The sequence below is a fragment of the Thiobacillus sp. genome (assembly GCF_030696885.1).
In the GTDB taxonomy this organism is placed as follows: domain Bacteria; phylum Pseudomonadota; class Gammaproteobacteria; order Burkholderiales; family Thiobacillaceae; genus Thiobacillus.
The window spans coordinates 1-56,643 of sequence record NZ_JAUYRI010000024.1; the positions used below are offsets into that span (position 1 = coordinate 1).

At 65.4% G+C, this 56,643-nt stretch carries 52 protein-coding genes and 1 riboswitch (1 of these 53 only partly in view); of the genes, 20 read left to right on the plus strand and 32 right to left on the minus strand.

Annotation, left to right across the window (positions count from 1 at the left end):
• Positions 1-680: 680 nt before the first annotated feature.
• The 4 genes from mpl to Q8R61_RS11160 form a co-directional block, all read right to left on the minus strand.
• The gene (gene mpl, locus Q8R61_RS11145) at positions 681-2,087 is read right to left on the minus strand and encodes a UDP-N-acetylmuramate:L-alanyl-gamma-D-glutamyl-meso-diaminopimelate ligase (RefSeq protein ID WP_305537203.1); all 1,407 of its coding nucleotides are present in this window, start codon (positions 2,085-2,087) and stop codon (positions 681-683) included.
• 86 nt (positions 2,088-2,173) lie between these two features.
• Complete coding sequence (locus Q8R61_RS11150) at positions 2,174-4,087, minus strand: ATP-binding protein (protein ID WP_305537205.1); 1,914 nt, start codon at positions 4,085-4,087, stop codon at positions 2,174-2,176.
• Between the two features lie 4 nt (positions 4,088-4,091).
• The gene (locus tag Q8R61_RS11155) at positions 4,092-4,733 is read right to left on the minus strand and encodes a response regulator transcription factor (RefSeq protein WP_305537207.1); all 642 of its coding nucleotides are present in this window, start codon (positions 4,731-4,733) and stop codon (positions 4,092-4,094) included.
• A 57-nt stretch (positions 4,734-4,790) separates the two neighbouring features.
• A complete protein-coding gene (locus tag Q8R61_RS11160) occupies positions 4,791-5,228 on the minus strand; it encodes a thioredoxin family protein (RefSeq protein WP_305537209.1) in 438 nt (145 codons plus the stop codon).
• 138 nt (positions 5,229-5,366) lie between these two features.
• Between Q8R61_RS11160 and hemC the strand changes: the two genes are divergently transcribed.
• From hemC to Q8R61_RS11185, 5 genes are all read left to right on the plus strand, one after another.
• Entirely contained in the window at positions 5,367-6,287 is a 921-nt protein-coding gene (gene hemC, locus Q8R61_RS11165; RefSeq protein ID WP_305537211.1) for a hydroxymethylbilane synthase, read from the plus strand.
• On the plus strand, positions 6,284-7,051 hold the full coding sequence (locus Q8R61_RS11170) for a uroporphyrinogen-III synthase (protein ID WP_305537213.1): 768 nt from the start codon (positions 6,284-6,286) through the stop codon (positions 7,049-7,051). The genes hemC and Q8R61_RS11170 overlap by 4 nt, the downstream gene beginning before the upstream one ends.
• On the plus strand, positions 7,048-8,094 hold the full coding sequence (locus tag Q8R61_RS11175) for a uroporphyrinogen-III C-methyltransferase (protein ID WP_305537215.1): 1,047 nt from the start codon (positions 7,048-7,050) through the stop codon (positions 8,092-8,094). The genes Q8R61_RS11170 and Q8R61_RS11175 overlap by 4 nt, the downstream gene beginning before the upstream one ends.
• A complete protein-coding gene (locus Q8R61_RS11180; protein WP_305537217.1) occupies positions 8,094-9,266 on the plus strand; it encodes a heme biosynthesis HemY N-terminal domain-containing protein in 1,173 nt (390 codons plus the stop codon). The genes Q8R61_RS11175 and Q8R61_RS11180 overlap by 1 nt, the downstream gene beginning before the upstream one ends.
• A gap of 75 nt (positions 9,267-9,341) precedes the next feature.
• Positions 9,342-9,878, plus strand: a complete 537-nt coding sequence (locus Q8R61_RS11185) for a DUF302 domain-containing protein (protein ID WP_305537219.1) — start codon at positions 9,342-9,344, stop codon at positions 9,876-9,878.
• 8 nt (positions 9,879-9,886) lie between these two features.
• Here Q8R61_RS11185 and Q8R61_RS11190 read toward each other — a convergent pair whose 3' ends face one another.
• Positions 9,887-10,924, minus strand: coding sequence for a CDP-6-deoxy-delta-3,4-glucoseen reductase (locus Q8R61_RS11190; protein ID WP_305537221.1), 1,038 nt, complete (start codon positions 10,922-10,924; stop codon positions 9,887-9,889).
• A 90-nt stretch (positions 10,925-11,014) separates the two neighbouring features.
• Here Q8R61_RS11190 and Q8R61_RS11195 point away from each other — a divergent pair, with 90 nt between their 5' ends.
• Positions 11,015-11,899 carry an SDR family oxidoreductase gene (locus Q8R61_RS11195; protein ID WP_305537223.1) on the plus strand — a complete coding sequence of 295 codons (885 nt, stop codon included), beginning with the start codon at positions 11,015-11,017 and terminating at the stop codon, positions 11,897-11,899.
• 17 nt (positions 11,900-11,916) lie between these two features.
• Here the strand turns inward: Q8R61_RS11195 and Q8R61_RS11200 are convergent, their stop codons facing one another.
• Positions 11,917-12,384, minus strand: coding sequence for an FxsA family protein (locus tag Q8R61_RS11200; RefSeq protein WP_305537225.1), 468 nt, complete (start codon positions 12,382-12,384; stop codon positions 11,917-11,919).
• Between the two features lie 3 nt (positions 12,385-12,387).
• On the opposite strand from Q8R61_RS11200, the gene cutA reads away from it, so the two are divergent.
• The gene (gene cutA, locus Q8R61_RS11205; protein ID WP_305537227.1) at positions 12,388-12,711 is read left to right on the plus strand and encodes a divalent-cation tolerance protein CutA; all 324 of its coding nucleotides are present in this window, start codon (positions 12,388-12,390) and stop codon (positions 12,709-12,711) included.
• Positions 12,704-14,995 (plus strand): protein-disulfide reductase DsbD, encoded by a 2,292-nt coding sequence (dsbD, locus tag Q8R61_RS11210; protein ID WP_305537229.1) that lies wholly within the window; start codon positions 12,704-12,706, stop codon positions 14,993-14,995. The genes cutA and dsbD overlap by 8 nt, the downstream gene beginning before the upstream one ends.
• Positions 14,996-15,057: 62 nt before the next feature.
• Here dsbD and Q8R61_RS11215 read toward each other — a convergent pair whose 3' ends face one another.
• From Q8R61_RS11215 to Q8R61_RS11230, 4 genes are read right to left on the minus strand one after another with little or no spacing between them, the layout of a single operon-like run.
• Positions 15,058-16,131 (minus strand): hypothetical protein, encoded by a 1,074-nt coding sequence (locus Q8R61_RS11215; RefSeq protein ID WP_305537231.1) that lies wholly within the window; start codon positions 16,129-16,131, stop codon positions 15,058-15,060.
• On the minus strand, positions 16,128-17,405 hold the full coding sequence (hemL, locus tag Q8R61_RS11220; RefSeq protein WP_305537233.1) for a glutamate-1-semialdehyde 2,1-aminomutase: 1,278 nt from the start codon (positions 17,403-17,405) through the stop codon (positions 16,128-16,130). The genes Q8R61_RS11215 and hemL overlap by 4 nt, the downstream gene beginning before the upstream one ends.
• Positions 17,402-18,037 (minus strand): thiamine phosphate synthase, encoded by a 636-nt coding sequence (gene thiE / locus Q8R61_RS11225; RefSeq protein ID WP_305537235.1) that lies wholly within the window; start codon positions 18,035-18,037, stop codon positions 17,402-17,404. The genes hemL and thiE overlap by 4 nt, the downstream gene beginning before the upstream one ends.
• A gap of 54 nt (positions 18,038-18,091) precedes the next feature.
• Positions 18,092-18,934 carry a hydroxymethylpyrimidine/phosphomethylpyrimidine kinase gene (locus Q8R61_RS11230; protein WP_305537237.1) on the minus strand — a complete coding sequence of 281 codons (843 nt, stop codon included), beginning with the start codon at positions 18,932-18,934 and terminating at the stop codon, positions 18,092-18,094.
• Positions 18,935-19,004: 70 nt separating this feature from the next.
• Between Q8R61_RS11230 and Q8R61_RS11235 the strand changes: the two genes are divergently transcribed.
• From Q8R61_RS11235 to Q8R61_RS11265, 7 genes are all read left to right on the plus strand, one after another.
• Positions 19,005-19,187: a rubredoxin gene (locus Q8R61_RS11235; protein WP_305537239.1), complete on the plus strand. Its 183-nt coding sequence runs from the start codon at positions 19,005-19,007 to the stop codon at positions 19,185-19,187.
• Between the two features lie 140 nt (positions 19,188-19,327).
• Positions 19,328-20,203: a hypothetical protein gene (locus tag Q8R61_RS11240; RefSeq protein WP_305537241.1), complete on the plus strand. Its 876-nt coding sequence runs from the start codon at positions 19,328-19,330 to the stop codon at positions 20,201-20,203.
• Positions 20,204-20,414: 211 nt separating this feature from the next.
• On the plus strand, positions 20,415-20,774 hold the full coding sequence (gene pilG / locus Q8R61_RS11245; RefSeq protein WP_305537735.1) for a twitching motility response regulator PilG: 360 nt from the start codon (positions 20,415-20,417) through the stop codon (positions 20,772-20,774).
• A gap of 23 nt (positions 20,775-20,797) precedes the next feature.
• A complete protein-coding gene (locus Q8R61_RS11250) occupies positions 20,798-21,163 on the plus strand; it encodes a response regulator (protein WP_305537243.1) in 366 nt (121 codons plus the stop codon).
• Positions 21,164-21,173: 10 nt separating this feature from the next.
• Positions 21,174-21,707 (plus strand): chemotaxis protein CheW, encoded by a 534-nt coding sequence (locus Q8R61_RS11255; protein WP_305537245.1) that lies wholly within the window; start codon positions 21,174-21,176, stop codon positions 21,705-21,707.
• A gap of 50 nt (positions 21,708-21,757) precedes the next feature.
• Entirely contained in the window at positions 21,758-23,872 is a 2,115-nt protein-coding gene (locus Q8R61_RS11260) for a methyl-accepting chemotaxis protein (RefSeq protein WP_305537247.1), read from the plus strand.
• Positions 23,873-23,935: 63 nt separating this feature from the next.
• Positions 23,936-29,758: an Hpt domain-containing protein gene (locus tag Q8R61_RS11265; protein WP_305537249.1), complete on the plus strand. Its 5,823-nt coding sequence runs from the start codon at positions 23,936-23,938 to the stop codon at positions 29,756-29,758.
• A gap of 47 nt (positions 29,759-29,805) precedes the next feature.
• Here Q8R61_RS11265 and Q8R61_RS11270 read toward each other — a convergent pair whose 3' ends face one another.
• From Q8R61_RS11270 to dksA, 13 genes are all read right to left on the minus strand, one after another.
• Positions 29,806-30,858 (minus strand): Sfum_1244 family protein, encoded by a 1,053-nt coding sequence (locus tag Q8R61_RS11270; protein WP_305537251.1) that lies wholly within the window; start codon positions 30,856-30,858, stop codon positions 29,806-29,808.
• An 89-nt stretch (positions 30,859-30,947) separates the two neighbouring features.
• Complete coding sequence (locus tag Q8R61_RS11275; RefSeq protein ID WP_305537253.1) at positions 30,948-32,780, minus strand: hypothetical protein; 1,833 nt, start codon at positions 32,778-32,780, stop codon at positions 30,948-30,950.
• Positions 32,781-32,931: 151 nt separating this feature from the next.
• The gene (locus Q8R61_RS11280; RefSeq protein ID WP_305537255.1) at positions 32,932-33,789 is read right to left on the minus strand and encodes an ion transporter; all 858 of its coding nucleotides are present in this window, start codon (positions 33,787-33,789) and stop codon (positions 32,932-32,934) included.
• 68 nt (positions 33,790-33,857) lie between these two features.
• On the minus strand, positions 33,858-35,180 hold the full coding sequence (gene hslU / locus Q8R61_RS11285) for an ATP-dependent protease ATPase subunit HslU (RefSeq protein WP_305537257.1): 1,323 nt from the start codon (positions 35,178-35,180) through the stop codon (positions 33,858-33,860).
• A gap of 103 nt (positions 35,181-35,283) precedes the next feature.
• Positions 35,284-35,817 (minus strand): ATP-dependent protease subunit HslV, encoded by a 534-nt coding sequence (gene hslV, locus Q8R61_RS11290; RefSeq protein WP_305537259.1) that lies wholly within the window; start codon positions 35,815-35,817, stop codon positions 35,284-35,286.
• A gap of 63 nt (positions 35,818-35,880) precedes the next feature.
• Positions 35,881-36,999: an STAS domain-containing protein gene (locus tag Q8R61_RS11295; RefSeq protein ID WP_305537261.1), complete on the minus strand. Its 1,119-nt coding sequence runs from the start codon at positions 36,997-36,999 to the stop codon at positions 35,881-35,883.
• Between the two features lie 39 nt (positions 37,000-37,038).
• A complete protein-coding gene (locus Q8R61_RS11300) occupies positions 37,039-37,803 on the minus strand; it encodes a metal ABC transporter permease (RefSeq protein WP_305537263.1) in 765 nt (254 codons plus the stop codon).
• The gene (locus Q8R61_RS11305) at positions 37,803-38,696 is read right to left on the minus strand and encodes a metal ABC transporter solute-binding protein, Zn/Mn family (protein WP_305537265.1); all 894 of its coding nucleotides are present in this window, start codon (positions 38,694-38,696) and stop codon (positions 37,803-37,805) included. Before Q8R61_RS11305 ends, Q8R61_RS11300 begins: the two co-directional genes overlap by 1 nt.
• A 9-nt stretch (positions 38,697-38,705) precedes the next feature.
• The gene (locus tag Q8R61_RS11310; protein ID WP_305537267.1) at positions 38,706-40,052 is read right to left on the minus strand and encodes a TonB-dependent receptor; all 1,347 of its coding nucleotides are present in this window, start codon (positions 40,050-40,052) and stop codon (positions 38,706-38,708) included.
• A 69-nt stretch (positions 40,053-40,121) separates the two neighbouring features.
• Positions 40,122-40,436, minus strand: coding sequence for a hypothetical protein (locus Q8R61_RS11315; protein ID WP_305537269.1), 315 nt, complete (start codon positions 40,434-40,436; stop codon positions 40,122-40,124).
• Entirely contained in the window at positions 40,420-40,665 is a 246-nt protein-coding gene (yidD, locus tag Q8R61_RS11320; protein WP_305537271.1) for a membrane protein insertion efficiency factor YidD, read from the minus strand. The genes Q8R61_RS11315 and yidD overlap by 17 nt, the downstream gene beginning before the upstream one ends.
• Positions 40,662-41,723 (minus strand): GTP-binding protein, encoded by a 1,062-nt coding sequence (locus tag Q8R61_RS11325; protein WP_305537273.1) that lies wholly within the window; start codon positions 41,721-41,723, stop codon positions 40,662-40,664. Before Q8R61_RS11325 ends, yidD begins: the two co-directional genes overlap by 4 nt.
• Positions 41,724-41,760: 37 nt before the next feature.
• A complete protein-coding gene (dksA, locus tag Q8R61_RS11330; protein WP_305537275.1) occupies positions 41,761-42,177 on the minus strand; it encodes an RNA polymerase-binding protein DksA in 417 nt (138 codons plus the stop codon).
• Between the two features lie 376 nt (positions 42,178-42,553).
• Between dksA and Q8R61_RS11335 the strand changes: the two genes are divergently transcribed.
• Positions 42,554-43,105 carry a hypothetical protein gene (locus Q8R61_RS11335; protein WP_305537277.1) on the plus strand — a complete coding sequence of 184 codons (552 nt, stop codon included), beginning with the start codon at positions 42,554-42,556 and terminating at the stop codon, positions 43,103-43,105.
• On the plus strand, positions 43,102-43,911 hold the full coding sequence (locus tag Q8R61_RS11340; RefSeq protein ID WP_305537279.1) for a polyphosphate kinase 2 family protein: 810 nt from the start codon (positions 43,102-43,104) through the stop codon (positions 43,909-43,911). The genes Q8R61_RS11335 and Q8R61_RS11340 overlap by 4 nt, the downstream gene beginning before the upstream one ends.
• Positions 43,912-43,923: 12 nt before the next feature.
• On the opposite strand, the gene Q8R61_RS11345 is transcribed toward Q8R61_RS11340, so the two are convergent.
• The 8 genes from Q8R61_RS11345 to Q8R61_RS11380 form a co-directional block, all read right to left on the minus strand.
• Positions 43,924-46,665 carry an EAL domain-containing protein gene (locus tag Q8R61_RS11345; RefSeq protein WP_305537281.1) on the minus strand — a complete coding sequence of 914 codons (2,742 nt, stop codon included), beginning with the start codon at positions 46,663-46,665 and terminating at the stop codon, positions 43,924-43,926.
• A gap of 135 nt (positions 46,666-46,800) precedes the next feature.
• Entirely contained in the window at positions 46,801-47,685 is an 885-nt protein-coding gene (xerC, locus tag Q8R61_RS11350) for a tyrosine recombinase XerC (RefSeq protein ID WP_305537283.1), read from the minus strand.
• Between the two features lie 7 nt (positions 47,686-47,692).
• Complete coding sequence (locus tag Q8R61_RS11355) at positions 47,693-48,376, minus strand: DUF484 family protein (RefSeq protein WP_305537285.1); 684 nt, start codon at positions 48,374-48,376, stop codon at positions 47,693-47,695.
• Positions 48,377-48,381: 5 nt separating this feature from the next.
• A complete protein-coding gene (gene dapF / locus Q8R61_RS11360; RefSeq protein WP_305537287.1) occupies positions 48,382-49,230 on the minus strand; it encodes a diaminopimelate epimerase in 849 nt (282 codons plus the stop codon).
• Entirely contained in the window at positions 49,227-49,655 is a 429-nt protein-coding gene (locus tag Q8R61_RS11365; protein WP_305537289.1) for a CoA-binding protein, read from the minus strand. The genes dapF and Q8R61_RS11365 overlap by 4 nt, the downstream gene beginning before the upstream one ends.
• Positions 49,652-50,155, minus strand: coding sequence for a GNAT family N-acetyltransferase (locus tag Q8R61_RS11370; RefSeq protein WP_305537291.1), 504 nt, complete (start codon positions 50,153-50,155; stop codon positions 49,652-49,654). The genes Q8R61_RS11365 and Q8R61_RS11370 overlap by 4 nt, the downstream gene beginning before the upstream one ends.
• Positions 50,148-51,062, minus strand: a complete 915-nt coding sequence (locus tag Q8R61_RS11375; protein WP_305537293.1) for a lipid A biosynthesis acyltransferase — start codon at positions 51,060-51,062, stop codon at positions 50,148-50,150. The genes Q8R61_RS11370 and Q8R61_RS11375 overlap by 8 nt, the downstream gene beginning before the upstream one ends.
• Positions 51,059-51,949, minus strand: coding sequence for a lysophospholipid acyltransferase family protein (locus Q8R61_RS11380; protein ID WP_305537295.1), 891 nt, complete (start codon positions 51,947-51,949; stop codon positions 51,059-51,061). Before Q8R61_RS11380 ends, Q8R61_RS11375 begins: the two co-directional genes overlap by 4 nt.
• Positions 51,950-52,144: 195 nt before the next feature.
• Here Q8R61_RS11380 and metK point away from each other — a divergent pair, with 195 nt between their 5' ends.
• Positions 52,145-53,311 carry a methionine adenosyltransferase gene (gene metK, locus Q8R61_RS11385; RefSeq protein ID WP_305537297.1) on the plus strand — a complete coding sequence of 389 codons (1,167 nt, stop codon included), beginning with the start codon at positions 52,145-52,147 and terminating at the stop codon, positions 53,309-53,311.
• A gap of 10 nt (positions 53,312-53,321) precedes the next feature.
• Positions 53,322-54,389 (plus strand): calcium/sodium antiporter, encoded by a 1,068-nt coding sequence (locus tag Q8R61_RS11390; RefSeq protein ID WP_305537299.1) that lies wholly within the window; start codon positions 53,322-53,324, stop codon positions 54,387-54,389.
• A 60-nt stretch (positions 54,390-54,449) separates the two neighbouring features.
• Here the strand turns inward: Q8R61_RS11390 and Q8R61_RS11395 are convergent, their stop codons facing one another.
• Positions 54,450-55,079: a PEP-CTERM sorting domain-containing protein gene (locus Q8R61_RS11395; protein ID WP_305537301.1), complete on the minus strand. Its 630-nt coding sequence runs from the start codon at positions 55,077-55,079 to the stop codon at positions 54,450-54,452.
• Between the two features lie 257 nt (positions 55,080-55,336).
• A riboswitch (S-adenosyl-L-homocysteine riboswitch) is annotated at positions 55,337-55,407 on the plus strand.
• Between the two features lie 27 nt (positions 55,408-55,434).
• Here Q8R61_RS11395 and ahcY point away from each other — a divergent pair.
• On the plus strand, positions 55,435-56,643 hold the 5' portion of the coding sequence (gene ahcY, locus Q8R61_RS11400; RefSeq protein WP_305537303.1) for an adenosylhomocysteinase. It continues 225 nt past the right edge of the window; 1,209 of the gene's 1,434 nt are visible here — the first part of the coding sequence; its start codon is at positions 55,435-55,437; the stop codon falls past the right edge of the window.

The window sequence follows — 56,643 nt, forward strand, 5'->3', positions numbered from 1 at the left end:
TGGCCGGGGGTAGCCCGGCGGCTAGTCACTTTCTTTTGCTTCGCCAAAAGAAAGTGACCAAAGAAAAGGCGACCCCGCTCATCCCCGAAACCCCGGAAATCGAGCCTGCCGGGCGGGCGGCAAAGAACTCGCCCCGCTTAAGTTGATTTTCGAAGGTGTGCGGGGCTCAGACACCTTTGCCGCTGATCCGCCCGGCAGGCTCAATTTCCGGCGGGACTGAGAGGGGCGGCAAGTCAAAACCAGGTCGGTGATGACGGGGCGGCTTGTGTGCTTGTGGACCCCCACTGCGAAGCCTTCGATCTGGTTCGCGACGGTGCTCGTCGCCAAACTGATTTTGACTTTCTTCCCCTTACAGACCCGCCGAAGATCAAGTGCGTCGGGTGGATCAGCGGCAAAGGTGTTTGAGCCCCGCCCTCAAGAAAAAAATCAACACAACAAGGCGGGGCGAGTTCTTTGCCGCCCACCCGACGCGCTTGATCTTCGGGAATTCGGGACTGTCGGGGTCGCCTTTTCTTTGGTTACTTTCTTTTGGCGAGACAAAAGAAAGTGACTAGCTGCCGGGCTACCCCCGGCCAACGGACAGTAGTCCGGCGAAAGCACTAACTACACAGCCGTGCTCCGCGCCAATCCAAAGACTGGATTGCTTCGTCGCTACGCGCCGCGCAATGATGGCGAACCCCTTACGCATACCCCCCATACCGGTGCATCGGCGTCAACACAATATCCTCGTGATAGTGATGATGCAGCGCATCCAGCAGCCGGGCGTGAATCCCGCCGAACCCCCCGTTGCTCATCATCAACACGTGATCCCCAGGGCGGGCATCCGCCACCAGCTGGCTCACCAGCTGATCGAGATCGTCGAACACGCGTGCCTTGGTACCCAACGGCGCCAGCGCTTCGGCTGCATCCCAGCCGAGATTGGCGCCGTAGCAGTACACCTGATCGGCAGCGGCGAGGCTCGTGGGCAGCGCGGCTTTCATGACACCGAGCTTCATGGTGTTGGAACGCGGTTCCAGCACGGCGAGGATGCGCGCGCGGCCCACCTTCGCCCGCAGGCCTTCGACGGTGGTGGTGATCGCAGTGGGGTGATGGGCGAAGTCGTCGTAGACGGTGATGCCATGCACGGCGCCGCGGACTTCCATGCGGCGCTTGACGTTTTCGAAACGGCTCAAGGCGTCGATCGCGGTGGCGGCGGGGACGCCGGCGTGGCGTGCGGCAGCGATCGAGGCGAGTGCGTTGAGGCGATTGTGCTCGCCGATCAGCCCCCATTTCACGCGGCCTTGCAGGGCGCCGTCAAAGAAGACGTCAAAGTGGCCGTGGGCATCGACTTCGCCGGCACTCCAGCCAGCCGTGCTGTCAGTACCGAAGCGTTCCACTGGCGTCCACAGGCCGCGCTCGAACACGCGCTCGAGGTTGACGTCGCCGCCGTTGGAGACGATGAGGCCGTTGCCGGGGACGGTGCGCACCAGGTGGTGGAACTGGGTCTCGATCGCGGCGAGGTCGGCAAAGATGTCGGCGTGGTCGTATTCGAGGTTGTTGAGGATGACGGTGCGCGGGTGGTAGTGGACAAACTTGGAGCGCTTGTCGAAGAACGCGGTGTCGTATTCGTCGGCCTCAATCACGAAGAATGGGCTGTCGGTGAGGCGTGCCGACATGCCGAAGTTTTGCGGAATGCCGCCGATCAGGAAGCCCGGGCGCATGCGCGCGTCGTCGAGGATCCAGGCCAGCATCGCCGAGGTGGTGGTCTTGCCGTGGGTGCCGGCCACTGCGAGCACCCATTTGTCGTGCAGCACGTTGTCGGCCAGCCACTGGGGACCGGAGGTGTAGGCGAGCCCGCGCTCAAGGATGGCCTCGACCAGCGGGTTGCCGCGGGTGACGACGTTGCCGACGACGAAGACGTCGGGCTTGAGATTGATCTGGCTGGCGTCCCAGCCTTCGGTCAGCTCGATGCCGAGCGCACGCAGCTGGTCGGACATCGGCGGATAGACATTGGCGTCGCAGCCGGTGACGGTGTGGCCCGCGTTGCGGGCGATGGCGGCAAGCCCGCCCATGAAGGTGCCGCAGATACCGAGGATGTGGAGGTGCATGATTTTTAGGGGCTAGGGGCTAGGGGCTAGGGGCTAGGGGCTAGGGGCTAGGGGCTAGGGGTCAGGGGTCATGCCCCACCCGGCAATTATCCCACGGCGGACGCACGGGCCTGCTGGATCAGGTGGGTGAGGAGCGCGCGCAGCTTGGCCGGGCGCAGCGGCTTGTGCAGCAGCGGAAAGCCGGCCTGGCTGATGCGCAGGATGGTGTCGGGCGCGGTGTCGCCGGTGACCACGATGGCGGGGATGTCGCGGCCGAATTGCCGGCGCAGCTGGAGGATCACTTCGATGCCGTCGATGTCGTCCGGCAGGCGGTAGTCGGACACGATGACGTCGGGCAGGCGACCGACGCTGGCGATCCACTGTTCGGCTTCGGCCGCGCTGTGCGCGGTGACGAGGTCGATGTTCCAGTTGTCGAACAGCTCGGCCATGCCGCGCAGGATCGCGCTTTCATCGTCGACCAGCAGCACCAGCGCGTCGCCGGGGATTTGCCCGGGCGGGGTTGCGGGTGCCGGCGGCTGGATCAGCGTGGCGTCGCCGCATGGCACGTCGATGCTGAACATGGAGCCGTGGCCGGGGCGCGAACGCAGATCGACACGGTGCCCGAGCAGACGGCCGAGGCGCGACACGATGGCGAGCCCGAGGCCGAGCCCCTTGCTGCGGTCACGCGCCGGGTTGTGGAGCTGGACGAATTCATGGAACACGCTTTCCTGCTGGTCGGGCGGGATGCCGCGTCCGGTGTCGACCACGCTCAGCCGCACCATGCGGCCGCGGCGGCGGCAGGCCACCAGCACGCCGCCGTCGTCGGTGTAGCGGATGGCGTTGGCGATCAGGTTGGCGAGGATGCGCTCGATCAGCAGCGGGTCGCTGTAGAGGGTGACCCGGCACGGGCGAAAGCGCAGCCGCAATAGTTTTTCAGCGGCCAGCGGGCTGAACTGGTGGTCGAGGTCGTCGAGGATTTTCTGCAGCGGGAAATGCACCGGGTGCGCCTCGATTGCGCCGGCGTCGAGCCGCGAAATGTCGAGCAGGGCGTTGAACAGCAACTCCATCGCCGCGGTCGAGGCCTCGATGTTGTCGATCAGGGTTTGCGTTTCGGGCTGCTGGTTGCGGGCCTTCAGCGCGGCCACGAACAGCGACAGTGCGTGTAGCGGCTGCCGCAGGTCGTGGCTGGCGGCGGCAAAGAAACGCGACTTGGCCTGGTTGGCACGCTCGGCCATGGTTTTTTTCGCCGCCAGGTCGGCAGTGGCCTCGCGGATGCGTTTTTCCAGTTCGCCGCGATGCGTCTGCAGCACTTCGGCGAGGCCGTTGACGCCGGTGGCGAGCGCACCGACCTCGCCCTGCGGCGGCAACTGCGTACGTGCCGTCAGGTCGTCGCACGCCAGCCGTCCCACCACCTGACCGACATGGCGCAGTTGGCCGGCCAGCCGATTCGACAAGCGCCAGGCCAGCGCACCGGTGAGCGCCAGCGCCACCAGCATCAGCAGCACGGCATGCAGCAGGGTGTCGCGCTTGAAGGCGCGCACCTGATCGAGCGAAACGCCGACATCTGCGTGGCCCAGCAATACGCCGACGGCGGCGCCGGGGTCGCCGGGCGGCGTGCCATCGGGGAGGACGGCGGGCAGGCGGATTTCGGCGCGCTGTTCAAAGTGGGTCTGCGGCAGGCTGGCGTGCAGGGTGTCGCCGGTGCTGGCGATCAGCTGTCCGCGCGGATCGACGATGCGGGTATAGGACAACTGGCTGGTTTCCATTTCGGTGCCGAGCAGTTCATACAGGCGCACGGTGTCGCCGCTCACCAGCGCATACGGCAGCGCATCAGCCAGATGGTGGGCTGCGTTGCGTGCGCGCGTCTGCAGCGCCGCTTCGGCGGCGGCGAGGCTTTGCGTGGTGAAATAGGCCACCATGCCGAATTCGGTCAGCAGGGCAGGCAGCAGCGCGATCACCAGGATGCGGCTGCGGATGCTGGAAAGCGACAGCCGGCTGGCCAGGGCACGCAGGGCGTTCACAGGCTCAGTTTTTTTGCATCAGCCGCTGGATTTGCAGCACGGCTTCGGTGCGGTTGGTGACGCCGAGCGCGCGGAAAATCGCAGCGATGTGGACCTTCACCGTGTTTTCCGACATCGACAGCATGCCGCCGATGGCCTTGTTGGCGCAGCCCTGCGCCAACAGTCGGGCCACATCGAGCTGGCGCGCGGTCAGCCCGCTGTCTTGCAGGGCCTCGAAACTGGCGGGCGCGGCAGAAAACAGGCCGGACGCTGGGTCTCCGAGGCAGGCCGGCACATAGATGTCGCCTGCCAGCACCTGGCGCAGCGCGGCCAGCATCATGGCTGTGGTGGCGGCCTTGGGAATGTAGCCGAGCGCGCCGGCTTCGAGCGCGCCGCGAATGTCCTGCGTTGCTTCGGACGCGGACAGCACCACCAGGGGGATGTCGGGAAAACGGTTGCGGTACTGCGCGATGCCCTGCGTGCCGACGAAGCCGGGCATGTTGAGGTCGACCACGGCCAGATCCAGATCGGGATGCAGGGCGGTCTGCGCGAACAGGCTGGGATAGTCATGGGCGTCGATGATTTCTACCGGCGGGTCCAGCTGCGACAACACCTGTCTCACCCCCTCGCGCATCAGCGGATGGTCGTCGGCGAGTAAGGTCTTCATGGGTGCGCTCCCTGCATGGCAGGGATTCTAGCGCTGCTTGTGGCTTGCGGGGGAGGGTTACTCGCCGCGCACCTTGCGCTGACCCTCGTCGATGGCGGACATCAGATAGCCGAAGTAGTAATCCGGGATCAGCAGGCCGACGACGGGTTCGCTCGCCGCGTTGCCCTGGGTGTCGAACACCATCACGGTGGGCACCATGAACACCTTGTGGGCGGCGGCAAACGCGCCCTCGGTGGTGAGCGTGCCGTCGAAGCCGGTCAGCGGCGCAGTCGAATTGATGGTGACTTCGCGGATGATCACGCGCGTACGGTAGGCCGGGTCTTTTTGCATCGGCACCAGGTACTCGCGCTTGACCTGTTCGCAATACGGGCAGCTCGGGGTGGTGAACAGCACCATGACGGGCACCTTGCGTTTGGCGGCATTGCGCGCGTCGGCCTGAAAATTCTTCGCGTGCACCAGCCCGCCTGCGGCGGCGGCCGGGCCGGCGAGCAGCATCCCGCATGCTAAAATCAGCGCCCGGGCTGCGAGCTGCCGCGCGAGGGGAAACCTTGCCGCAGGTGAAAGTGAATACGTCATGATGCTCAGTGTCGCGCCATCCATCGCCAAATCCAACAGTCCATTTTTACCTTTGCCATGCACACCCTGACCATCGCATCCCGTGAAAGTGCCCTTGCCATGTGGCAGGCAGAGCATATACGCGACCGTCTCGCCGCGCTGCATCCCAGCTGCACGGTCCGTATTCTGGGCATGACGACGCGCGGCGACCAGATCCTCGACGTGACGCTGTCCAAGATCGGCGGCAAGGGACTGTTCGTCAAGGAACTCGAAGTCGCGCTCGAGGCGGGCGAGGCCGACCTGGCGGTGCATTCGATGAAGGACGTGCCGATGGAATTGCCGCCCGGATTCGAGCTGGCGGTGATCGGCGAGCGCGAGGACCCGCGCGACGCCTTCGTGTCGAATCGCTACGCCCATCTGTCCGACCTGCCGCCCGGCGCAGTGGTCGGCACTTCCAGCCTGCGCCGTGAAGCGCAGTTGCGTGCACGTTACCCGCATCTGGCAGTGAAGCCCTTGCGCGGCAACGTCGGCACCCGGCTGAAAAAACTCGACGAGGGCCAGTTCGACGCCATTCTGCTCGCCGCCGCCGGGCTCAAGCGTCTCGGCCTCGGTGAGCGCATCAAAAGTTTGCTGAGTGTGGAAGACAGCATTCCCGCCGCCGGTCAGGGCGCGCTCGGCATCGAGATCATGAGCGGCAGCCGTGACGTGGCCGCCATGCTCAGCGCGCTCAACCACCCCGAAACCGCCGCCTGCGTGCGCGCCGAGCGACAGGTCAGTCGTGTGCTCGGCGGCAGCTGCCAGGTGCCGCTCGGCGCGCACGCGGTGCTGGAGAACGGTCGCCTGGTGCTGACCGGTTTCGTGGCGAATCCGGACGGCAGCGCCTACCTACACGATCGCGCCGAGGGCGACGCGGCCGACCCCGAGGCGGTCGGCCAGACGCTGGCCGACAAGCTGCTGGCGCAAGGCGCGCGCGCCATTCTCGACGCCCTGCCTGCATGACAGACGCGCTGGCCGGACGCACCGTGCTGGTGACGCGGCCGGCGCACCAGTCGGCCGCGCTGGTGCAGGCAATCGAGGCAGCGGGCGGCCACGCTTACACGTTTCCGGCGCTGGCCATCGAAGCGGTGCCGGTGACCGACCTGAGTGTCTCGCTGGCGCAGCTGCGCGAAGCCGATCGGGTGATTTTCATCAGTCCCAATGCCGCGCAGTTCGGCATGGCGGCGATCCGCGCGGCCGGCGGGCTGCCGCCTGTGGCCGAGGTGTATGCGGTGGGGCCGGGCACCGCACGCGCGCTGCACGAACAGGGCGTCAACGAGGTCGTGGTCCCGCCCGGCCAGGACACTGAAGCACTGCTGGCCTTGCCGCACTTGCAACAGGTCGCGGGCCGGCGGGTGGTGATCGTGCGCGGCGTCGGCGGCCGCGCCCTGCTGGCCGAGACGCTGGCCGCGCGTGGCGCGCAGGTGCACTTCCTGGAATGCTACCGGCGCCTGCGGCCGCAGGCGAATGCCGCACCGCTGCTGGCATGCTGGCAGGCGGGCGGCATCGACGCGGTGACCGTCGCCAGCGCGGAAACCCTGCAAAATCTGGCCGCCCTGCTGGGCGAAGCGGGCGTGCCGCTGCTGAGGCATACTCCGCTATTCGCGCCGCATGAGAAAATTGCCGACGCCGCGCGCCAGTTCGGTGTCGCCCATGCCGTTGCCACGGCGGGCGGCGATGCCGGTCTGGTGGCTGGCCTGCTCAACTGGTTCAGGAACAACCGATGACCGATACGCCCGACACGCCCGTTTCGCAACCCGTCGTCCCGCCCGCCGCCGCACCGGCGCAGACCGCTGGGCATTCTGCGTCCTCGCCGCTGGCGCTCGTCGCGCTGCTGATCGCCGCGCTGGCGATGGTGGCCGCAGTCTGGTCATGGGTCGACAGCCACGAACGCATCCGTGACCTGAAAACCGAACTCGGGCGCAAGCTTGCCGAAACCGGCCAGGACTCGAGCGAAACCCGTTTGCTGGCACGCAATGCCGACGATGCGATGCGGCAGGCCACCGAGAAACTTGCCCATCTCGAGTCGCAGATCGCCAGTTCGCAGCAGCAGCAGCTTTCGATCGAGGCGCTCTACAAGGAATTGTCGCAGGGCCGTGACCAGTGGGCGCTGGCCGAAATCGAACAGGTGCTGCTGACAGCAGCCCAACAACTGCAGCTGGCCGGCAACGTGAAGGCCGCGATCATCGCGCTGGAAGGCGCCGATACCCGTCTGCAGCGGCTGGACAAGCCGCAGTTCACCAGCCTGCGCCGCGCGATCGCGGCCGATCTCGCCAAGCTGCGCGCAGTGCCCTCGCTCGACGAAGTGGGTGTGACCGCACGCATCGAAGCGCTGGCGGAACGCGCTGCGGGCTGGCCGCTGGCGAGCGCGCAGGGCTCCGAAGCGCCGTTGGCGCCGCACACCGGCAACCGCGCCAGCGGCATCGGCCAGGAGTTGTGGGCCGAGCTGAAACGTTTGGTCCAGATCCGTCGCATCGAAGGCAACGAGGCGGTGCTGCTGCCACCCGACCAGGCCTACTTCCTGCGCGAGAACCTGCGCCTGCGCCTGCTGTCCGCGCGGCTGACGCTGCTGGCGCAGGATCAGGCGGCATTCCGGGCTGATCTGCGCGCGGTGTCGGAGATGCTGACCCGCTACTTCAATACGCGCGATGCCGGCGTGGCCGCCGCGCTCAAGGAAATCGACCGCCTGAGCGGCCTGCAGGTCGCGCGCGAGCTGCCCGGCATCGAAACCAGCCTGGCGGCACTCGAAGCGTCGAGAGGGGATCGCTGATGCGCTGGCTGGTTTCCCTGCTGATCGTTGCGGTGCTGGCCATTGCGCTGGCGATGGCCGGCCGCTATGACCCCGGCTACGTGGTGCTGGTGTACCCGCCGTGGCGCATGGAAATCTCCTTTATCAGTTTCATGCTGTTGCTGGTCGGCCTGGTGGTGGGCGGCATCGTACTGCTGCGGCTGGCGTTGCTGACACTCAACCTGCCCAGCATCGTGCGCGCGCAGCGCGAGCGCCGCGCCGCCCGCAAGCGCGACGAGAATTTTGTCGGTGGCCTGCTGGCCTATACCGAATACCGCTATCAGGATGCCGAACAGTCGCTCGGCCAGTGGCAGGGCGACGATTCCCGCCTGGCGGTGGCGCGCGTGCTGGCCGCGCGTGCTGCGCAGGAAATGCGCGCCACGCCGCAGCGCGAGCGTCATCTCAAGGAGGCGACCGAACACGGCGCCGAACTGGCCGCGCAGCTGTTCGAGGCGGAGACGCGGCTCGACGCCAAGGAGGCGAGCGCCGCGCTGGTGGCGATCAGCCGCGCCAAGGAAATTGCGCCGCAGCACACGACTTTGCTGCGCCTCGAACTCAAGGCGCGCCAGATGACCGGGCAGTGGGACGAGGTCGATCGCCTGCTCGATGCGCTGATGCGCGCCAACGCGCTCGAGCCCGGCATCGCCTTGCAATACCGCCGTATGGCCTATGCTGAAAACCTGAAGCGGCGTGCCGATGACGATCGCGGCCTGCTGGAATACTGGAAAAAAGTGCCGACCAACTACAAGGTCGACCCTTGGGTGGCGCGTGCTGCGGCCCGTGCCTTCATCCAGCGCGGCGGCCATGACACCGCGCTCGATGTGCTGGAGGCCGCGCTCAACCATGAGTGGCACGAGAACCTGGTGCTGTTGTATGGCGAGGTGGGCGGCAGCGGGCCGACCCGTCAGATCGAGCAGGCCGAGAAATGGCTGCGGGCGCGTCCGCGCGATGCCCATCTGCTGCTGGCGCTGGCGCAGCTGTGCAGCGTGCAGCAGCTGTGGGGCAAGGCGCAAAGCTATCTGGAAGCCAGCCTCGCCATTGCGCCGAGTGCCGAGGGCCATATCCGCATGGCCGAGCTGAAGACGCAGAACAATCAGCCGGGCGAAGCCAGCCTGCATTACCAGAAAGCCTTGGCCCTGTGCCGCGCCGGCTAGGGTCGGTGGGTTGCAGGTGGCGTCGAAGCCACCGCGCGTGGTGTCAAATCAATCCGGATTCGTGGAGGTGTCGTGATGCATGACCGTTTTCTTGCCACAGTCGGTTTGGTGCTGGCTACGCTGTTGCTGCCCGTTCCCGCCGCTTCGGCCGCCACGGCTGCACCCAAGGCGCAGACCACGGCGCAGACCACGGCGCAGTCCAGCGTCTACAAGATGAAGCTCAAGCCGGGCGTCAGCCTGAGCGAGGCCGCCGATTCGATGCGCCTGCGCGCCAATGCGCTGAACCTGCAGCTGGTGGCCGAATTGCCGATGTCGCAGCAGGTGGAAGCCGTGACCGGCAAGCCGCAGCGCACCATCATCATTTTCCAGTTTTGTGATGCGGTCCTGGCCCGGGACCTGATCGAGGTGAACATGGATTTCTCGATTTACATGCCGTGCCGCATTGCGCTGATCGAGGACGCGAGCGGCCAGGGCTGGCTGGTGATGATGGACGTGAGCATCGATGCGGTGGCGCAGGAAAAGCGCCTGCCGCCCGCACTGAAGGAACGCATCACGGCCGTGCGCAATGCGCTGATCAACATCATGCAGGCGGGTGCCCGCGGCGACCTGTAGAACCGCCCTCAGGCGGCCGGGGTGATCTCCGCATCCGCCGCGTAGACGAAGGCATCGGCAAAGAATTCGTCCTCCGGCAGGCTGCGGGTCTTCACGAAGCTGTCGCGCGCGCTTTCGATCATCGCCGGCGCGCCGCAGGCATACACCTGATAACCGGACAGGTCGGCGAAATCGGCGAGTACCGCCTCGTGCACGAAGCCGGTGCGGCCCTGACAGGCGTCACCCGGCTCGGGATTTGACAACACCGGAATGAAGCTGAAGTTGGGCTGCTCGGCCAGCCACTGCTGCGGCAGTTCGGCCATGTACAGATCCTTCAGCGAACGCACCCCCCAGTACAGCACCAGTTCGCGGTCGGTGTGCTCGGCAAAGGCGTGCTCCAGCATGCCCTTGATTGGCGCAAAGCCGGTGCCGCCGGCGATGAAGAGCATCGGCTTGTCAGAGTCCTCGCGGATGAAGAAGCTGCCCAGCGGCCCTTTCAGGCGCAGGATGTCGCGTTCCTTCATGCTGGAAAACACCTGATCGGTGAAGAGACCGCCCGGCACGTGGCGGATGTGCAGCTCCAGCAGCGCGTCGTCATGCGGCGGGTTGGCGAGCGAATAGCTGCGTGACTTGCCGTCTTTCAGCTGGAAATCGATGTATTGCCCGGCGAGGTATTGCAGCCGCTCGTTGGCCGGCAACTTGACCTTCATCACCATCACGTCGTCGGCCCGCTTTTCCAGCTTTTCCACCCGGCATGGCAGCGTCTTCACCACGATGTCACGGGCGGCGCCGATTTCCTTGGCTTCGATGACCATGTCGCTCAAGGGCCGGGCGCGGCAGAACAGCGCGCGGCCCTGCGCCTTCTCCTCGTCCTTCAGCGCGTTGGGCGAATGCGTGCCATAGTCGAGCTGGCCGGACACCACGCGGCCCTTGCAGGCACCGCAGGCGCCGTTGCGGCAGCCATAGGGCAAGGCAAAGCCTTCGCGCAGCGCGGCCTCGAGGATGGTTTCATCGTCGTCGACGTTGAACTGGTGCCCGCTGGGCTGAATGGTGACCTGATACGGCATGATGTGGGCTTAAAATGCGACAAAACGGTGGATTATCGCCCGAGCGGGCGGGGTTTTCACCTTGGCAAGGACAAGGTTACAGGCGGACGCATGAAAACGATCTTGATCGTGGGGTTTGGTGATGTCGCACAACGGCTGGTGAAGCACTACGCCGGCCAGGCCGCATTCATCGGTCTGACGCGGCGGCCCGAGCGCGCCGCCGAGCTGCGCGCGCTCGGGGTGACGCCTTATGTCGGCGATCTCGATGTGCCGGCGACGCTCAAGCGCCTGCCGCGCGTCGACGGCGTCTTCCACTTTGCGCCGCCGCCGAACGCCGGCACGACCGATCCGCGCACCGCGCACCTGCTGCATGCGCTGGGACGGCGCAAACCCGGTGCGCTGGTCTACATCAGCACCAGCGGCGTCTATGGCGACTGCGGCGGCCACTGGGTTGCCGAGACGCGCCCGGTGGCGCCGGTAAACGGGCGCGCGGTGCGGCGCGTGGATGCCGAGCGCCAGTTGCGTGCGTGGGGCGAAGCGCAGGGCGTGCAGGTCAGCATCCTGCGTGCGCCGGGCATTTACGCCGGCGACCGGCTGCCGCTCGAGCGCATCAGGCGCGGCACCCCGGCGCTGGTGGCCAAGGACGACAGCTACACCAATCACATTCATGCCGACGATCTGGCGCGGCTGGCCTGGGCCGCGCTGTTCCGCGGCCGTTCGCAGCGCATCTACCATGCGGTCGACGCACATCCGCTGAAAATGGGCGACTGGTTCGACAGCTGCGCCGATGCCTTCGACCTGCCGCGTCCGCCGCGGGTCAAGCGCGCCGAAGCGGAAAAAGTCCTGTCGGAAGCCCTGCTGTCGTTTCTGCGCGAGTCGCGCCAGCTGTCGAACGCGCGCACCACGCGCGAACTGCGGCTGAAATACCGCTATCCGACCTCCGACGACCTGCTGCGCGAAATCCGTCAGGCACGCGGGCAGATGGCGCTGTTTTGAGAGGATGGGCCGTCGCGCTAACGCAGCCGGTCGTCGTGTTCGCGCTTGAATTCGCCATTAATCGTAGTGGGCGTCACGTTTGCCCCCTCTCTCCTCGAGGGAGAGGGTTGGGGAGAGGGGGGAGTGTCGTCGTTGGCCGGCCGTAGCGGGTCGACCTTGCGCCGGCCCCAGGTACCCGGCACCAGCAGCAGCCCGAGCGCAATCGCATCGCTGATGAAGCCGGGAAAAATCAGCAGTCCGCCGGCGATCAGCATGCGTCCGCTGGCAAAGACCGACGCCAGCGGATGGGCGCCCGACTGAATCGAAAACAGCAGCCGCGCGCCCCAGGCGACGCGCTCGACACGGATCAGCATGACCCCGGCCACGGCGGCGAGCAGCAGCCACAGCAGCACCCAGCCGCCGATGGCGTCGGCCATCCAGAAAATGCCGACCGCTTCCAGAACGGGAAACGACAGCAGCAGTAGCACAATCCAACCAAAGCGCATGACATGGAACCTTTGTTAGTCTTGACGAATTTACCCGATCTCGCGCGCGCCGAGAAACTGGCGCACGCACTGATCGAGAGCCGGGCGGCGGCGTGCGTGAACGTTTTGGCGCCCTGCCGCTCCATTTATCGCTGGCAAGGTGCGGTGGAGACAGCGACGGAGATCCCGCTGCTGATCAAAACCACCCGCGCCGCCTACCCGCAGGTTGAAGAAATCGTTCGCGTGCAGCATCCTTACGCCGTACCTGAATTGATCGCAATACCGATAACACATGGATTACCCGCCTATCTCGACTGGCTGGCCACGGAGACTCAAAAGCATGACTAAAACCAGATGGGTACGTTTGTTCGGCGCATTGTCCGCACTTTGGGGCGCGCTGATCCTCTTTCCAGGGGCCCACGCCGAAGAATTTCTCGACCCCGACATCGCCTTCAAGTTCTCGGCGCGCGCACTTGATGCGAATACGCTGGAAGCGCGCTGGCAGATTGCCGACGGCTACTACATGTACCGCGACAAGTTCAAGTTTTCGGTCGAGGGCGCGTCCTTGGGTGCGCCGCGGATGCCGGCCAGCAAGACGAAAGAGGACGAATTCTTCGGCAAGGTCGAGACCTACAGCAAGGATGTGCGCATCGCGCTGCCGATCCAGCGTGACGCGAACACCGCCAGCGTCACGCTGAAGACGGTTTCGCAGGGTTGCGCTGACGCCGGCCTGTGCTACACCCCGCAGGAAACCAGCGTGTCGATCAAGCTGCCCGCGCTGCTGGCCGCGGTCACCGCGACGACGCCCGCAACCGCTGCGCCGGCCCCTGCTACGCCGGTCAGCGCGCTGGACAGTCTGCGCAGCCTGGGCGGCGATCTCGACATGCCCAAGCTGCTGCCGCCGGATGAGGCCTTTCTGGTCGATGCGGCGATGCCGGATGCACAGACGGTGCGCGTCAATTTCACGCTGACGCCTGATACCTATCTGTATCGCGACAAGCTCGCCTTCGTCGTCAAGTCGCCAGCCGATGTGAAGGTGACCGGCGTCGATCTGCCAGCCGGCGACGTCAAGGACGACCCGACTTTCGGCCGCACCGAGGTCTATCACCAGAACGTTTCGGCCCGCGTGAGCCTGTCGCGCGCGCTGGCCGCGGGCGAACAGCTGGTGCTCGATACGGCCTGGCAGGGTTGCAACGAAGTGGTCGGCGTCTGCTACCCGCCGAACGCACGGGCTTTCGCGCTCAATCCGGACGGCAGCGCGGCCACCGTGGCCACGGCCGCTGCGGCGGAGGCGCCTACCGAACCCGTCGTCAACGAATCAGACACCTCGCGCATCGAGCGCGTGCTCGCGGGCGGCAGCTACTGGCCGGTGATCCTGACCTTCTTCGGCCTCGGCCTCTTGCTGGCGCTGACGCCCTGCGTGTTCCCGATGATCCCGATCCTGTCGGGCATCATCGCCGGCCAGAAGAAGGACCTGACCAAGATGAGCGGCTTCCTGCTGTCGCTTGCCTACGTGCTCGGCATGGCGATCACCTATGCGATCGCCGGCGTGGCGGCAGCGCTGTCCGGCACTTTGCTGTCGAACGCGCTGCAGAATCCGGTCGCACTCGGTATCGGCGCCGGCATTTTCGTGCTGCTGGCGATGTCGATGTTCGGCTTCTTCGAAATCCAGTTGCCCAGCTTCATCCAGAGCAAGTTCTCCGATGCCTCGAACAAGATGAAGGGCGGCAATTTCATCGGCGTGTTCTTCATGGGCGCGCTGTCCGCCGTGATCCTCGGCCCGTGCGTGGCGCCGCCCTTGGCCGCCGCGCTCGCCTTCATCGCGCAGACCGGCAATACCGTACTGGGTGGCCTGGCGCTGTTCGTGCTCGCGCTCGGCATGGGTGTGCCGCTGCTGCTAGTAGGGCTGTCGGCGGGTGCGCTGCTGCCCAAGGCGGGCGGCTGGATGAACGCGGTGAAGTACTTCTTCGGCGTGATGATGCTGGCGATCGCGATCTACCTGATCTCGCCGGTTATCCCGGGCTGGGTCAGCATGTTGCTGTGGGCGATGCTGCTGATCGGATCCGCCATCTACCTGCATGCGCTCGATCCGCTGCCGCCGCACGCGACTGGCTGGTCGCGGCTGTGGAAGGGGCTCGGCGTGGTGCTGCTGATCGGCGGCCTGGCGATCCTGCTCGGCATGCTGGCGGGCAGCCGCAACCTGCTGCAGCCGCTCGACGTCTTCAAGGGCGGCACCGGCGGCATGGCAATGGCGGCTGAGCAGAAGGGCCTCGCGTTCGAGAAGGTCAAGGACGTGACCGAGCTCGACGCGCGCCTGGCCCAGGCCAAGACCGACGGCAAGGCCGTCATGCTCGACTTCTATGCCGACTGGTGCGTGGCGTGCAAGGAGCTGGAAGCCTTCACGTTCACTGACGCGCGGGTGCAGGCGCGGCTCGCCGACGTGGTGCTGCTGAAGGCCGACGTCACCGCCAATAGCGAGGCCGACAAGGCGCTGTTGAAGCGCTTCAGCCTGTTTGGCCCGCCCGGACTGATCTTCTGGACCGCCGCTGGCGAGCAGTCGGGCTACAAGGTGATCGGGTTCGAGAAGGCCGACAAGTTTCTGGCGAGCATCGATTCGGCGCTCGGCAAGTAAGCCATCGTAGTCGACGAAGCCCCTGCACGCACAAGCGCGCAGGGGCTTCGTCGTTTCTGAACTTAAGTCTGCGGTTGGCGGCGCAGTACCGTAATCGCGTCCATCAGCGGCGTGACGATGGGCTCGATCTTGCGCCGCATCAGCGAGCCAATCGCGGTGGTCTTGAGGAAGATCGGGCGCACCGTCTCGGCGTCCACCGCGGCCAGCGTATCGAGCGCGTCGCAGTCCTGCTTGAACTGCGGCGCGTCGTCGAGCAGCGACTGACGCGCCGCGCTGCGAGCGTCGTCGTCCACCTGCCGCAACAGCGCGCACCAGTTGGCCAGCGCATTGAGCGTGTGGTTGACCACTTCCTGGTTTTCGGGCCGATCGAGGATGGTCGCCGTGGTGGCGATGAAGGTCTGCCCCTGCCCCGACAGCACTTTCTCCAGCATCGCGCTGTAGGGATTGTCGGCCAGCGGCGGCACGCTGGCGTGGTCGCTGCGCGGTGTCCGCGGATTGGGCAGGCTATCCGGCTGCAATTCGAGAAAGGCGACGTAATACGAGTTTCGGCTATTGCCGCGTTTCCAGATCGCCAGCCGCTCGGCGTCGGTTAGCACGCCCGAGTACAGCATCACCGCGACAGTATCGAGAATGCCGACGTCGTCCTCGTGCAGAAAGGCGAGGTGATCGACCAGGAACTCGGCCAGCGTGCGGCCCATGCTGCCCTGGCACACGACGTCGCGCATCAGCATCAGTCGCGCGTTTTCGATCGTCGGCATGCACCACCAGGCGTAGCGCGCCAGTTCGTCGGTGAGCGCGGGCGAGTGCACCACCGCGACCACCGCTTCCTCTTCGGCGATCAACAGCAGCTGCGCCAGATGCTGGGTCGACAGCCCGGCCTGCGATTGTCGCGTCCAGCGTGTCAGGTGCACCGGATAGCCACCAGGCGAACCGAGCGCGTGGCCGGACAGCATTTCGCGCACCCGCTTCAGGTAGCGATCGGCGCGCTCAGTGGGCTTTAACGGCACGCTCGCCTCGCCCTGCGGCGTCAGTGCCCACAGCGTCATGTTCGATTCGTCGATGCGGACGGCCTTGAGCTCGGTGTTGAAGAGGACGTTGAGGCGCAGTTCGTCCTCAGGGGACAACTCGTCGTTCATAAGGCCTTGAACACCTCGCGGGCGGCGGCGACCGTGGCGTCGATGTCGGCGTCGGAGTGCGCGGCCGAGACGAAGCCGGCTTCGAACGCCGATGGCGCGAGGTAAATGCCGTGGTCGAGCATGGCGTGGAAGAAGCGGTTGAATTTCTCCTTGTCGCCCTGCATCACTTCGGCAAAGCTCGTCGGCGGCTTGGCTGCGAAATAGAGGCCGAACATACCGCCGACCGAGTCGGCGCAGAAAGTGACGCCGGCCTCCTGTGCGGCAGCATTCAGGCCATTGACCAGCCGCTCGGTGCGGGCGGTGAGCGCCGCATGGAATCCGGGCTCGGAAATCGCGGCGAGCGTGGCGAGCCCCGCGGCCACTGCGACCGGATTGCCCGACAGCGTGCCGGCCTGGTACACCGGGCCGTTCGGCGCCAGCGCGTCCATCACGTCGGCGCGGCCGCCGAAGGCGCCGACCGGCATGCCGCCGCCGATCACCTTGCCGAGCGTGGTCAGGTCGGGCTTGATGCCGAGCAGCTTTTGCGCGCAGCCGAGGTCGACGCGGAAGCCGGTCATCACTTCGTCGAAGATCAGCAGTGCGCCGTGCGCATCGCACAGGCGGCGCATCGCGGCCATGAACTCGGCGGTTGGCTTGACCAGGTTCATGTTGCCGGCGAAGGGCTCGACGATGATGCAGGCGATCTCGCTGCCGATTTCGGCGAAGGTGCGCTCCAACCCGGCGACATCGTTGTAGTCGAGCACGATCGTTTGCGCCGCGACTTCGGGCGGCACGCCGGCCGAAGTCGGGTTGCCGAAAGTGAGCGCGCCGGAGCCGGCCTTCACCAGCAGGAAGTCGGCGTGGCCGTGGTAGCAGCCCTCGAACTTGATGAACTTGCTGCGTCCCGTAAAGCCTCGGGCGAGGCGGATCGCGCTCATCGTCGCCTCGGTGCCGGATGAGACGAGCCGGACTTTCTCGATGCTCGGCACCAGTTCGATGATGCGCCGCGCGATGGTCAGTTCGGCTTCGCTGGGCGCACCGAACGACAGGCCGTTGGCGGCGGCGTCCTGCACCGCCTTCACCGTGCCGGGGTGGGCGTGACCGAGGATGGCGGGGCCCCATGAGCCGACGTAGTCGATGTACTCACGGCTGTCAGCGTCCCACACGCGCGAGCCCTTGGCGCGGCTGAAAAACACCGGGGTGCCGCCGACGCTCTTGAAGGCGCGCACCGGCGAATTCACGCCGCCGGGGATGACGTGCTGCGATTGTTCGAAGAGGTGTTCGTTGCGGGTCATTGTTCGGATTCCGTCTCAAATAGTTGATTCAGGGCGCGCGCGGCGGCGCGGATATCGGATGCATCGAACAGCGCCGACAGCACGGCCAGGCTGTCGGCGCCGGCATCGAGCAGCGGCGGTGCATTGGCGGGCGTGATGCCGCCGATGGCGACGATCGGCAGCCGCAACGCACGGGCCGCTTCGTGTAGCAGGGTGACTTCGGCACGCGCCGCGGCCGGCTTGGTCGGCGACGGGAAAAAACTGCCGAAGGCGACATAATCGGCGCCTGCGGCCTGCGCGGCCTGTGCCAGCGCCAGTTCCTGGTAGCACGAGGCGCCGATGATTTTTCCTTTGCCGAGAATGATGCGCGCCTCGCGCACGCTACCGTCGTCGCGGCCCAGGTGCACGCCGTCGGCGTCACACAGGTCGGCCAGCCGCAGGTCGTCGTTGACGATCAGCGGCACGCCGAATTGGCGGCACAGCATGACAAGTTCGCTCGCCTGTTCGTGGCGACGTGCGACATCGCCCGACTTGTTGCGGTACTGCACCGCGGCAACGCCGCCCGTCAATGCCACTTCGACCTGCGTCAGCAGATGTTCGGTATCGGTCGTTTCGGGGGTGATGGCGTAGAGGCCACCCGGGAAATCAGGCATGGTGGAAATCCGGTAGGGCGGAAATTCAAATAAAGGGAAATTCAGGGCCCGCGTTTACGCGTTTCCCTCGGTCTGGGTGCCCTGTGCCCAGAAAAAACGTTCCGGGATGTACTGCCCCATGCCGGGCCGGAATGCGGCCTTGAGCGTTTCGTAGGTGAAGTTCTGCGCTTCCCGCACCGCAGCCGGCATGTCCTGGCCATAGGCCAGTGCGGCGGCAATCGACGAGGCCAGGGTGCAGCCCGAGCCGTGGTAGCTGCCGGGCAGGCGGTCCCAGGCATCGGTCTGCACATGGCCATTGGCGTCGTACAGGCTGTTCAGCACACGCGGGGTGTTTTCATGGGTACCGGTGATCAGCACGTATTCGCAACCGAGGTCGGTCAGATGCCGGGCACAGGCGGCCAGGTCCATGTCGTCCTCGTCCGACTCGAACAGCGCCAGCCGCCGCGCTTCGTGGCTGTTGGGCGTGAGAATGCTGGTCTGCGGGATCAGCAGGTCGCGCATGGCGGAGATCATGTCCTCGGTGGCGAGTTCGTCACCGCGGCCGGAGGCCAGCACCGGATCGAGGATGACCGGGATATCGGGGTAGTCGGCGAGGATTTCGGCAATGACCGCGATCGACTCCGGACTGCCCAGCATGCCCAGCTTGAACGCGGCGACCGGCACGTCTTCCAGCAGCATGCGCGCCTGGTCGCCCACCCATTCGGCGTCGATCACCAGGATTTCCTCGACGCCGGCGGTGTCCTGCACGGTGATCGCGGTGATCACCGACAGCGGATGACACCCCATGCTGGCGAGCGTCAGCAGGTCGGCCTGTATGCCGGCGCCACCGGTCGGGTCAGACGCGGCGAAGCTGAGCACCAGCGGCGGCGTGGGTTGGGGGGTGAAGATAGGCGGCATGGCGTCACTGCTTTAGAATCGAGCCCTGATTTTAGCCGATTACCCCCAAGAGCCTATTCCAATAGAAATCATGCCCGACGCCCCCGAATACAAAAGCTGGATGTGCCTGATCTGCGGCTATATCTATCACGAGGAAACCGGCGCGCCGGACGATGGCATTCCGCCCGGCACCCGCTGGGAAGACGTGCCGATCAACTGGACCTGTCCGGATTGCGGCGCACGCAAGGACGATTTTGAGATGGTGGTGCTATAAACGGGCTTGCTCAGTAGGCCGTTAACCCATAAAATCCTACGCGCCCTAGGGGCCGCCCTGTCAATGGTATTGTCAGACTGATCTGATGGGGTCATTTTAATCAGGAGACGACAATGATTTTGCGGAGCATAACGACGTGGGTGCTGCTCGTTTTTTCGACGAGCGTGTGGGCGGTTTCCCCCTATATCCAGGGTGATGCGGTGCCGGCAGGGACGGTACAGGCGGTCGCGAATTCGGTCGAGACCAAGCTCAAAAATGCCGGCTTCAAGGTGGTGGGCAAGTATTTCCCCAAGGATCTGGCCGGCCATGGCGTGGTGGTGGCCACCGATGACGCCATGCTCCGCGAAGTCGGCGCGAGCGGCGGCTACGCAGTGCTGGGCGCGGCGATTCGCGTCGGTGTGAAGGCCAACGGCAGCGTGGCCTACACCAACCCGGATTACTGGCAGCGTGCCTATCTCCGCCGGGATTTCGAGAAGCGCGAGCCGGCCGTCAAGGCGGTGCAGGAGCGTCTGAAGGGCGCGCTGGGTGCAGGCAAGCCGCAGGGCGGCGACGAATTGCCCGCCAACCTCGCCAGCTACCGCTACATGATCGGCATGGAGCGCGTCGATTCGCCGAAAAACAAGCTGGCCGAGTACGACAGCTTCAACGAGGCGGTGAAGGTCGTCCGCGACAACCTGGCCAAGGGCGTCGGCAAGACCAGCAAGGTGTATGAAATCGTCCTGCCGGATCGCAAGCTGGCCGTGTTTGGCGTGGCCATGAACGACGGCGCCAACAGCGACGGTGAGTGGCTGAAGAAAATCGAGATGCAGGAGAACGTCGCTGGCCTGCCGTACGAGATTTACGTGGTGGGCAACGAAGTGGGCGCGCCGCACGGCCGTTTCCGCATCGCGTTGGCCTTCCCCGACGTGGGCATGGGCCAGTTCATGCGCATTTCGTCGCTGCCCAACGTCATTATCGAGACCATGAGCGCAGTTGCGGGCACGGACAAGAAATCCACCACCGACGCCTGGCAGTAATCCCGCTGTTCGGGAGCGAATCAGGGCGCGGCTTCGGCCGCGCCCTTTTTATTGCCTGATTCTATTGCCGGAGCTCCGCAGCCCCCGCCACTAAAGAAGCTCCGGCTGCTGCCGTAATGATATCCACGCAGGGGGTGCGGCACGTGCCGTACGCCCCGGGAACTGGTGGAGAAGACGTGTGGACAACGAAGCATTGAAAGGCGTGAAGGTGATGGTCATCGACGACAGCAATACCATTCGTCGCAGCGCGGAAATCTTCCTGAATCAGGCGGGCTGCGAGGTCATCCTGGCGCAGGATGGCTTTGATGCGCTGTCGAAAATCACCGACCACGATCCGGATGTGGTGTTCGTCGACATCATGATGCCGCGTCTCGACGGCTACCAGACCTGTTCGCTGATCAAGCGCAATGCCAAATATCGCACCACGCCGGTGATCATGCTGTCGTCCAAGGATGGCCTGTTCGACCGTGCACGCGGCCGCATGGTGGGGTCGGATGAATATCTGACCAAGCCGTTTACCAAAGATACGCTGCTGACGGCGGTGCGCGAGCACGCCTGTTCCAGAGCCTGACTGTTTTTCAAGGAGTGTAGATTATGGCGATCAGCCGAATTCTGGTTGTGGATGATTCCCCCACCGAGCGTTTTTTCCTGTCCGAACTGCTGGTCAAGAACGGCTATCTGGTCAGCATGGCCGAGAGCGGCGAGGAGGCTGTGGCGCAGGCCAAACAGACCCTACCCGACCTGATCGTGATGGACGTCGTGATGCCGGGCATGAACGGCTATCAGGCGACCCGCATGATCACCAAGGAAGAGGCGACCAAGCACATCCCGGTCATCATGTGCACCACCAAGGGCCAGGAGACCGACAAGGTCTGGGGCATGCGCCAAGGTGCCAAGGCCTATCTGGTCAAGCCAATCAAGCCGGAAGACCTGCTGTCGCAAATCAAGGCGCTGGGCTGAGCGGACCGAAATGGCCAAGAAATTCAACCTGCGCGAATTCCAGACCACGCTTTCGCAGCAACTGCAGGCTGCGGCCAGCCGCGACAACAGCGGGTCCCGCCTGGGGTTTCAGGTCGGGAACGAGAACTGGCTGGTGAGCCTGTCGGACACCGAGGAAGTGATTCCGGTGCCGACCCTCGTCAGGGTGCCCGGCGCATGCCGCTGGTTTCGCGGCGTCACCAACATTCGCGGCAATCTGTACGCGGTGAGCGATTTTTCCGATTTCATGGGCCAGGGCGTGACGCCCGAGCACTCGGATTGCCGACTGCTGATCCCGCACCATGATTTCGGCATGAACGCGGCATTGCTGGTGCGCTGCACGCTGGGGCTGAAGAACATCAGCCGCTACCAGCCGCGCAGCGATCGCGTGGCGCAGCATCCGTGGGCGGCCCGCCATTACTCGGACGAAGCCGGCGCCGACTGGTGCGACATGGATTTCTCGAAACTGCTCGGCGATGCCGAGTTTCTCAAGGTCGAAGCACAGTTCGGCACCGAAGGATATTGAAAACCGGCGCACGCGTGCGTCGACGAGCGGAGGATTGAAGGAGCATGAACATGGCGATAACGATGGGTGGTCTCAAGGGACTGGCTGGCCGCATGACCGAAAAGGTCACGGGCAAGAAGGGCGGCGAACATACCGCCATGATCATGGAGAGCGTGCGCAAGCTGGCCGACACGGAGCCCGGCAAGGCCCCACTGATCGGACATCTGCCGGTTGACAAGCAATACCTGTACGCCGGTGGCGCCCTAATCATCTCGCTGCTGCTGGCGGCTGGCTTCACCGTCCACAGCCTGATTCAGCTCGACAACCGGACCGACTACGAAGGCCGCGCCGGCGACCTGAAAGTGCTGTCGCAGCGGCTGCCGCTGACCGCGCAACAGTCCGTGCTGGGTAACGCCGCCGCCTTCAAGCGTCTGGCCGAGGGCAAGACGGCGTTCGAAACGACGCTGGCGGGCCTGATCGAGGGCGACGACGACGTGCCCGCATCCAGCGGCGCCGCGCGCGAAACGCTCGACAAGATCAGCACCCAGTGGAAAAACTTCTCGCCGCAGGTGGTGCAGATTCTGTCGCAGCAGAAAAACCTGGTCGAATTGAACGAAAACGTGCGACGGATTAACGCGCTGAGTATCGATCTGCAGGAAGTGGCTGAACAGCTCGCCAGCCAGCTGGTCGACGCGGGCGCAAACGTGCGCGAAGTGTCGCGTGCGAACCATCTGGTCATGCTGAGCCAGCGCATGCCGAAAAACGCCAACCTGCTGCTGTCGTCCGACCTGATCGACCCCGAGGTGGTGCTGCAGTTGGAAAAGGACACGACCTCCTTCCGTGACACGGTGCAATCGCTGATGGAAGGCGCGGCCAGCCGCAACGAGGACAGCCTGCTGACCCTGGAAGACCTGGGCGCCAACATGGGCGACATGGTGGAAGCGGTGGGCGAGGTGCTGGCCAACACGCAACCGCTGTTGCAGTCGAAGGTCGCGGCGAACAACCTGTTCGTCGGCAGCGATGCGCTGCTCGACGATACCAACCAGCTGTCGCTGAACTATCAGGCTGTCGGTGGTACCGGCTACCTGCTGGCTGCGCTGTTTGGCGTACTGGCACTGATTTCACTGGTGCTGCTGGGACTGGTCAATATCAACGAGACCAAACAGCGTGCACGCAAGAGCGAAGAGGAAAACAGCCGCAACCAGGAAGCGATTCTGCGTCTGATGGACGAACTGGGCGAACTGGCCGAAGGCAACCTCACCATCAACGCCAGCGTGACCGAGGACATCACCGGTGCGGTGGCCGACTCGATCAACTACACGGTGGAAGAGCTGCGTACCCTGGTGCGCGGGATCAACAACGCGACGCAGCAGATGGATGATGCCGCGAACCAGGCGGGCCAGGTATCTGACGCGCTGCAACTGGCCGCACGTCGTCAGACCGCGGAAATCGAGGAAACCTCGTCCGCGGTGGTGAACCTGGCACAGTCGGTGCAAACCGTGTCGAGCAACGCGGCCGAATCCGCCCGCGTGGCCGAACAATCGCTGGCGGCTGCCGAAAAAGGCCAGCAAGCGGTGGCGAACGCCATTTCCAGCATGAACGGTCTGCGCGAGCAGATCCAGGAAACCTCGAAACGAATCAAGCGCCTCGGCGAATCCTCGCAGGAGATCGGCGAAATCGTCGAACTGATTTCCGACATTACCGAACAGACCAACGTGCTGGCGCTCAACGCGGCCATTCAGGCCGCGTCCGCGGGCGAAGCCGGTCGCGGTTTCTCGGTGGTTGCGGAAGAAGTGCAGCGACTGGCGGAACGTTCGGCCGATGCGACCAAGCAGATCGCGGCGATTGTGAAGACCATTCAGTCGGACACCCACGATACGGTGGCGGCGATGGAAGTCTCGACCCAGGGCGTGGTCGAGGGCGCCAAGCTGTCTGATGCCGCAGGTCAGACGCTGGCCGAGATCGGCACCGTGTCGAAAACGCTGGCCGGCCTGATTGCCGACATTTCCTCCGCTACGCAGAGTCAGGCGGAATCGACCGCCAAGGTGGCGGAAACCATGCAGGACATCAAGACGATTTCGTCTCAGACCAGCACGGGTACGCAGCAGACGGCCGACTCGATTGGCGGCATGAAACAGCTGGCGCAGGATCTGAAGAATTCGGTGTCTGGATTCAAGCTCTCCTGACCGACCGCTACCGGATAGGCAGCCGATCACGGCCTCTGCAATCAACTTCGGGAACAAAACAGAATGAGCGCCTTACTCGATTACGACACCGGCCCGCTGAACTGGGTGCGCGGCGACATCGACGCCGCCTTGCAGGCCGCCCTCGGGCGTATTCAGGCCTACAGCGCAGATGCCGAGCTCACCAATGCGCTGCGCCTGGCGCATGACGACGCGCACCAGGCCACCGGCGCGCTGCGCATGGTTGGGCTGGAAGGCGCAGCCACGCTGTCGGCCACGCTGGAATCCGTGCTGGACGACATCAACGAAAATCGCATCGCCGCGGGCGACGACGTCCTGCGCGCGCTGCGCAACGCGATGGAAGGCCTGCAACGCTGGGTCAAGGACCTGGCGGACGGCCGTGGTAGCGGCGAGCTGGCGCTCTTCCCCCTTTACAAGCGCCTGCGTGAACTGCAGGGCGCCGAACGTGTATTCGAAGGCGAACTGTTTTTCCCCGACCTGCGCTCGCGGGTACAAGGCAAGCCCGGCGGCGAAGGCTTGGCGCAGGATGCGCTGGCCGCCGAGGTGAAGGCTGCACGCGGTCAGTTCCAGCGCGGTCTGCTGGCTTTCCTGCGCAACGCCAATGCGGATCAGGGCCTGCAGCGCATGCGCGATGCCCTGGCTGCGATCGAGCGCATCGCGCCGTCGCACGCTTCGCAAACCTTCTGGTGGGCCTGCGTCGGCTTTGTCGACAGTCTGATTGCGCGCGGCGTCGAAGCGGATTTTCATGTCAAGCAGCTGCTCGCGCGGGTCGACCTGCAGATGCGTCGCCTGATCGAGGGTTCGCCGCAGGTTGCCGAACGCCTGCTGCGCGACGCTTTGTTCTTCGTCGCGAAAAGCCAGCCGCAGGACGGCCGCGCGGCGGAAGTGCGCTCGACTTTCGGCCTCGACCGCTACCTGCCAGGACGCGGCATGCTCGATCCCGAGGCACTGGCGCGCATGCGCCCAGTGCTGGATGCATTGCAGACCAGCCTGAAAGGCGCCCACGACAGCTGGCACGGCTATGTCGAAGGCGATGCCGCACAGCTGGAGCAGTTCCAGACCCACCTTGGACGGATGCAGCCGCAGGCCCATGCGCTCGAGGGCAGCGGGCTGGGCAGCCTGCTGGAAGAACTGGGCGGTGCGGCCAGTGCCGCCGCCGGACGGGAAGGCGATGCGCGCGAACAGATGAATCTGGAAATCGCATCCACGCTGCTGTCGATGCAGAATGCGGTCGCCCGCGAGGATGTGCTGCACGCCGATTATGCGGTACGCGCCGAAGCGCAGCAGGCGCGCTTGCGCGCACTGATCGAAGGCCGCGAAATGCCGGCCAGTGCCGAGGAAACGGCCAACCAGCGTGAAGCCGAACGCGACATGCTGCTGCACATGGCGCAGGAAGTTGGACAGAATCTGCGACAGATGGAAGAGGCGCTGGACGCCTTCTTCCGTGACGCCAACGAGCGCGAGGCAATGGCCAATGTGCCGGCGCTGGCGCAGCAGGCGCAAGGCGCGCTGACCATGCTGGAACTGCCCGAGGCAGCGAGCTTGCTGGCGGCGGCGACGGCCATTGCGCAACCCTATGCCAGCGAAGGCTACCCCGACGAGGCCACCCAGCAGCGGCTGGCCGATGCGTTCTCCAGCCTCGGCCTGTATATCGAGGCATTCTGCGCCGGGCGTCGCGATGCCGTCAGCGTGCTGCGCCCCGCGATGATCGAACTCGGCCTGGCTGAGGAAGAGACGGGTTTCGACGACACCATCGAAGCCGGCCTGCCGGCCCGCAAGGCCGCTGTGCAGACCGACTATCTGGCATGGCGCGACGAGCCCGACGAGGCCGCAAAAAAAAAATTCCTTGATGTTCTGAACGAGCTGGGCCGTGACGCCGAACTGATCGCCGATACACGGCTGCAACAGCAGGTGCGTGCTGCGCTCGAAGCGAGCCAGCACGCAAGCGAGGCGCCGTGGACGCTCGATGCGGACATTGCAGCCCTGACAGGCCTGGCGCTGCCGCAGCGCCCCACAATCGACCTGGCACCCATCGCCGTGGTCGAGCCCGAATTGCCGGCTGCCGAGCCGGCCATGGTCGAGTTCGACAGGGCGGATGCGCTGTCGGACGCTGCCGCGATCGCTGCCAGCGAACCCCGGGACATCCCGCCGCCGGCGCCGCTTGAGGTGCCATCGGCCGCAGCCCTCGCGGCCATGCCCGCCGCCGAACGGCTTGACCGCGTACAGGCAGGTGAATTCACCCTGCAGGCCACGGTTCCCGCGGACTCCGAAGCCGAACTGCTGGAAATTTTTCTCGAGGAAGCCAACGAAGTGCTGGCAGCCATGGGCGAAGCCAGCATGGCCTGCCAGAACAATTCGGACGACCGCGATTCCCTGACCATCATCCGCCGCGGCTTTCATACGCTGAAGGGCAGCGGGCGCATGGTCGGCCTGAACGAACTGGGCGAGGCCGCATGGCGCCATGAATTGTTGATGAACGGCTGGCTGGCCGAGCAGAAGTCGGCCAGCGGCGACCTGTTGCGCCTGGTAGGTCAGGCCCGCGCTGTGTTCCAGGACTGGATCGACGCCTTGCGCGACAACCAGGTCCGGACGCTGCCGCTGGCTGCGCTGCTGAACGCTATCGACAGCGTGGTACAGGGCCAGCCGCTGGATGACGCGCCCGCCGTCGAGGCGCAATCGCTGGCGCTGGACGTGCCGGCGGCAGCGCTTGAATTCGTGCCGCCTGTTGAAGCGGTAGCCGACATTGCGGTCGAACCCGTGCAGGAGACGGTGGTGGAGGCCGTTTCTGCTGAAGCCGCCGACGAGATCGAAATCACCTTCGAGGCCGCGCCTGAAGCCGACGCTGAACCCGAGCCCATGATGGAGACGGCGGACGCACAGGACACTGCCCTCGACCTGCCCGTGGTGGGGGCGCTGATCGAATACGCGGTCGCACCGCCTGTCGTCGATGAATATGAAGTCGAGCCCGCTGAAGTCGAACCTTCTGAAGTCGAGGCAGAAGAAATCTGCATCGGCACGGTGTGTCTGTCGCCCGGGCTGTACGACATTTTCATGACCGAGGTGCACCAGCGTCTCGCCGTATTGCAGGAAGAAGTCGAACGCCACGCCGAAGCAGCCCACAGCACGGTCAGCGAACATGCGCGGCGTGCCGTCCACACGCTGGCGGGCATTGCGGGTACGGCCGGCATCGCGACGCTGTCCGAGCTGTCGCATGCGCTGGAGCAATACTGGAACCGCTTCGTGCATGTGGCCTTGCCGCCCGCGCACTTGCCGCTGGTTCAGGATACGGTCGTCCGCCTGCACGACATGGCCACGGCCATGGAAAATGGACACCTGCCCGAGGCGGCCAGCGACCTGATCGCGACGCTGGGCGAACTGGAAGACGAACAGATCGTCCCCGAAGACGAAACGCCGCTTGCATCGCCGCCGGCTGTCGAGAGCACGTTCGCCGAGGTGCCGCCGCAGCCGGTGGCGCCTGCCGCGGCCGACCTGCCGGACATCAGCGCGCTGGTGCCCGACATCAAGCTGGCGGGTCCGGCGCCGGTGTTCGAGCGCCGCGAGGTGGCCGACGAGATCGACCAGCAGCTGCTGCCGATTTTCCTTGAGGAAGCCGACACCCTGGTACCCGATACCAGCGCACAACTGCGCGCCTGGAGCGCCGCCTCCGGCGAGACGGCAGCACGCGACGCGCTGCGCCGCAACCTGCACACCATCAAGGGCAGCGCGCGTATGGTCGGCGCGATGCGCCTGGGCGAACTCACCCATGTGATGGAATCGCGTGTGATCGCGGTGATCGAGGGCCATCTGCTCGCCAACCGCGAAGTGTTCGATACGCTGGAAACGCAACTCGACCGCGTGGCTGAAATCGTCGACCGCTTGAAGCGGGGCGATCTCACGCCGCTGAGCGAGGAAGCACCCGCTGCGCCGCTGGAAGCACCGATCGAACCCGTGCTGAACGCCGGCGAGATCGCCGCGGCTGTTCCCACGCACGCCGCGGTCGTCGATACGCCGGCTCAGAGCGCCACGCGCGATGCCAATGCGCTGACGCTGCGGGTGCGTGCCGACTGGGTCGACCGCATGGTCAACCAGGCCGGCGAAGTGGCGATCGCGCGCTCGCGGATCGAGAGCGAAGTATTTGCCTTCAAGCGTCACGTCAACGAGTTGTCCGAGGCGCTTACACGTCTGCGCGGCCACATTCGCGAGGTCGAGATCCAGGCCGAGTCGCAGATGCAGGCCACTTTCCTCAGCCAGGGCAGCGCCGAAAAATTCGATCCGCTGGAGTTCGACCGCTTCACCCGTTTCCAGGAAGTCACGCGCTTCCTGGCTGAGAGCGTGAACGACATTTCCACTGTGCAGCACATCCTCTTGGCGCGACTCGGCGAAGCCGATGCCGCGCTGATCCAGCAGACGCGCCTGAACCGCGAGCTGCAGCAGGATCTGCTGCGGGTGCGCATGGTGCCGCTGTACTCGGTGGCCGAGCGTCTGTATCGCACCGTGCGCCAGACCGCACGCGACGTCGACAAGCGCGCTCAACTCGACATCCAGGGCGGCGAACTCGAAATCGACCGCTCGGTGCTGGAAAAAGTCACCGCGCCACTCGAGCACCTGTTGCGCAACGCGCTGGCGCACGGGATCGAGTCACCCGAGGTACGCCGCGAGGCCGGCAAGCCGGAGTTCGGCGAAATCGTCCTGTCCGCGCGCCAGTCCGGCAACGAAATGATGCTGACCGTGAAAGACGACGGCGGCGGACTCGACTACGCCCGCATCCGCGAAAAGGCTGAAGCCCAGGGCCTGCTGCTGCCGGGGGTCGAACCGACCGAAACCCTGCTGGCGCAGATGATCTTTGCCGCCGGTTTCTCCACTGCCGAAACCGTCAGCCAGGTGTCCGGCCGTGGCGTCGGCATGGATGTGGTGAAGAGCGAAATTTCCGCGCTGGGCGGCCGCATCGACATTGTCTCGACGCCGGGTGCCGGCACCAGTTTCCACATCTACCTGCCGTTGACGCTGGCGATGACCCAGGCGGTGATGATCCATGCAGCCCGCCACGACTATGCACTGCCGACGCCGCTGGTGCAGCAGGTGCTGGAACTGAAGCCGGAGGCGCTTGCGCAGGCCATGTCCGCCGGCGAGGTGGAATGGCGCGGTTCGCGTTACCCCTTCTCCTACCTGCCGCACCTTTTGGGCGACACCGAGGCGGTTCACGAAGTGCAGCGCTACAACCCGGTGGTGCTGCTGCAAAGTGGCGCCAGCCTGGCGGCCGTGCTGGTCGACGTGATCGAGGGGACGCGCGAAATCGTGGTCAAGAACATCGGCCCGCAAATCGCTCGCATCACCGGTGTTGCAGGTGCCACGGTGCGCGGTGACGGGCGCGTGATCCTGATTCTCAACCCGGTGCCGCTGGCGCTACGCTGGGCCAGCCTGCCGCGTACTGCGGCCGAACGCACGGCCCCCGCCCAGGCTGCCGAACTCAGCGCCGCCCTGCAGCCACCGCTGGTGCTGGTGGTCGACGATTCGCTCACCGTGCGCAAGATCACCACCCGCCTGCTCACCCGCGAAGGCTTCCGTGTCGACAGCGCAAAGGATGGCGTCGATGCGCTGGAACGGATGCACGACCTGATCCCCGACGTGGTGCTGCTCGACGTCGAAATGCCGCGCATGGACGGTTTCGAGCTGGCCCGGGTGATGCGCAGCGACAAGCGCCTGAAATCGGTGCCGATCATCATGATCACCTCGCGTACGGCGGACAAGCATCGCAACCACGCGATGGAAATCGGCGTCAACGTCTATCTGGGCAAGCCGTATCAGGAACAGCAGCTGCTCGATGCCATCGCCGAGCAGTTGGGTAAGGAAGCCACCGTGCCGGCATAAGCGGCAGGCAGACGACAAAACGGGCGCCGCGGCGCCCGTTTTGTCGTCTAGAGTTTCAGGCCCGCAAGGTCGCCGCCGGCCAGCGCGTTGAGCTGCGCGTCACCGTGTGCGGGGTCGCGATGGTAGGTTGTGATCAGCTTCCGCGCCGCATTCAGCCAGTGGGTTTCGGCTGCCGCCACGGTGCGCGCCAGCCCGGCCGTGTCGCGGCTGTCGAGCCAGGCGTCATACGCCTGCGGCAGCGCCGGGAACAGCGCACGGCGCAGGCCGGACAGGTTCGCCAGGTAAAAATGCAGCGAGCCGATGGCCTCGCGTTCGAGCAAGGTCGGCAACGTCACCAGGCAGTCGGCCAGATGGTCGCGCACCGCGCGTGCCAGCAGTTCGGCATGGCGCGAGCCGAGCTGGCCGAGCATCGCATTCCAGTCCTCACCCAGCAGCGATTCGGCGCGCGCCTCGCCGATCTCGTGCAGGATCATCGCCTCGCTCTCGGCTTCCACCATGCGGTCGAGCCCACGATCGATATCGCGTTCGAAATCATAGTGGGCAAACGCGCGCCCCAGCGCAGTGTCCTTTTCCTTCCACTGCCACTCTTCATATTTGTTCCACAGCAGACGGCGCACCGCATCCATGCGCAGGAAAATGGCGCCGCCGCGCATCGCCGCCGGCGGCGCGATCAGGTCGCGCGCGTATTCGCAGCCGGCCACCAGCACCTGCACGCCTTCGCGTACTTCGGCACGCTTGAGTTCGGCCAGAACAAAATGCGGCTTGCGGAAATGCCCCAGCCCGCTGCTGTAGACCAGGCCCTGCGGGATCAGCGCGCGGTTGATGTCGTCGGCCTCGAACGGATCGATGCCGGAATCGGTCAGCGGCAACAGCGCGAAATCCTCTTCTTCCACCGTATCCCACAGGCTTTCGCGCGCGTTCAGCCAGTCGCCGAGCTCATCCTTGGGCAGACGTGCGCCGTAGGGAATTTCCATTTCCCAGCGGTAGTACTCGCGCATTTCGAGCAGGAAGGTGCACATCGTCATGTCGCGTGCGTGACGCGCGTCGGCGATGGTGCAGTTCTTCTGCACGGTGTCGATGAGGGCAGACAGTTCCAGCATGGCGCACTCCGTAAAACCGCTTTATCTGGGAGTGTACAAATAAAAACAGCCCGTGCAACCGGGCTGTTTTAAGGGGTATTCCCAGCGGCTTAATGGCGGCGTACTGAACCATAGAAATTCAGGTCGGCGCGCGAACGGCGCGACAGGTCGAAGCGTGCGGCATCAGTGCCACTGAACTGGCCGGCGAGCTGGCCGTAGACTTCGCTCGCCCAGGCCTTGTCGTTGAGCGCGTCGGCAATGCCTTCGGCCCAGCGCAGCTTGTCGGCCGGCGTGCGGAGGTGTGTGCCGCATTCGGCATACCACTTCTTCAGCGTCTCGGCCGGCAGGGCGAATCCCTTCAGGCGATCGATGAACTGGATGCAGGCATCGCCATTCGGGCAGGCTGCGGCTGCGGCGGCGTAGAGTTCGTCGGCCTTGCCAGGGTTACCCATGGAGGCGTACAGACGGCCGAGGTGGGTCAGCGCAAAATGGTCGCCGGCCTTGGCGCGCGCGGCTTCCAGCAGACGCGCCGCTTCGGCCGCATCCGAGGTGGCGGCGTAGCTTGCTTCCGCGAGTTTGGCCAGGTCATAGACGTTGGCGTCGGCATCCGCCGCCAACGCCGCTTCGCGTGCGGCGAGGTAGGCACGCGCCTTGGATACGCCAAGCTCGCGGTGCTTCATGTGCGCCGCGGTGACCACCAGGTCCTTGAAAGCGATGAAGTCGGTCGCATTCTCCGCCGCGCGATCGAGCAGACGGCCGAGCCAGGCGGTGTCGTCGAGGTTCTTGTCCACCGCCTGCAGGATCGGCTTGTAGCGCGAGAACTGGTAGCCGGTGCCATCGAGCAGGGTTTCCGCCGACTCGATCAGCTTGGCGGCATAGAACGGGTCTTCCAGTTCCAGCCGCACGCGTTCGGCCAGTGCAAGGAACTGCTTGACGCTGACCGCGTCCTTTTCCAGTTGCTGGAACTCCATGTAGCGTGCGTGGTTGGCCTGGCGCTTTTCCAGCTTGGCCTTGACGCGGGCAAGGCGCGCGGCGTCGTCGGCCAGATGCGCTTCCACCGCCGTCACCAGCTTCTGCATTTCGTCGAGACCGGCCACCGCGTCTTCGGCCTTGTCCAGCAGCGCGGTCGCACCCGGCTTGTCGCCCACGCCGGCCAGCCCTTCGGCCAGTTCGATGTATTCGCCGGTGGCGCTGGCAAGATCGCCTGCCTTCTTCAGCGCCGCCTGCGTGAAGGCGGCATCGCCTGCCTGCTTGGCCGATTCGATCAGCGTCTTCGCTGCGGTGAAATCGGTTGCGCCTTCGAGCGCGCGCTGGTACAGCGCCTTGGCTTTGGCCGGATCACCCAACGTCTTGGTGACTTCGGCCGCCAGTGACAGCAGGTCGGGCACGGTGGAGAGCTTTTCTCCCGCCTTGTGGAATATCTGGGCTGCGTAGTCCTTGTCCAGCAGATGCTCGGCCGAGGCGGCAGCGAGTTTGCTGTATTCCACCGCGCGCGAGATCTTCGCTTCGGCCTTTTCCAGCACTTTCTTGGCGAACGCGCCGTCGGCGATCACGCGCATCACGTTCTTCGCCAGGTCGATCAGCGGATCGAGGTTGCTGGTTTCCTTCAACGCCTTTTCGTAGGCACCCACGGCCGCATCCTTGTCGCCCAGCACCTTAAACTTGGCTTCGGCCAGCGCGACCTGTTCCTCGCCGCTCATGCAGTAGTCTTCCGCCGTCTGCAACAGCTCCTCGGCCCGACCCTGTTCGCCCAGCGCCTTGTAGACGATCGCGCACGCGGCGAGGTCCTTGGTGAACTGGCAGTCGTCGGCCACGCGGTCCATCAGCTCCTTCGCGTAGGCGGCGTCGGCCGGCTCCTGCAGGGCTTCGAGCGCGAGCGCCGCGTAATCGGCGCCGCCACTGCATTGGGCTTCTTTGGGGGTGAGGGTGTCGCGGGTGGCCATGGGGTGTCTCCAGGTAAATGTGACTCAACCGGGCGATTTTCCGCCTGCGGAGAAGGACAGCCAAATAAGTAATGTCGATGGCGGCATTAGCCACGGCATAGCGCCGCCCAAAACGCCCCCCTACCCGCTCAATACCGGGCCGGATGCGGCATCAGTCCGGCAGGCTTCGCCCCTGCGTCAGCATCGTCCGCAGGGACCGCAGCTCCTCGCGAACGGCACGCAATTCCTGCTCGATGTGGGACCCCTCGCTGTGCAAGACCTCGGTGATAGCGGCTTCTTCCTGCTTGACCGCCTGCTCGTGCATGCTCTGCATGGCGTCGACGATGATGGCGATGAACAGGTTCAACACCGTGAAGGTGGCGATCAGGATGAAGGGGATGAAGAACAGCCAAGCATAGGGGTAGCCCTCCATCACTGGCCGCACGATGCCCATGGACCAGCTTTCCAGGGTCATGATCTGGAACAGGGTGTACATGGAATGGCCAATGCTGCCGAACCATTCCGGATGGCTGGCGCCGAAGAGGCCGGTAGCCATGACCGCGGCCACGTAATAGACCACCACCATCAGCAGGGCGATGGAACCGATGCCCGGCAGGGAATGCAGCAGCGCCTCCACCACGAAGCGTAACCGCGGCAGCATCGACAGCAGGCGCAGCACCCGCAGGATACGCAGCGCGCGCAGGATCGCCAGCGGTCCGCTGGCGGGCACCAGGGCAATGCCCACCACCAAGAAATCGAAAATGTTCCAGCCGCGGCGGAAAAAGCTCGGTCCCTGGGCAATGAGCTTGAGGCCGATCTCCACGACGAACACACCGAGAATCAACGTGTCGAGGGCGATGAGTTGGGGACCGATGTGCGCCATGATCGTCGGCGAGGTTTCCAGCCCGAGGATGATGGCGTTGATCACGATCAGGCCGATGATGAAATTCTGTACTGACTTTGACTCCACCCAGGCGCCAAGCGTCTGGCGTAAGGAGGGGGTGTTTTGGCCGCGGCCTGCTTGCTGCATGTCGTGCTCCACTGCGGGTAAGGTTTGAATCAGGTAGGGGGGTTGACTGCGTGCGCGCTGGTCGGGGCTCAGAGGACGTAGCGCGCGAGGTCTTCGCGGGCGGCCAGCGCGGCGAGCCGGGTGGTCACGGCGTCGGCATCGATCCGGTGTTGGCCGGTGACGTTCCCGGCGTCGAAGGAAATGTCCTCCAGCAGCTTTTCCATCACCGTGTGCAGCCGGCGCGCGCCGATGTTCTCGGTGCGCTCGTTCACCTCGAAGGCGATTTCCGCAATCCGGCGGATGCCATCCTCGGTGAACGTCAGTACCACGCCTTCGGTCGCCAGCAGCGCTTCGTACTGGCGCGTCAGGCAGGCGTCGGTCGAGGTCAGGATCTGCTCGAAATCGCCTACCGACAGCGCCTGCAGTTCGACGCGGATCGGCAGCCGGCCCTGCAGTTCGGGAATCAGGTCGGACGGCTTCGACAGATGAAAGGCGCCGCTGGCGATGAACAGGATGTGGTCGGTCTTCACCATCCCGTACTTGGTCGACACCGTGGTGCCCTCGATCAGCGGCAACAGGTCGCGCTGCACGCCCTGGCGCGACACGTCGCTGCCGTGGGCTTCGGAGCGGGTGGCGATCTTGTCGATCTCGTCGAGGAAAACGATGCCGTTCTGCTCAACCGCTTCCAGCGCCTGCTGCTTGGTTTCCTCGTCGTTGATCAGCCGCCCGGCCTCTTCCTCGGTCAGCAGCTTCATCGCCTCGCGCACTTTCAGCTTGCGTGTCTGCCGGCGGTTTTGGCCGAGGTTGGCGAACATGCCCTGCAGCTGTTGCGACAGGTCTTCCATCCCTGGCGGGGTGAAGATTTCCATGCTGGGGCTGACCGCCGCCAGCTCGATTTCGATTTCCTTGTCGTCGAGTGCGCCCTCGCGCAGCATCTTGCGGAAGCGTTGACGCGCCGCGCCGTCCTCGCGTGGGGGTTCGGGCTCGTTGAAGCCGACGCTCCGCGGCGGCGGCAGCAGCGCGTCGAGCACGCGGTCCTCGGCGGCTTCCTCGGCACGGAACTGCACCTTGGCGGTGGCCTGCTCGCGCATCTGCTTGACCGCGGTTTCCATCAGGTCGCGAATGATGGTGTCGACATCGCGCCCGACGTAGCCAACCTCGGTGAACTTGGTCGCCTCGATCTTGATGAAGGGCGCGTTGGCGAGCCGCGCCAGACGGCGTGCGATTTCGGTCTTGCCGACGCCGGTCGGGCCGATCATCAGGATGTTCTTCGGCGTGATTTCCTGCCGCAGCGGCTCCTCGACCTGCTGGCGCCGCCAGCGGTTGCGCAGCGCAACCGCCACCGCACGCTTGGCGGCGGCCTGGCCGACGATGTGCTTGTCGAGTTCGTGGACGATTTCTTTGGGGGTCATAAAGGCAGTGAGGGGTCAAGGGTGAAGGGGGAAGGGTGTGCCCCTCCCGGCAGGGAGGGTGGCACGCAGCGCCGGGTGGGCCTCACCCTTCCCCCTTTACCCTTCACAGCGTTTCGATCACATGATTCTGGTTCGAATAAATGCAGATGTCCCCCGCAATGGTGAGGCTCTTTTTGACGATTTCAAGCGGGGACAGGTCGGTGTTCTGCAGCAGCGCCACTGCGGCCGACTGGGCGTAGGCGCCGCCGGAGCCGATGGCGGTGATGCCGAGTTCGGGTTCCAGCACGTCGCCGTTGCCGGTGATGATCAACGAGTGCTCGCGATCGGCCACCGCCAGCATGGCTTCGAGCCGACGCAGCATGCGGTCGGTGCGCCAGTCCTTGGCGAGTTCGACCGCGCTTCGGAGCAGGTGCCCCGAATGCTTGTCGAGCTTGGCCTCGAAGCGTTCGAACAGGGTGAAGGCGTCGGCGGTGCCGCCGGCAAAGCCGGCCAGCACCTTGTCTTCGTGCAGCCGCCGGATCTTGCGCGCAGTGGACTTGATGACGATATTGCCGAGCGTGACCTGGCCGTCGCCGCCGAGGGCGACTTCATTGCCCCGGCGCACGGACAGAATGGTGGTGCCGCGATATTGTTCCATGAGGCGGATTATATAAGGACGCTCAGGCCGGTGCGGGCCGGTGTGGATCGAGGATGGCGGGGTTCAGCTGGGGTGGCGCGGCTGCAGCTGGGTCAGCTGATCGATCCCCATCACGCGGAAAAGTTCGTGGATCAGCGCGTTGTGCCCGCGCAGCGTGATGGCCTTGCCGCTGCCCAGGCACTGCATCAGCACGCTGATGAGCTGGCTGACGCTGCCGTAATCGATGCGGGTGACCTGCGACAGGTCGACCAGTACGTCGTTGTGGGTCGCGGCATAGCTGGTGAACTGTTGTAGGGCGCTGTCGTTGGCGGGGGTGATTTCGCCGGAGAGCCGCAGGGCGTCGTCCTGCAGCTCGGAAGGTTCGGCCTTGACCACTTCGGCAGCCTGCACCGCGCTCCACGAGGGCGGCGACACTTCAAAGTGCACTGCGTAATCGACGGCCAGATCTTCAAAATGGTCCTGCTGGCCGAGCGTCTGGTACAGCTCCAGCAGCAGCAGCCAGTGCGCCGCGCGGCTGTGGGTCGCGCGGTTGAGGTCCTGCAGCAGCGCGGTCAGGGTGTCGACGCCGCTGACCTGCAGCTTGCGTTTGACCTTGCGCGCGGCGGCGAGGATCTCCGCGCATTCTTCCGCGCCCGCCTCGTCGACCATCGCAATGCGCGAGAAATCGATGCGCACCGCCGTGTTCTTGGCGGCGGCGGCAATGCCCTCGCGCAGCGTGGCGGTCGATTTCTTGTCGAGCAGACCGGGCAGTTCGAGGCTTTCGGTTTGTGCCTGCTGCGGCTTGGGCGCGCCGTTGCCGCCCAGCCGTTGCCAGACCGGCGGCGAGGTTTCAAAGCGCATCGCATAGTCCAGCGCCACCTGTTCGAATTCCTTTTCGCGGTTCTGCACGCAATAGAGGTCGAACAGCATGTGCCAGGCGCGGCGGTCGCTTGTCGTCAGGATCCCCTTCAGCATGCTCTCCGCCATTTCGGTCTGTCCGCTGGCGTACAAAATGGCCGCCTCGTCTACCGGAGACTGGGGCGCGCCGCTGCTTTCCTCCACCACGATGCCGCTCGCCCCCATGTCCATGGTCATCAGGGTTTCGGTGTGCGGGGATTCGGAAACGGGGGCGGGCGCCGTCGTCGGCTTTCGCGCGGCGGGGGCGGGCTTGTCCTTGCCTTTTCTGAAAAACGGGAGAGCCACGGAATATGCGTGCTTGAGTCAGGGGTTCAGTAGTGGATACTATCGCTCCCGCTGGCTGGCGGCAACCCGCAGCGCAATGCGGCCTAGCGGCGCACATATGGCGAGCGCGACGACGATCGCCGGTCCGGCCGGCCAGTCGAGTCCGGCGGATGCGGCCAGCCCGACCGTATAGGCCAGCGCGCCCAGCCCCCAGCCCGCCTGCAGCGCGGTGCGCGGCGGCAGGCCGCGCACCGCCAGCGCCGGCAGGATCAGGCTGGCGAACACCAGATACACCCCGACCAGCTGCACCGATGCGGTGATCGCCAGCGCAAACACCAGATAGAAACCGAGACCGCCGAGGCGTTCGCCCCGCCAGAACAGGACGGCCAGCAGTGTGCCGTACAGCGCGGCGATCCGCACTGCCTGCTCCGGCGTCGCCCACAGGATCTGCCCGGTGAGCAGTTCGGCCAGATGCTCGCCGCCGTGCGGATCACCCGCCAGCAGCAGCACCGCGACGCTGGCGGCCACCACGAAGGTGGCGCCGATCAGGGCTTCCTGGATTTGCGGCCAGCGCCGTTCGCATTCGGCCAGAAAGGCGGCGCCGGCCAGCGCGGCCGTGGCCGCCGCCAGCTGGGTGGGCCAGCCGTCGGCGGCCAGCTCGAGCGCGTGCGCCGCGACCACGCCGAGCACCGCCAGCTGCGCCACTGCCAGGTCGAGAAAAATGATGCCGCGCGCCAGCACCCGCCGCCCCAGCGGAACGTGGGTGGACAGCACCAGCAGGCCGACGATGAAGGGCCACAGCAGCAGATCGAGTGGGACGGGCATCACGGCGCCGCTTTCAGCAGCTGGTCCAGCGTGTCGTCGAACAAGCCGAACAGGTCGCCTGCGCGTGCATTGCCGCCCACAGTGTAGGGCAGCGCCAGCGCCGGAATGCCGCTGCGCTGAGACAGCCAGTCGGCCGGGCGCGGGCTGTGGTAGGCCGCGCGCAGCACGGCGCGGGCGGGCGTGGCCTGCAGCTGCGCAGCGATCCGGCCGAGATGGGCGACCGAGGGCTCGACCCCGGGCTTGGGTTCCAGCGTGGCCACCTCGACCATGCCCAGCCAGGCCAGCAGGTAGCTGAACGACTTGTGCTGCACCACCACCGGCAGGTTTTTCAGCGGCGCGGCGCGCGTCTGCCAGCCGGCGATGGCTTCATTCCAGCGCGCGGAAAACGCCTGCCATTGCGCCTGATAGGCGGCCGTGCTGCCCGGGTCGACCTCGGCCAGGCGAGCCGCCAGCGCCGCGCCGACCCGCGCGATATTGCGCGGGTCGGTGTGGATGTGCGGGTTGCCGGCGGCGTGGACGTCGCCCTGCGCGCGGTCGAGTGTTGCCGGCTTTTCCAGCAGCGTCACGAAGCGGGTGGCCTCGAAATAACCCGGGCGGCCCGGCTGCACGCGGGCATTGCCGGCTTCGCGCAACAGCAGCGGCAGCCAGCCGACCTCGAGGTCGGCGCCGCTGCACACCACCAGGTCGGCGCGCCGCATCTGCGCGATCAGGCTGGGGCGCGCCTCGATGCGGTGCGGGTCCTGCAGCGCGGTCGTCGCCGTATAGACCTTGACCGAACTGCCGCCGATTTCGCGCGCCAGCGCGCCCCATTCGGGTTCGCAGGCGAACACGTTGAGGGCGGCGTGGGCGGCGAGCGGCAGCCACAGCAGGCATGCAATCAGAATGCGTTTCATGGCCGCTCCTTAAAAGCGGTGGGCGCCGTGTGCGCCCAGGCTGTGGATGTATTGCACGAACCACTGGTTCTCGGAGACGCTTGCCATCGATTGGTCCTTTGAATATTGCAGGCGCAGGCGCGAGAATTCGGACGGCGAATAGTCGAGCATCAGCGAATGGCGCGTCGGCTTGTGATCGGTCACCGGCAGGAAGGCGCTGTTGGCGCCGAAGTCGACCGTGCCCGGATTCAGGCGGTCGTAGCGATAGCCGGTGCGCCAGCGCGGCATGAATTGGTAGACGCCCTGCGCGTAGTAGCCCGACTGGCGCGAGCGGTAGGCGTCTTCGGTGCCGTCGCAGGCGCCGCCATCGGCGGTGTTGTCCTCGCATTCCAGGCTGCCGCGCTCGGCGCGACGGAAGTATTCGGCGGCGAACTTGAAATTGCGCTCGTGCGCGTTGCCGTCGGGCGCCCATTTCCAGACGACGTCCGCCACCCAGGTTTTGCTGGTGCCCGAGAACAGGGTTTCTGCGTGTTCGTCGTTGAGGTCTTCGATTTCGCCGTCGCGATCGCTCGCCTTGGCATGTAGGTATGACAGCCCGGCACGCCAGCTGTGGGACGTGCCGACGTCGCCGCCGAGATGGCCGAACACTGTGGCGCTACCGGCACCGTTCTTGTTGCGGTCGGTACCGGGGAAGTTGGCGCCGCGCCCGGCCTCGGCGCCGAATTCCATGAACAGCGCGGTCGGCGCCACCCATTTCAACTGTACGCCGTCGTTGCCGTAGGCCTCGCCGAACAGCGCGCGGTACATCAGGCTGTTGTCGGCAAAATCCCAGGCGTGCGGGTGCTGCTCGTTCTGGTATCCAAGGCCGGACAGGAAACGGCCGCCCTTCACTGTCACGCCATGGCCGAGGCTGGTGGTCTGGAACCAGGCTTCCTCGATCTCGACTTCCTCATCGACCAGCGCCAGGTTGAAATAGCCGCGGAAATACGGGTCGACGCTAGCCGACAGCACCAGCTCGGTGTGGTCGAGCGAGAAGCCGCGCGGCGTGCCGTGGGCGTGCCCGGCGGGCAGAAAGCCGCTGATATGGCGCTCGTCGATGTCGTCGAGATGGGCATAGCGGCCCTGCAGGATCAACGAAATGTCCGGGTTGAAGCTGATGCGGGCGGGCGCGCTGGCTTCCGGAACGGGGGCGGCCCGGACCGCCGTGTCGGCGGTCTGGACCTCGGTTTTTTGCAGCCGCGCTTCCAGTGCCTGGATGCGCGCCTCGTAGGCGGTTTTCATCTCCTTCAACTCGGCGCGCAGGGCGTCGAGGTCGGATTGGGCGTATGCGGGAAAGGCAGCCGTCAGCGCGGCCGCGAGCAGGGTGACTCGAAACATGGTGAACTCCGTCAAAAAAATGCATGGCGCCCGCCGACCGTGCGGTCAGCGGGCATTTGGGCTGCTTTTTCAGGCGGAGACGGGTGGCGCGCGCGCGGGCGCGTGGCGGATGAAGAGACGGCCGGGCGGCAGCGCGGCGGCGGCCGGGACGACGAAGACTGCGGCTTCGGCCTGCGGTACGAAGGGTTTGCCGGGCGCCGCGCCGCCGAGTTGGGCCTGCGCCACGCACAGCTCGCACGCGTGGTCGGGTGTCGCGCCATGCGGGTCGAGGTGTTCCAGCGCATGGGCGAACGCCGCCGCCTGCCCCAGGAGCAGGCATAGAGCGAGAAGCCAGGAGAGGACGCGGCGCGGCAGCATGGGCCGCATTCTACCCGCGTTTGTCACGCGGCTCGACTGGCGGAACCGGGTCGTAGCCGTGGTCGCAGCCCGGGCGGCAGCGGCCGATGCGCCTGGCGGCGAGCCAGCTGCCTTTCAGCGCACCGTGTTTTTCGATCGCTTCCTTGCCGTATTCCGAGCAGGTCGGCAGGTAGCGGCATTGCCGCCCGAGCCAGGGCGACAGCACGAGCTGGTAGCCGCGAATCAGGCCGACTAGCAGCTTTTGCGCGAGGTTCATGGCGCTGCCCCGGCAGGGTGTTGCGCGGCGCCGGAAAAATCGGCCAGCAGTTTGGCGACGAATGCGGGGTCGAGATCGCGCACGATGAAGACGAAGCGGCTGCGGTGATCGTCGTCCGGCCAGGCGTCGAGCTTCACTTCCGGATACAGCACGTGCTGCACGCCGTGCAACACCACCGGCTGCGTTTCGCCTGCGAGGTTCACCATGGCCTTGAAGCGCAGCAGGTTTTCGGCGCGAAACGAGGTCAGCATCGACAGTGCCGACTGCAGGCCATAGCGGTCGAGCGGGGTGTCGAGTACCACTGAGAAGGCCTGGATGCGCGCATCGTGCAGGGCCGTCGCGGGCCTGCCGCCGAGCGCGCCGGCATGGGCCGGCTGGTAGCGCTGCGGCTTCAGCCAGCGCGCGACTTCGAGCAATCGGGTGTCGGCGTTCCACAGCCCCAGGGTCTGGATCGCCGCGGGGTCGATCTCGCCCTGCGTCACGGTCACGATGTCGGCGGCCGGGTTCAGCGTGGCCAGTCGCTCACGCAGCGCGGCCACGGTGCCGGCGGGGACCAGATCGGTCTTGGTCAGCAGCAGTTTGTCGGCCACCGCCACCTGTTTCACCGCCTCGAAGTGTTCGTCCAGCTGGCCCATGCCGAACAGCGCATCGACCGTGGTCACCACGCCGTCGAGGCGGAAACGCGCGCGTATCCAGTTGTCGTGCAAGAGGTTGTCGAGCACCGGCGCCGGATCGGCGACGCCGGTGGTTTCGATGATGACGCGCTCGAACGGCGGGATGTCGCCCTTTTGCCGCGCCATCCACAGGTTCTTCAGCGTCGGCGACAGGCTGCCCGAAATCGTGCAGCAGACGCAGCCGCCGGAGAGCAGCGCCAGCGGGCCGTCCATTTTTTGCAGCAATTGGTGGTCGAGCGCGACTTCGCCGAACTCGTTCATCAGGATCGCGGTGCGCGGCAGCGTGCGCACCAGATGATTGAGCACCGTGGTCTTGCCGCTGCCCAAAAAACCGGTCAGCAACGTGATGGGGAGGGGATCAGCGTCCTTCAGGGCGTCGGACATCGGGCGTGCGCCGGCGCGAGCCGGCCGGGTGGAGGCGTCAGGCGCGCAGCTTTTCCATCAATTCGTGGCGTTCCTGCGCCTCGATCGAGTATTCGGCGGTGGGGCGCGCCAGCAGGCGCGGCAGGCCGATGGGGTCGCCGGTTTCCTGGCACCAGCCGTATTCGCCGCTTTCGATGCGGGTCAGCGCGGAATTGATCTTTTTCAGCAGCTTGCGTTCACGGTCGCGCACGCGCTGTTCCAGCATGTGCTCTTCTTCCACCGTCGCGCGGTCGTTAGGGTCCGCGAAGTTCTCGTTTTCTTTAAGCGTGGCGCCGGTATCGGCGGCATTGCTGAGCATTTCCTCGCGCAGGGCTTCGAGCCGCGCACGGAAAAACGCCAGCTGGTCGGCATTCATATAGGCAGACGCCGGCATCTTCAGCAGGGCGGCTTCGGTCAGGGTTTTTGAGGCGGGCATCGAGACGCTCCATGAGTCGAACAATGGAAGGGTTACCGCCATCTTGCGGTGCGAAAGGGGGGCAGTCTGAACGTCCTCGGCCAAAGGTGCAAGTCGGCAGGAAAAACGCGGGCTGGCAGCAGGGTCAATTTCCCGGCGAGTGCATCATAATGAAAACGACGTGTTTTGCGGCACCTGTGTGCCAAACCCACTAGTGTCGCGAATCAGAAATAGCGGGACATAATAAAACGGATGGATTTTTTCGTAGGGCAAGGCGCGAGGAGGCGACATAGTTCGGTCTATGGCAACGACGAGCAACGCCGCCATGCGGAAAAAGACGCCGTTTTATGTTTCGATATTTCTGATTCGCGACACCAGGGCCGGGCAAGGAGACAGGATGAGGATGATCGGCATGCTGGCGGCGCTGCTGCTGGGCGGGTGCGCCAGCCTGGTGTCGCCGGACCCGGCCTCGCCGCATTACGGCTATCCGGCAGGCTGGGCGTTGAGGCTGGAGCGGGCGCTGGAAATCCCGCCCGGCGCGGCGACGGTACGCCTGCAATACGGGCGCATCGTGCCGCGCAACGGCGTGCAGGAGCACGACCCGTTCTGCGTGGTGGAGCTGACCACGGTGCGGCCCGCGCCGCAAATCCTGCAGCCGGGGCGCTTCGAGGTGTGGCGGGTGACGCGCAGCATCGAAACCGTGGCCGCGGCGGCGTCGCCTTTTCTCAAGGCCGGCTTGATGGGATACGATTCCACGCCGTCGTTTCTCTATTACAAGACCCGCTTCCACCTGCGCGACCCGGCCCAGCCCAACCTGCTCAACATGACTTGCCTGTGGGACCAGATGGCGCCCGGCAACCGGCCTTTCATGCGTCACCTCACGCTGGACGAGATCCGTGCCGCGGTGGGTGACTGGATGACCCTGATTCCCCCGAAGGAGACCCTGTGAAACCCAGCGAGACACGTATCCCCCCCGACACCAAAGTCAAACTGTCAAATTGGGACGCCGACGACACTGACATCATCGGCAAGGACAAGAGCGATGCACGCGAACGCCTGGATACTGACCGGGCCCAGCTGGAAACGCTGCAGGAGTTGCTCTACGCCGAGGGCCGCCACAAGCTGCTGATCGTGCTGCAGGCGATGGACACCGCCGGCAAGGATTCCACCATCCGCCATGTGTTTCAGGGCGTCGACCCGCTGGGCGTGCGCGTCGCCAGCTTCAAGGCGCCGACGCAGTACGAGCTGGGCCGCGATTACCTGTGGCGGGTGCATCACCATGTGCCGGGAAAAGGTGAAATCGGCATTTTCAACCGCTCGCACTATGAGGATGTGCTGATCACGCGCGTCAACGGCTGGATCGATGCCGCCGAATGCGAGCGCCGCTATCGGCAGATCAACGACTTCGAACGCATGCTGGCGGAAACCGGCACGACCATCCTGAAGTTCTACCTGCACATTTCGAAGGACGAGCAGAAAGAGCGCCTCGAGGAACGGCGCGACAACCCGCAAAAGCAGTGGAAATTTCACCCCGAGGACCTGGCCGTGCGCGCGCAGTGGGACGACTATCGGGATGCCTACGAAGCGGCGCTGTCCGCCACCAGTACAGAATATGCGCCGTGGCATGTGATCCCCGCCAACAACAAGCTGGCGCGCAACCTGATGATCTCCAGCCTGCTGATCGAGACGCTGGAAGGGCTGAAGATGCGCTATCCGGAACCGGCGGCCAACGTCGCCGGCACCCGCATCGATTAGCTACTCGGCTCGCTATTTGATCCGCGTCAGATGCGGCAGGCGTGTGACGGCCTGCCAGCCCGGGAAGGCTTCCGGGCGATGGATGTGATAGCCCTGCAGGTAATCCACGCCGATATCGCGCAGCAGCGCAGCCATGTCGGCGTCCTCCACCTGTTCGGCAATCGAGCGCATGCCGAAGTCGCTCGCCAGCTGGGCGATCGAGCGCACAATGGCCTGGTCGCGGCGGTCGTCCAGCATGCCGCGCACAAAGGCGCCGTCGATCTTGAGGTAGTCGGCCGGCAGGTGCTTGAGGTAGAAGAAGGACGAGGCGTCGCGCCCGAAGTCGTCCAGCGCGAACTGGCAGCCGCGCTCACGCAGGCCGTGGATCAGGCGCTGGGCGTCTTCCAGGTTGACCACCGCCGCGGTTTCGGTGACCTCGAAGCCCAGCCGCTCGCCGGCCACGTCATAGCGGTCGAGCAGGGCACAGACGATGCCGAGGAAGGACTCGTCGGCGACGGTCTTGCCCGAAAGGTTGATGAAATACACCGCCTGGTCGTCGGGCTGTGACGCCAGATAGGAAATCACCGCTTCCAGCATCCAGCGGTCGAGAATCGGCGCCTGGCCGTAGCGCTCCAGCGCGGGCAGCAGCTTGGCCGGGCCTTCGATCTGGCCGTTGCGCTGCCAGCGGATCAGCACCTCGTAGTGTGGCTGACCGCCGGGCGAGGCGGGCTGGATCAGCTGCCGATACGGCAGGAACTGGTTGGCTTCCAGCGCCTGGGCGAAGTCCGCCGCCCAGCCCATTTCCGCTTCCAGCCGGCGAAACCCGACCTCATCCGCCTCATACAGCATGACCCGCCCGCTGCCTTCCGACTTGGCGCGGTAGCAGGCCATGTCCGCCTGGATCATGATGCCACTGGTCGTCGCGGCAGCCGCGGTGATGGGCGCAATGCCGGCGCAGGCGCCGAGGGTGAAGCGCCGTCCGTTGTGCTCGAAGCGGAAATCGCGGATGCGCTGCACCAGTTGCCGGCAGATTTCGATCGCGTCCTGGGTGCGGGTATCAAACAGGATGAGGCCGAATTCGTCGCCGCCGAGCCGGCCGAGGTAGGCCTGCTCGGGCAAGGCTTCCTTCATGGTCTGCGCGATGTTCTTCAGCAGGCTGTCGCCCACCGAGTGGCCGCAGGTGTCGTTGACCAGCTTGAACTGGTCGAGATCGATGTAGCAGAACGCATGCTGTTGCGCGTCTTCGCGCGCAATGCGCATGGCGCGGTCGAGCCGGCCTTCTACCGCGCGCCGGTTCGGCAACGCAGTCAGCGGGTCGTGGAAGGCCATTTCACGCAGGCTGTCGAGCAGCTGCTTCTTCTCGGTTTCGTCGCGCAGCACATAGACCGCGCCGACTCCGCCATGCGCGCCGAGCGGTGCGCAGCTGTAGCTGATGGCCAGCGCCTGGCCCTGGCGGGTGTGCAGGCGTACTGAGCCGGTTTGTCCGCGCGGCGCCGAGGCGGGCGAGAGGAAGCACGCGGGCCCTTCGTCTTCGCTCTTGATCTGATCGAACTGCATAAGATGCTTCAACGGAATCGACGCCGCTTCCTCCAGCGCAATCCCCAGCAGGTGTTCGGCCGCCGGGTTGATATAGGCCACGCGGCTGTCGGCTTGCGTCACGATGACGGCATCGTTGATCGACTGCAGCGTCACCTGCCAGCGTTCCTTCTCTGCGCTGAGCGCGGCCTCGTCCAGCTTGCGCTGCGTGATGTCGAAGCGGATCGACAGGTATTTGGACGGCAGGCCGTCATCGTCCTTGATCGGAATGATGGTGGTGGCGGTCCAGAACAGCCGGCCGTCACGGGCGCGGCTGCACATTTCGCCGCGCCAGGTGCGCCCGCGGCTGATGGTCGCCCACAGTTCGTTGAAGAAGGCCGCATCGTGATGGCCCGCATTGACGATGCGGTGATTGCGGCCGATGAGTTCTTCGCGGTTGAAACCGCTGATGGCGCAGAACAGGTCGTTGACGTAGGTGATGTTGCCGGCGAGATCGGCCTCGGAAATGCAGGCGGTGTGATCGAGCGCGGCCTGTTGTTCGTTGAGGTCGGCCAGCAGCTGTTCCAGCGCGGCGCTCATGTGATTGAACGCCTGCGTGGTCTCGCGCAGTTCGGGAGGGCTGCCGGCGCGGATCGGGATGCGCGCGCGGTAGTCGCCGGTCTCGATCCGCCGCGCGGCGGCGCGCAACCGCGTCAGGTCCTGCAGGTTGGTCCGCAGCAGGACGCGGGTCAGCCAGCCGAGCAGGGCGAATGCCCCTGCCAGCACGAAGAACAGGCGGGTGGCCAGGTGCCACAGAAAGTCCTCACGCACGTGGGGCGACGGCTGCAAGGCCAGGTGCCCGTAGTCGGTGCCGCCGATGACGATGTCCGCCTGCAGGTGGGGTGGTTCCAGCCGGGCCAGTGCGGCAAACCAGTCCGGCCGCTCGACGCGTTGCATGCCGGCTTCCCGTCTCAGCACGTGCCCATCGGGCGCCGTGTATTGCGCATAACGCAGGATGCCGCGCGCGACCGGGACTTCGAGGTGGGCTTGCAAGGCATAGTGGTCGCGCAGGATGGCCGCATCGGTCACGGCCTGCGACAGACTGGCGAATTGCGTTTCGGCCAGCTCGCGCAGCACCGCGTCAGCATTCTGGCGGGCTGCCTGCAGCGCCTGCTGGCCTGCAAGCACCACCACGATCACCACGACCAGCGCGAGCGCGCTGAGGATGCGCGCGTGGGTATCCAATTGCGTGAGTCGCATGCCTCGTACCAGACGAGCGCGGAAGGAGGCGGGATCGGAGCGCATACGGGATCAATCGGCGGCCGCCCCCGTTTCTGTAGGGTTAGAAGGAGAAATCGTGCGACAGGGCGGCCAGCCGCCCGTTGCAGGCGGAAATCAGCCTTTCTTGCGCGCGCGTGGATGTGCCTGGTCGTAGACCTTGGCGAGGTGCTGCCAGTCGAGGTGGGTGTAGACCTGGGTGGTGCTGATGCTGGCGTGGCCGAGCATTTCCTGCACCGCACGCAGGTCGCCGGACGATTGCAGCACATGGGTGGCAAACGCGTGACGCAGCATATGCGGGTGTACGTGCTGGCCGAGCCCGGCCAGGCGCGCCCAGCGGTCGAGCCGCAGCTGCACGCTGCGCGGGCTGAGGCGGCCGCCATGCTGGCCGATGAACAGTGCGGGGGTGGGGTCGCGCAGCAGCGCCTGGCGCTGCGGCAGCCACGCTGCAAGGGCGTCGAGCGCGGCCTGCCCCACCGGCACAATGCGGGTTTTGCGGCCCTTGCCGGTGACCTCTGCTTCGCCCGACTGCAGGTTGACGCCGTCGAGGTCGAGCCCGGTGAGTTCCGACAGGCGCAGGCCGGATGAATAGAACAGCTCGAACATCGCGCGGTCGCGCGCGACGAGGGCGTCATCCGGCTCGGGCGCGCGGTCGAGCAGCTGGCTGCAGGTATCGGGCGACAGGATGTCCGGCAAGGCCTTGGTCGCCTTGGGCGGGCGCAGGCCGAGGCAGGGGTTGTCGGCAAAGCCGAGCCGGCGGCAGGCAAAGGTGTAGAACCCGCGCCAGCTCGACAGCTGGCGCGCCACGCTGGCGGCCGACAGGCTCTGGCTGCGCAACTTGACGATGGCGCCGCGGATGTCGGTGACAGTGAGTTCGGCCAGCGGTTTTTTTGCGGCCAGCCGGGTCAGGTTGGCCAGGTCGCGCTGGTAGGCCGTGACCGTATGCGGCGACAGGCGCCGCTCGGCGGCGAGGTGCTGCAGGTATTGCGCGACTGCGCTCACCGGCGTGTTACCCCTGCATCCGCACCAGCGTGGTCCCGATCAGCTGGCCCAGCCGTTCGAGATACAGCGTGCCCATGCCGGCGTAGAAGCGCTTGGCTTCTTCCGAGGCCAGTACCAGCAGACCGACCGGCGCGGCAGCAGGCGCGGGCCGCAGCGGAATGCAGGCAAACGCGCGCAGATGCGGCGACACTTCGCCGAACCAGTCGCTGGCGTCGTTGACCGCCAGCACGCCGCACACCGGCTGCGCCATCGCGGCGGTGCTGTCGCGCACGCCTTGCGCGACCGGATCGGCAAGGCCAGTGGCGCCGTCCGGCGCGAGGTTCCATGCCCGCAGCGCATGATGCGGCACCGCAAAGCCTTCGCGCAGATGCAGCGTCAGCGCGGCCAGCAAGTCCTGCGGCGTGCGCACGGCCAGCAGCGCCAGCGTGAGCGCGTGCAGCTTTTCCGAAATGCCGTCGTTCTCTTCGCCGAACTGGATCAGCTCGGCCAGCTTGTTTTCCAGCATGCGTACCTTGTCGCGCATCGCGATCAGCTGGCGCTCGCTCATCGACACCGCATGGGTGCCGTGCGGGTGCGGAATGTTCAGCTCCGCCAGCAGCATCGGAAAGTCGTTGAAGAAATTGGGATGTCGGGTCAGAAAGTCGGCGATGGCCTGCGGGTGCAGGGCGGTGTCCAGTTGGGTGGGTTGCATGTCCATTAGATTTCGATCTCTCCCTCAAAAACGGTTTCGGCGGGACCGGTCATGTAAACCGGCTGGCCGGCGCCTGCCCATTCGATGACGAGGTCGCCGCCCTGTGTGTGCACGCTGACCGGGCTGGTGAGCCAGCCCTGGCGGATGCCAGCGACCGCGGCGGCGCAGGCGCCGGTGCCGCAGGCCAGCGTTTCGCCGGCGCCGCGCTCGAACACCCGCAGGCGGATGTCGTGGGCGGTGAGCACCTGCATGAAGCCGGCGTTGACCCGCTGCGGAAAACGCGGGTGCGATTCGATTGCGGCACCGAGGATGTCGACCGGCGCGCTGTCGAGGTCGTTCACCCGCAGCACCGCGTGCGGATTGCCCATCGACAGCGCGGCGATGTCGAGCACATGCTGGCCGACCTTGAGCGCATAGGTCGGCGCTTCGGCCTCGGCCGCGAACGGAATCTCGGTCGGTGCAAAGCGCGGTGCACCCATGTCCACCCGCACCTGGCCGTTGTCGAGCAGGCGCGGCTCGATCAGGCCGGACGCGGTTTCCACGCGGATCGCGGTCTTGTCGGTGAGGCCGTGGTCGTGGACGAAGCGCACGAAGCAACGCGCACCGTTGCCGCACTGTTCCACTTCGCCGCCGTCGGCGTTGAAGATGCGGTAGCGGAAGTCGGCATCGGCGCGGGTGGCGCGTTCGACCAGCAGGATCTGGTCGCAGCCGATGCCGAAATGGCGGTCGGCAATGCGGCGCGCCTGCTCGGGCGTGAGCGTGAGCGGCTGATTGATGCCGTCGAGCACGACGAAGTCGTTGCCCAGTCCGTGCATTTTGGTGAAGCGCAGTCGTGCGCCGTGTGCGGTGTTCATGCAGTCATCAGCCTGATGTAATCCTTCAAGATGCAGCGGTCCATCACCACCGTCATGCCGCCGGCCTGCGCCTCGCGCGCGGCGGCTTCATGCACGATGCCTTCCTGGATCCACAAAAATGGCCGGTGCGTGAAGTGTAGCGCCAGGCATTGCGCGACGATAGCCGGCACATGCTCGGCGGCGCGAAACACGTCGACCAGATCGACCGCAAACGGAATGTCGGCGAGGCTGGCATACGCCTTCTCGCCCAGCACTTCGTCGACCAGCGGGCGCACCGGCACGATGCGGTAGCCGTAGCGCTGGATCGCCTGTGCGACCCGGTAGCTCGGGCGCGCGGGCTGCGGCGACAGGCCGACCACGGCGATGGTCTTCACGCTTTTCAGCAGGGCGCGCAGGGCGTCGTCGTCGGGATTGGCAAAACTCATAAGGCCCGCTCCATCATGTAGTCGTCCATCACGAAACCGCCGCCGATATCGAACACGCGCGACTCGACGATGCGAAAGCCGTATTTCTCGTAGGCGCGGATCGCCTGCGTATTGCCGCGGTTGACCTGCAGCCACAGCTGGCGCGCCTGGTGCGCGCGCGCCCAGTCCGCACACGCGTTCAGCAGGGCGCCACCGATGCCCTGACGCTGATGATCCGGGTGGACGTAGAGCTTGTCGAGCTTGCAGCGCACGCCTTCCAGCAGCACGTGGGCAAACCCGGCGGGAATGGCGCCCTGCAACGCCACCCACCAGGCCTGGCGCGGGTCGCCCAGTTGCGCGCGGATGCGCTGCGGCGAATAGCGATCCGCCAGCATGGCGTCGATCTGCGCCTGCGAAATCAGCGCCGGGTAGGTGGCCTGCCAGACTGTTCGCGCCAGCGCAGATACCGCGTCGACATCGTCGTCCGACAGCGGGCGCAGGTACAGCGAGGGGTCATGCATACAGGCTCGGCTCGCCCGCCGGACGCGTCTTGAAGCGGCGGTGCAGCCACAGGTATTGCGGCGGCATTTCGCGGATGCGTTCCTCGATGAACGCGTTCATGCGGGCGACGTCGGCGGCGACGTCGCCACTCGGATAGTCGTCCCACGGCGGGTAGAAGCGCAGCGCGTAACCGCGACCCCAGGGCAGCTGGCGGGTGACGACCGGGACGATCTGGGCGCCGGTGAGTTTCGCCAGGCGGGGCAGCGCCGTCACGGTGGCGGCCGGCACGCCGAAGAAGGGCACGAATTCGGCGTTGCGGCGGCCGTAGTCCTGGTCCGGCAGGTAGTAGAAGGGCAGCTGATGCTTGAGCGCTTTCAGCGCGGGCTTGATGCCCTCGCCGCGCGAAATCAGCGCAATCGGAAAAAAGCGGCTGCGGCCGCGCTGCATGAAGCGGTCGGTCACAGGGTCCTTGGCCGGGGCGTAGATCGAGGCAATCTGGCGGTCCATGGTCAGCCGCACGCCGCCCATGTCGAGCCCGACGAAATGCGGCGCCAGCCAGATCACCGGCCGTACACCATCGCCCAAGGCGGCTTCCGGATTGTCGATCCGGATCAGGCGGCGCAGCCGCGCCTCCGAGCCCCACCACAGCACGCCGTGTTCCAGCGCGGCGCGCATCGAGGTCTGAAAGGTCTGGCGCAGCCAGCGCCGGCGCGTGGCAAGCGAGGCCTCGGGAAAACACAGCGCGAGATTGGTGGCGACGATGCGCCGCCGCCGCCCGGGCTTCATCGCCAGCAGCCAGCCGACCGCATTGCCGAGCGCCGCCTGCAGCGGCAGCGGCAGCCAGTGCAGCAGCCACAGGGCGCCGATGCTGAACCAAAGCGGCAGCAGCGACGGTCGCCACAGGTTTTCGACGGGCGCGGGAGTCATGCGGCAGTGGGGTCGTACGGGTCGGGCGCACCGCCCGGCCGCTTGTGGCGGTTGTAGCTCCACAGGTATTGCGCGGGAAAGCGTCGCACCACCGCTTCCACCCCCTGATTGATGCGAACCGCGGCGGCGGTCTTGTCTGCGGGCAGGTCGTCCTCAACCGGCGTCACATGCAGGCGGTAGCCACGCCCCCAGCTCAGGCGTTCGGCCGCGACGAAGAATGCGGCTGCGCCGGTCTTGCGCTGCAGGCTGGCAACCAGCGTCGGCGTGTAGGCCGGGCGGCCGAAGAACGGCGCCCATACGCCGTCGCCGCCGGTGGCCACCTGGTCGGGCAGGATGCCGATGCCTTCGTGACGCTTCAGCGCCGCCAGCAGCGCGCGCACGCCGGAGAGATCGGTCGGCACCAGCGTCGCCTGGCCGCGCTGGCGGCCGGACAGCATCAGCGCATCCAGCACCGGCTGGCGCGGCGGCTTGTACATCGCGGTGAAGGGATGGCGCGCGGCGTAGTACTGGTTGATCATTTCGAAGCAGCCGATATGCGGGGCGATGACGATCACCCCCTTGCCGGCGGCGCGCGCGGCGTCGATGTGCTCCCAGCCGCGGGTGTCGCGGACCAGCTTCAGCACCGTGTCATACGGGCGCAGCCACACCGGCAGCAATTCGACGATGGCCTTGCCGGATTCGCCGATGGTGCGGCGCAACAGCCGCCGGCAGTCGCTTCCCGGCGTGCAGACCCCGCTGTCGAAGAGGTTGTTGCGCATGCGCGCGGCATGTCGTCCCGGCGCCCAGTAGATCAGCCAGCCGAGCACGATGCCCAGAGCGTGCAGCAGCGGCAGCGGCAGGCGGGCCAGCAGCTTGAACAGGATCATCACGCGAACAGACGACGCCACACCGGTTTGCGTCCGGAATGGATCGGGGTCCCCCTGAGGGAATTGACGGCCGGGGCGGGGGCGCGGCACAATACGGCCGCCGCCGCGTTAATCTTGACAACTTGCGGGCGGGATACAAATACAGCTAAAGCGTCGCCGCTCTGTTGGTCCCCCGAGCCGGTTGCGCAACACCTAACCGGGACAACAGGAGCAGTCATGCAGAAGGATTTCATTTTTACGTCTGAGTCGGTGTCTGAAGGGCATCCCGACAAGATGGCGGATCAAGTGTCGGACGCGGTACTCGACGCGATTCTAACCCAGGACAAACATGCGCGCGTGGCGTGCGAGACGCTGCTGACCACGGGTCTGTGCGTCGTCGCCGGCGAGATCACCACCACGGCGGTCATCGACTACAACCAGATCGCGCGCCAGACGATCAAGCGCATCGGCTACGATTCATCCGAGATCGGTTTCGACTACAACACCTGCTCGGTGCTGGTCACCATCGGCAAGCAGTCGCCCGACATTGCCCAGGGCGTGGACCGCGCGCACGACGACAACCTCGACCAGGGCGCAGGCGACCAGGGCCTGATGTTCGGCTATGCCTGCAACGAAACGCCGGTGCTGATGCCGATGCCGATTCACCTCGCGCACCGCCTCACCGAGCGCCAGTCCGAACTGCGCAAGGACGGCCGCCTGCCGTGGCTGCGCCCGGACGCCAAGTCGCAGGTCTCGATTCGCTATGTCGACGGCAAGCCGCATTCGATCGACACTGTCGTGCTCTCCACCCAGCACAACCCCGACATTTCCCACGCCCAGCTGTCCGAAGCGGTGATCGAGGAAATCATCAAGCCGGTGCTGCCGAAGCACATGCTCACCGCCGACACCCGCTACCTGGTCAACCCCACCGGCCGCTTCGTCGTCGGCGGGCCGATGGGCGACGCTGGCCTCACCGGGCGCAAGATCATCGTCGACACCTACGGCGGCGCATCGCCGCATGGCGGCGGCGCATTTTCGGGCAAGGATCCGTCCAAGGTCGACCGCTCCGCCGCCTACGCCGGCCGTTACGTGGCGAAGAACATCGTCGCCGCCGGCCTGGCCGACAAGTGCATGGTGCAGGTCAGCTACGCCATCGGCGTGGCCAGGCCCACCTCGCTGATGGTCGACACTTTCGGCACCGGCACAATCCCCGAGGCAAAAATCGTCGAACTGATCGCAGCGCATTTCGACCTGCGTCCCAAGGGCATCGTCAACATGCTCGACCTGCTGCGTCCGATCTACACGCGCACTGCGAGCTATGGCCACTTTGGCCGCGACGAGCCGGAATTCACCTGGGAAGTCACCGACAAGGCCGCCGAACTCAAAGCCGCGGCGGGGCTTTGAAATCATGCTGATGCATACGCTGATGTTCATAGTCGGGTTGGTGGCGCTGGTCGCCGGCGCCGAGGCTTTGGTACGCGGCGCCTCGCGGCTGGCGGTGTCCTGGGGCATTTCGCCGCTGGTGGTGGGCCTCACCGTCGTGGCGTTCGGCACCAGTGCACCCGAAATGGCGGTGTCGGTCGGCGCGGCGCTGTCTGGTTCGTCCGATCTGGCGATCGGCAACGTCGTCGGCAGCAACATCGCCAACGTCCTGCTGATTCTGGGTATCGCCGCGCTGATCGCACCCTTGCTGGTGCACGAGCAGATCATCCGCCAGGAAATTCCCATCATGATCGGTGCCTCGCTGGTGGTGGTGGCGATGGCGCTCGATGGCAATATCGGCCGCGCCGAGGCGACGTTGCTGTTCGCGCTGGTGATTGCCTACACGGTATTTCTCGTCGTGCAGTCGCGGCGCGCTTCCAAAGATGCCGAGGATGAATTCGCCAGCGAAATCCCGACCAGCCAGTGGGACCGCCACTGGGGCGTGCAGGCGGCACTGGTGCTGGGCGGTCTGGCCTTGCTGGTGCTGGGCGCCGACTGGCTTGTGGGCGCGGCGGTCGTGTTTGCCAAGCACTTTGGGGTGAGCGATCTCGTCATCGGCCTCACCGTGGTGGCGGTGGGCACCTCGATGCCGGAAATCGCGACCTCGCTGATTGCGGCCTTGCGGGGGCAGCGTGATATCGCCGTCGGCAACGTGGTCGGCAGCAACATCTTCAACCTATTGGCCGTGCTGGGCGCGGCGGGGTTGGTGTCGACGGGGGGGCTTGATGTGCCGGAGGCGGCGCGCAATTTCGACCTGTGGGTGATGCTGGCGGTCGCCTTCGCCTGCCTGCCGATCCTGCTCACCGGGCGCGAGATCGCGCGTTGGGAGGGCGTGGTCTTCCTCGGTTATTACGCTGCTTACCTGCTCTACCTCATCCTCGCCGCGCAACAGCACGCTAGCCTGCCGGCCTATTCCAACATCATGTTGAGCTATGTGATCCCGCTCACCGTGGTGACGCTGGTGGTCAGCTTCATGCGGCGACGGCGTGTCGCGGATTAAGTCATGGCGCGGAATAAAAAGAGCCGGCTAGCCGGCTCTTTTTATTGGAGGATGAATCAATCAAAGCAAATTGCGGTGGCGGGAGCCCAGCAAGCCCAGCAAAGCCGCACCCACCAGCCACGCAGTGCCGGGTTCGGGAACCGTTGCGATGCCTTCAAGGTGCCAGCTCACGGGAAAGCCTGCAAATTGTGGCGTCTCGGCGGATGTGATGACGTGAGACCAGTCTGCCGTGTAGTAGTAGCGGTTTGCGTCCAGTTGTGCGATCGACGTCACCAGAGTCCCCGGATCCGGAAATAGCATGAAGTCCAGATTGGCCCACAGCGTTCCCCAGCCCGACAGGTCCAGCATCAGGGCCCCGCCAGTTATGGATCCGGTGGGTGCGCCGCCCAAGGTGTGCGGGAGGGCGGGCGTTCCGAAGAAAGTAAACCCGGTCGTGAAAGCATTCAGGCCTTGAGCCTGCCCCATGATGATCGCGCCATCGAGGCTGCCTGCACTGATAAAGCCAGAATCAGCGGGCGCGCCACCGGCAAAGAATTCTCCGCCTGCATTGGATAGCGCGGAGGTCCCGAGCCCACCCGACGCTATGCCGATTTCTTCAATCGTCATGCTTTTTATGATCGCCGCATGAGACGGCGTGCTGGCCAGGCCGATCGCCAGCAGCATGGATCCTATTGCTGTGATTTGCTTCATTTCTCTCCTCCCGTTATTTATTCGATATGTGTGGATCGCGCCTCCAGGGACCGGGAAGCGCGCCGCTGCGCAGAGAAGCAATATGCGTTCCACGCAGGCGGCTTGGCTAGCTGTCAATGAAAACAATGTGTTGCAGTAGCGACGCAAAACGCATGTAAAAAATGCCGACATCGGCACCTGTCTTTAATCGTGAGCATTCACCCCGCCTGCCGAACACCATTCGGCATTTGGCGCGACTGGGGGTAGAATGCCGCCTCGGTTCTGAGGAGCGCTGCGACGGTTAACCCGCCAGGCTCAGAACGCTTCCTTTCAACGGCGCTCACGTTTTCTTTTTTGTGAACAGAAAGGAGGCGTGATGAACGCCGCACTCAATACCTCTACCGACTACGTTATTGCCGACCTTGCCCTCGCCGACTGGGGCCGCAAGGAAATTCGCATCGCCGAAACCGAAATGCCGGGCCTGATGGCCATCCGCGAGGAATTCGCGGCGGCTCAGCCGCTCAAGGGCGCGCGCATCACCGGTTCGCTGCACATGACCATCCAGACCGCGGTGCTGATCGAGACGCTGACCGCGCTTGGCGCCGAAGTGCGCTGGGCCTCGTGCAACATCTTCTCGACCCAGGACCATGCCGCGGCGGCGATCGCCGCGTCCGGCGTTCCGGTGTTCGCGGTCAAGGGTGAATCGCTGGAAGACTACTGGGACTACACCCACCGCATCTTCGAGTGGGCCGATGGCCCCCAGGGTGAAAAAATCTACTCGAACATGATCCTCGACGATGGCGGCGACGCCACGCTGCTGCTGCATCTGGGGGCGCGCGCGGAAAAGGATATCTCGGTGGTGGCCAATCCCACCAGCGAGGAAGAGCGCGTGCTGTATGCCGCGATCAAGGCCAAGGTGGCCAAGGACCCGACCTGGTATTCGGTGCGTCTCGCCGCAGTGAAAGGCGTGACCGAGGAAACCACCACCGGCGTGCACCGCCTGTACCAGATGCATGCGCGCGGTGAACTCAAGTTCCCGGCGATCAACGTCAACGATTCGGTCACCAAGTCCAAGTTCGACAACCTCTACGGCTGCCGTGAATCGCTGGTCGACGGCATCAAGCGCGCCACCGACGTGATGATCGCCGGCAAGGTCGCCGTGGTCGCAGGGTACGGCGATGTGGGCAAGGGCAGCGCACAGGCCTTGCGTGCCCTCTCCGCCCAGGTGTGGGTGACCGAGATCGATCCGATCTGCGCGCTGCAGGCGGCGATGGAGGGTTACCGCGTGGTGACGATGGAATACGCCGCCGACAAGGCCGACATTTTCGTCACCGCCACCGGCAACTTCCACGTCATCACGCACGACCACATGGCGAAGATGAAGGACCAGGCCATCGTCTGCAACATCGGCCACTTCGACAACGAAATCGACGTCGCCGGCATCGAGGGCTACCAGTGGGAAGAGATCAAACCGCAGGTCGACCACGTGATCTTCCCTGACGGCAAGCGCATCATCCTGCTGGCCAAGGGCCGCCTGGTGAACCTCGGCTGCGGCACCGGCCATCCCAGCTATGTGATGTCGTCC

Bases quoted from the DNA above. Each gene is read 5' to 3' on its own strand.
- Q8R61_RS11250 (WP_305537243.1), top strand. From the start codon at position 20,798: ATGGCGATCAGCCGAATTCTGGTTGTGGATGATTCCCCCACCGAGCGT.
- metK (WP_305537297.1), top strand. From the start codon at position 52,145: ATGCAGAAGGATTTCATTTTTACGTCTGAGTCGGTGTCTGAAGGGCAT.
- Q8R61_RS11215 (WP_305537231.1), bottom strand. From the start codon at position 16,131: ATGAACGACGAGTTGTCCCCTGAGGACGAACTGCGCCTCAACGTCCTC.
- dapF (WP_305537287.1), bottom strand. From the start codon at position 49,230: ATGAACACCGCACACGGCGCACGACTGCGCTTCACCAAAATGCACGGA.
- Q8R61_RS11355 (WP_305537285.1), bottom strand. From the start codon at position 48,376: ATGCAACCCACCCAACTGGACACCGCCCTGCACCCGCAGGCCATCGCC.
- thiE (WP_305537235.1), bottom strand. From the start codon at position 18,037: ATGCCTGATTTCCCGGGTGGCCTCTACGCCATCACCCCCGAAACGACC.
- Q8R61_RS11160 (WP_305537209.1), bottom strand. From the start codon at position 5,228: ATGCTGCTCGCCGGCCCGGCCGCCGCCGCAGGCGGGCTGGTGCACGCG.
- Q8R61_RS11200 (WP_305537225.1), bottom strand. From the start codon at position 12,384: ATGCGCTTTGGTTGGATTGTGCTACTGCTGCTGTCGTTTCCCGTTCTG.
- Q8R61_RS11195 (WP_305537223.1), top strand. From the start codon at position 11,015: ATGAAAACGATCTTGATCGTGGGGTTTGGTGATGTCGCACAACGGCTG.
- Q8R61_RS11185 (WP_305537219.1), top strand. From the start codon at position 9,342: ATGCATGACCGTTTTCTTGCCACAGTCGGTTTGGTGCTGGCTACGCTG.
- Q8R61_RS11235 (WP_305537239.1), top strand. From the start codon at position 19,005: ATGCCCGACGCCCCCGAATACAAAAGCTGGATGTGCCTGATCTGCGGC.
- Q8R61_RS11310 (WP_305537267.1), bottom strand. From the start codon at position 40,052: ATGTTTCGAGTCACCCTGCTCGCGGCCGCGCTGACGGCTGCCTTTCCC.
- Q8R61_RS11345 (WP_305537281.1), bottom strand. From the start codon at position 46,665: ATGCGACTCACGCAATTGGATACCCACGCGCGCATCCTCAGCGCGCTC.
- Q8R61_RS11170 (WP_305537213.1), top strand. From the start codon at position 6,284: ATGACAGACGCGCTGGCCGGACGCACCGTGCTGGTGACGCGGCCGGCG.
- Q8R61_RS11325 (WP_305537273.1), bottom strand. From the start codon at position 41,723: ATGTCCGACGCCCTGAAGGACGCTGATCCCCTCCCCATCACGTTGCTG.
- Q8R61_RS11255 (WP_305537245.1), top strand. From the start codon at position 21,174: ATGGCCAAGAAATTCAACCTGCGCGAATTCCAGACCACGCTTTCGCAG.
- Q8R61_RS11265 (WP_305537249.1), top strand. From the start codon at position 23,936: ATGAGCGCCTTACTCGATTACGACACCGGCCCGCTGAACTGGGTGCGC.
- Q8R61_RS11280 (WP_305537255.1), bottom strand. From the start codon at position 33,789: ATGCAGCAAGCAGGCCGCGGCCAAAACACCCCCTCCTTACGCCAGACG.
- Q8R61_RS11365 (WP_305537289.1), bottom strand. From the start codon at position 49,655: ATGAGTTTTGCCAATCCCGACGACGACGCCCTGCGCGCCCTGCTGAAA.
- Q8R61_RS11175 (WP_305537215.1), top strand. From the start codon at position 7,048: ATGACCGATACGCCCGACACGCCCGTTTCGCAACCCGTCGTCCCGCCC.
- Q8R61_RS11155 (WP_305537207.1), bottom strand. From the start codon at position 4,733: ATGAAGACCTTACTCGCCGACGACCATCCGCTGATGCGCGAGGGGGTG.
- Q8R61_RS11230 (WP_305537237.1), bottom strand. From the start codon at position 18,934: ATGCCGCCTATCTTCACCCCCCAACCCACGCCGCCGCTGGTGCTCAGC.
- Q8R61_RS11270 (WP_305537251.1), bottom strand. From the start codon at position 30,858: ATGCTGGAACTGTCTGCCCTCATCGACACCGTGCAGAAGAACTGCACC.
- Q8R61_RS11260 (WP_305537247.1), top strand. From the start codon at position 21,758: ATGGCGATAACGATGGGTGGTCTCAAGGGACTGGCTGGCCGCATGACC.
- mpl (WP_305537203.1), bottom strand. From the start codon at position 2,087: ATGCACCTCCACATCCTCGGTATCTGCGGCACCTTCATGGGCGGGCTT.
- Q8R61_RS11190 (WP_305537221.1), bottom strand. From the start codon at position 10,924: ATGCCGTATCAGGTCACCATTCAGCCCAGCGGGCACCAGTTCAACGTC.
- Q8R61_RS11370 (WP_305537291.1), bottom strand. From the start codon at position 50,155: ATGCATGACCCCTCGCTGTACCTGCGCCCGCTGTCGGACGACGATGTC.
- hemL (WP_305537233.1), bottom strand. From the start codon at position 17,405: ATGACCCGCAACGAACACCTCTTCGAACAATCGCAGCACGTCATCCCC.
- dsbD (WP_305537229.1), top strand. From the start codon at position 12,704: ATGACTAAAACCAGATGGGTACGTTTGTTCGGCGCATTGTCCGCACTT.
- hemC (WP_305537211.1), top strand. From the start codon at position 5,367: ATGCACACCCTGACCATCGCATCCCGTGAAAGTGCCCTTGCCATGTGG.
- hslV (WP_305537259.1), bottom strand. From the start codon at position 35,817: ATGGAACAATATCGCGGCACCACCATTCTGTCCGTGCGCCGGGGCAAT.
- pilG (WP_305537735.1), top strand. From the start codon at position 20,415: ATGGTCATCGACGACAGCAATACCATTCGTCGCAGCGCGGAAATCTTC.
- Q8R61_RS11395 (WP_305537301.1), bottom strand. From the start codon at position 55,079: ATGAAGCAAATCACAGCAATAGGATCCATGCTGCTGGCGATCGGCCTG.
- Q8R61_RS11275 (WP_305537253.1), bottom strand. From the start codon at position 32,780: ATGGCCACCCGCGACACCCTCACCCCCAAAGAAGCCCAATGCAGTGGC.
- yidD (WP_305537271.1), bottom strand. From the start codon at position 40,665: ATGAACCTCGCGCAAAAGCTGCTAGTCGGCCTGATTCGCGGCTACCAG.
- hslU (WP_305537257.1), bottom strand. From the start codon at position 35,180: ATGACCCCCAAAGAAATCGTCCACGAACTCGACAAGCACATCGTCGGC.
- dksA (WP_305537275.1), bottom strand. From the start codon at position 42,177: ATGCCCGCCTCAAAAACCCTGACCGAAGCCGCCCTGCTGAAGATGCCG.
- Q8R61_RS11305 (WP_305537265.1), bottom strand. From the start codon at position 38,696: ATGAAACGCATTCTGATTGCATGCCTGCTGTGGCTGCCGCTCGCCGCC.
- Q8R61_RS11300 (WP_305537263.1), bottom strand. From the start codon at position 37,803: ATGCCCGTCCCACTCGATCTGCTGCTGTGGCCCTTCATCGTCGGCCTG.
- cutA (WP_305537227.1), top strand. From the start codon at position 12,388: ATGGAACCTTTGTTAGTCTTGACGAATTTACCCGATCTCGCGCGCGCC.
- Q8R61_RS11335 (WP_305537277.1), top strand. From the start codon at position 42,554: ATGAGGATGATCGGCATGCTGGCGGCGCTGCTGCTGGGCGGGTGCGCC.
- Q8R61_RS11375 (WP_305537293.1), bottom strand. From the start codon at position 51,062: ATGACTCCCGCGCCCGTCGAAAACCTGTGGCGACCGTCGCTGCTGCCG.
- Q8R61_RS11390 (WP_305537299.1), top strand. From the start codon at position 53,322: ATGCATACGCTGATGTTCATAGTCGGGTTGGTGGCGCTGGTCGCCGGC.
- Q8R61_RS11180 (WP_305537217.1), top strand. From the start codon at position 8,094: ATGCGCTGGCTGGTTTCCCTGCTGATCGTTGCGGTGCTGGCCATTGCG.